Annotated in this window: 48 protein-coding genes, 4 pseudogenes and 1 other annotated feature; of the genes and pseudogenes, 46 read left to right on the top strand and 6 right to left on the bottom strand. The window is 33.0% G+C overall.

Annotated elements, in window-relative coordinates; genetic code table 11:
* Nucleotides 1-234 precede the first annotated feature (234 nt).
* The 17 genes and pseudogenes from fabZ (JCM14209_RS04425) (at nt 235) to JCM14209_RS04345 (ending at nt 15,063) form a co-directional block, all read left to right on the top strand.
* On the top strand, nt 235-681 hold the full coding sequence (gene fabZ / locus JCM14209_RS04425) for a 3-hydroxyacyl-ACP dehydratase FabZ (protein WP_025022368.1): 447 nt from the start codon (nt 235-237) through the stop codon (nt 679-681).
* A 41-nt stretch (nt 682-722) separates the two neighbouring features.
* A complete protein-coding gene (locus tag JCM14209_RS04420) occupies nt 723-1,163 on the top strand; it encodes a MarR family winged helix-turn-helix transcriptional regulator (protein ID WP_025022367.1) in 441 nt (146 codons plus the stop codon).
* A 9-nt stretch (nt 1,164-1,172) separates the two neighbouring features.
* Nucleotides 1,173-2,149 (top strand): annotated as a pseudogene (locus tag JCM14209_RS09050) (beta-ketoacyl-ACP synthase III).
* Between the two features lie 47 nt (nt 2,150-2,196).
* On the top strand, nt 2,197-2,439 hold the full coding sequence (locus tag JCM14209_RS04410; protein WP_025022366.1) for an acyl carrier protein: 243 nt from the start codon (nt 2,197-2,199) through the stop codon (nt 2,437-2,439).
* Nucleotides 2,440-2,457: 18 nt separating this feature from the next.
* On the top strand, nt 2,458-3,393 hold the full coding sequence (locus tag JCM14209_RS04405) for an ACP S-malonyltransferase (protein ID WP_025022365.1): 936 nt from the start codon (nt 2,458-2,460) through the stop codon (nt 3,391-3,393).
* Nucleotides 3,394-4,125, top strand: coding sequence for a 3-oxoacyl-[acyl-carrier-protein] reductase (gene fabG / locus JCM14209_RS04400; protein WP_025022364.1), 732 nt, complete (start codon nt 3,394-3,396; stop codon nt 4,123-4,125).
* 14 nt (nt 4,126-4,139) lie between these two features.
* The gene (fabF, locus tag JCM14209_RS04395; RefSeq protein ID WP_025022363.1) at nt 4,140-5,378 is read left to right on the top strand and encodes a beta-ketoacyl-ACP synthase II; all 1,239 of its coding nucleotides are present in this window, start codon (nt 4,140-4,142) and stop codon (nt 5,376-5,378) included.
* Between the two features lie 2 nt (nt 5,379-5,380).
* Nucleotides 5,381-5,836 carry an acetyl-CoA carboxylase biotin carboxyl carrier protein gene (gene accB, locus JCM14209_RS04390; protein WP_025022362.1) on the top strand — a complete coding sequence of 152 codons (456 nt, stop codon included), beginning with the start codon at nt 5,381-5,383 and terminating at the stop codon, nt 5,834-5,836.
* Between the two features lie 4 nt (nt 5,837-5,840).
* Entirely contained in the window at nt 5,841-6,266 is a 426-nt protein-coding gene (gene fabZ / locus JCM14209_RS04385; RefSeq protein WP_025022361.1) for a 3-hydroxyacyl-ACP dehydratase FabZ, read from the top strand.
* A 22-nt stretch (nt 6,267-6,288) separates the two neighbouring features.
* Nucleotides 6,289-7,653, top strand: coding sequence for an acetyl-CoA carboxylase biotin carboxylase subunit (gene accC / locus JCM14209_RS04380; RefSeq protein ID WP_025022360.1), 1,365 nt, complete (start codon nt 6,289-6,291; stop codon nt 7,651-7,653).
* Complete coding sequence (gene accD / locus JCM14209_RS04375) at nt 7,653-8,507, top strand: acetyl-CoA carboxylase, carboxyltransferase subunit beta (protein ID WP_025022359.1); 855 nt, start codon at nt 7,653-7,655, stop codon at nt 8,505-8,507. The genes accC and accD overlap by 1 nt, the downstream gene beginning before the upstream one ends.
* Nucleotides 8,500-9,288, top strand: coding sequence for an acetyl-CoA carboxylase carboxyltransferase subunit alpha (gene accA / locus JCM14209_RS04370; protein ID WP_025022358.1), 789 nt, complete (start codon nt 8,500-8,502; stop codon nt 9,286-9,288). Before accD ends, accA begins: the two co-directional genes overlap by 8 nt.
* Before the next feature lie 14 nt (nt 9,289-9,302).
* Nucleotides 9,303-10,061 (top strand): enoyl-ACP reductase FabI, encoded by a 759-nt coding sequence (gene fabI, locus JCM14209_RS04365; protein WP_025022357.1) that lies wholly within the window; start codon nt 9,303-9,305, stop codon nt 10,059-10,061.
* Between the two features lie 162 nt (nt 10,062-10,223).
* Nucleotides 10,224-11,702 carry a glucose-6-phosphate dehydrogenase gene (gene zwf, locus JCM14209_RS04360; protein ID WP_025022356.1) on the top strand — a complete coding sequence of 493 codons (1,479 nt, stop codon included), beginning with the start codon at nt 10,224-10,226 and terminating at the stop codon, nt 11,700-11,702.
* 102 nt (nt 11,703-11,804) lie between these two features.
* Nucleotides 11,805-12,853: pseudogene (gene dinB / locus JCM14209_RS09045) on the top strand (DNA polymerase IV).
* An 18-nt stretch (nt 12,854-12,871) separates the two neighbouring features.
* Nucleotides 12,872-13,588 carry a response regulator transcription factor gene (locus JCM14209_RS04350; protein ID WP_025022355.1) on the top strand — a complete coding sequence of 239 codons (717 nt, stop codon included), beginning with the start codon at nt 12,872-12,874 and terminating at the stop codon, nt 13,586-13,588.
* A complete protein-coding gene (locus JCM14209_RS04345; protein ID WP_025022354.1) occupies nt 13,588-15,063 on the top strand; it encodes an ATP-binding protein in 1,476 nt (491 codons plus the stop codon). Before JCM14209_RS04350 ends, JCM14209_RS04345 begins: the two co-directional genes overlap by 1 nt.
* A 235-nt stretch (nt 15,064-15,298) precedes the next feature.
* On the opposite strand, the gene JCM14209_RS04340 is transcribed toward JCM14209_RS04345, so the two are convergent.
* The gene (locus JCM14209_RS04340) at nt 15,299-17,443 is read right to left on the bottom strand and encodes an LTA synthase family protein (protein WP_025022353.1); all 2,145 of its coding nucleotides are present in this window, start codon (nt 17,441-17,443) and stop codon (nt 15,299-15,301) included.
* Between the two features lie 221 nt (nt 17,444-17,664).
* Here JCM14209_RS04340 and JCM14209_RS04335 point away from each other — a divergent pair, with 221 nt between their 5' ends.
* The 3 genes and pseudogenes from JCM14209_RS04335 (at nt 17,665) to JCM14209_RS04325 (ending at nt 20,753) form a co-directional block, all read left to right on the top strand.
* Nucleotides 17,665-19,017: a glucose-6-phosphate isomerase gene (locus JCM14209_RS04335; RefSeq protein ID WP_025022352.1), complete on the top strand. Its 1,353-nt coding sequence runs from the start codon at nt 17,665-17,667 to the stop codon at nt 19,015-19,017.
* A 157-nt stretch (nt 19,018-19,174) separates the two neighbouring features.
* Nucleotides 19,175-19,878: pseudogene (locus JCM14209_RS09040) on the top strand (helix-turn-helix domain containing protein).
* Nucleotides 19,800-20,753 (top strand): IS3 family transposase, encoded by a 954-nt coding sequence (locus JCM14209_RS04325; RefSeq protein ID WP_225349686.1) that lies wholly within the window; start codon nt 19,800-19,802, stop codon nt 20,751-20,753. The pseudogene JCM14209_RS09040 and the gene JCM14209_RS04325 overlap by 79 nt, the downstream one beginning before the upstream one ends.
* A gap of 89 nt (nt 20,754-20,842) precedes the next feature.
* Here the strand turns inward: JCM14209_RS04325 and JCM14209_RS04320 are convergent, their stop codons facing one another.
* On the bottom strand, nt 20,843-21,580 hold the full coding sequence (locus JCM14209_RS04320; RefSeq protein ID WP_025022350.1) for an MIP/aquaporin family protein: 738 nt from the start codon (nt 21,578-21,580) through the stop codon (nt 20,843-20,845).
* Between the two features lie 186 nt (nt 21,581-21,766).
* Between JCM14209_RS04320 and dapD the strand changes: the two genes are divergently transcribed.
* The 6 genes from dapD to JCM14209_RS04290 all read left to right on the top strand — a co-directional run bounded on the left by dapD (nt 21,767) and on the right by JCM14209_RS04290 (nt 28,307).
* A complete protein-coding gene (gene dapD / locus JCM14209_RS04315) occupies nt 21,767-22,471 on the top strand; it encodes a 2,3,4,5-tetrahydropyridine-2,6-dicarboxylate N-acetyltransferase (protein WP_025022349.1) in 705 nt (234 codons plus the stop codon).
* 117 nt (nt 22,472-22,588) lie between these two features.
* Nucleotides 22,589-23,743, top strand: a complete 1,155-nt coding sequence (locus JCM14209_RS04310; RefSeq protein ID WP_025022348.1) for an N-acetyldiaminopimelate deacetylase — start codon at nt 22,589-22,591, stop codon at nt 23,741-23,743.
* A gap of 275 nt (nt 23,744-24,018) precedes the next feature.
* Nucleotides 24,019-24,624 carry a Crp/Fnr family transcriptional regulator gene (locus JCM14209_RS04305; protein WP_025022347.1) on the top strand — a complete coding sequence of 202 codons (606 nt, stop codon included), beginning with the start codon at nt 24,019-24,021 and terminating at the stop codon, nt 24,622-24,624.
* Between the two features lie 71 nt (nt 24,625-24,695).
* A complete protein-coding gene (locus JCM14209_RS04300) occupies nt 24,696-26,858 on the top strand; it encodes a PBP1A family penicillin-binding protein (protein WP_025022346.1) in 2,163 nt (720 codons plus the stop codon).
* Nucleotides 26,859-26,881: 23 nt separating this feature from the next.
* A complete protein-coding gene (locus JCM14209_RS04295) occupies nt 26,882-27,229 on the top strand; it encodes a YlbF family regulator (RefSeq protein ID WP_025022345.1) in 348 nt (115 codons plus the stop codon).
* Nucleotides 27,230-27,353: 124 nt separating this feature from the next.
* Entirely contained in the window at nt 27,354-28,307 is a 954-nt protein-coding gene (locus JCM14209_RS04290) for a 3'-5' exoribonuclease YhaM family protein (protein ID WP_025022344.1), read from the top strand.
* Between the two features lie 70 nt (nt 28,308-28,377).
* Here JCM14209_RS04290 and JCM14209_RS04285 read toward each other — a convergent pair whose 3' ends face one another.
* The 3 genes from JCM14209_RS04285 to JCM14209_RS04275 all read right to left on the bottom strand — a co-directional run bounded on the left by JCM14209_RS04285 (nt 28,378) and on the right by JCM14209_RS04275 (nt 30,055).
* The gene (locus JCM14209_RS04285) at nt 28,378-29,265 is read right to left on the bottom strand and encodes a peptidylprolyl isomerase PrsA (protein WP_025022343.1); all 888 of its coding nucleotides are present in this window, start codon (nt 29,263-29,265) and stop codon (nt 28,378-28,380) included.
* An 86-nt stretch (nt 29,266-29,351) separates the two neighbouring features.
* Complete coding sequence (locus JCM14209_RS04280) at nt 29,352-29,624, bottom strand: hypothetical protein (RefSeq protein ID WP_025022342.1); 273 nt, start codon at nt 29,622-29,624, stop codon at nt 29,352-29,354.
* Between the two features lie 2 nt (nt 29,625-29,626).
* Nucleotides 29,627-30,055 carry an HIT family protein gene (locus JCM14209_RS04275; RefSeq protein ID WP_025022341.1) on the bottom strand — a complete coding sequence of 143 codons (429 nt, stop codon included), beginning with the start codon at nt 30,053-30,055 and terminating at the stop codon, nt 29,627-29,629.
* 145 nt (nt 30,056-30,200) lie between these two features.
* Between JCM14209_RS04275 and JCM14209_RS09035 the strand changes: the two are divergent.
* From JCM14209_RS09035 to trmB, 4 genes and pseudogenes are all read left to right on the top strand, one after another.
* Nucleotides 30,201-30,931: pseudogene (locus tag JCM14209_RS09035) on the top strand (ABC transporter ATP-binding protein).
* Nucleotides 30,932-30,933: 2 nt separating this feature from the next.
* Nucleotides 30,934-32,142 carry an ABC transporter permease gene (locus tag JCM14209_RS04265; RefSeq protein WP_025022340.1) on the top strand — a complete coding sequence of 403 codons (1,209 nt, stop codon included), beginning with the start codon at nt 30,934-30,936 and terminating at the stop codon, nt 32,140-32,142.
* Nucleotides 32,143-32,205: 63 nt separating this feature from the next.
* A complete protein-coding gene (locus JCM14209_RS04260) occupies nt 32,206-33,009 on the top strand; it encodes a phosphotransferase family protein (protein ID WP_025022339.1) in 804 nt (267 codons plus the stop codon).
* A gap of 99 nt (nt 33,010-33,108) precedes the next feature.
* Nucleotides 33,109-33,747: a tRNA (guanosine(46)-N7)-methyltransferase TrmB gene (gene trmB / locus JCM14209_RS04255; RefSeq protein WP_025022338.1), complete on the top strand. Its 639-nt coding sequence runs from the start codon at nt 33,109-33,111 to the stop codon at nt 33,745-33,747.
* Here the strand turns inward: trmB and JCM14209_RS04250 are convergent.
* The gene (locus tag JCM14209_RS04250; RefSeq protein WP_025022337.1) at nt 33,744-34,049 is read right to left on the bottom strand and encodes a hypothetical protein; all 306 of its coding nucleotides are present in this window, start codon (nt 34,047-34,049) and stop codon (nt 33,744-33,746) included. The two genes, trmB and JCM14209_RS04250, sit on opposite strands and share 4 nt — an antisense overlap.
* 117 nt (nt 34,050-34,166) lie before the next feature.
* Here JCM14209_RS04250 and JCM14209_RS04245 point away from each other — a divergent pair, with 117 nt between their 5' ends.
* The 16 genes from JCM14209_RS04245 (at nt 34,167) to rplT (ending at nt 50,868) form a co-directional block, all read left to right on the top strand.
* Nucleotides 34,167-34,487 carry a thioredoxin family protein gene (locus JCM14209_RS04245; RefSeq protein ID WP_025022336.1) on the top strand — a complete coding sequence of 107 codons (321 nt, stop codon included), beginning with the start codon at nt 34,167-34,169 and terminating at the stop codon, nt 34,485-34,487.
* A gap of 22 nt (nt 34,488-34,509) precedes the next feature.
* Nucleotides 34,510-35,160: a YtpR family tRNA-binding protein gene (gene ytpR / locus JCM14209_RS04240; RefSeq protein WP_025022335.1), complete on the top strand. Its 651-nt coding sequence runs from the start codon at nt 34,510-34,512 to the stop codon at nt 35,158-35,160.
* Between the two features lie 80 nt (nt 35,161-35,240).
* The gene (locus JCM14209_RS04235) at nt 35,241-37,550 is read left to right on the top strand and encodes a DNA translocase FtsK (RefSeq protein ID WP_025022334.1); all 2,310 of its coding nucleotides are present in this window, start codon (nt 35,241-35,243) and stop codon (nt 37,548-37,550) included.
* Nucleotides 37,551-37,630: 80 nt separating this feature from the next.
* Entirely contained in the window at nt 37,631-38,962 is a 1,332-nt protein-coding gene (gene murC, locus JCM14209_RS04230) for a UDP-N-acetylmuramate--L-alanine ligase (RefSeq protein ID WP_025022333.1), read from the top strand.
* A gap of 93 nt (nt 38,963-39,055) precedes the next feature.
* Nucleotides 39,056-39,496 (top strand): MaoC/PaaZ C-terminal domain-containing protein, encoded by a 441-nt coding sequence (locus JCM14209_RS04225; protein ID WP_025022332.1) that lies wholly within the window; start codon nt 39,056-39,058, stop codon nt 39,494-39,496.
* A gap of 26 nt (nt 39,497-39,522) precedes the next feature.
* Entirely contained in the window at nt 39,523-40,215 is a 693-nt protein-coding gene (locus JCM14209_RS04220) for a Bax inhibitor-1/YccA family protein (RefSeq protein ID WP_025022331.1), read from the top strand.
* A gap of 145 nt (nt 40,216-40,360) precedes the next feature.
* Nucleotides 40,361-43,027: a DNA polymerase I gene (polA, locus tag JCM14209_RS04215; protein ID WP_025022330.1), complete on the top strand. Its 2,667-nt coding sequence runs from the start codon at nt 40,361-40,363 to the stop codon at nt 43,025-43,027.
* A 12-nt stretch (nt 43,028-43,039) separates the two neighbouring features.
* Complete coding sequence (mutM, locus tag JCM14209_RS04210) at nt 43,040-43,870, top strand: DNA-formamidopyrimidine glycosylase (RefSeq protein WP_025022329.1); 831 nt, start codon at nt 43,040-43,042, stop codon at nt 43,868-43,870.
* A complete protein-coding gene (coaE, locus tag JCM14209_RS10025) occupies nt 43,849-44,457 on the top strand; it encodes a dephospho-CoA kinase (protein WP_035519920.1) in 609 nt (202 codons plus the stop codon). The genes mutM and coaE overlap by 22 nt, the downstream gene beginning before the upstream one ends.
* A gap of 12 nt (nt 44,458-44,469) precedes the next feature.
* Nucleotides 44,470-44,934 (top strand): transcriptional regulator NrdR, encoded by a 465-nt coding sequence (nrdR, locus tag JCM14209_RS10020; protein ID WP_035519914.1) that lies wholly within the window; start codon nt 44,470-44,472, stop codon nt 44,932-44,934.
* Between the two features lie 21 nt (nt 44,935-44,955).
* Entirely contained in the window at nt 44,956-46,293 is a 1,338-nt protein-coding gene (locus tag JCM14209_RS09025) for a DnaD domain protein (RefSeq protein ID WP_035519913.1), read from the top strand.
* Between the two features lie 15 nt (nt 46,294-46,308).
* Nucleotides 46,309-47,238, top strand: coding sequence for a primosomal protein DnaI (gene dnaI / locus JCM14209_RS04190; protein WP_025022327.1), 930 nt, complete (start codon nt 46,309-46,311; stop codon nt 47,236-47,238).
* A 290-nt stretch (nt 47,239-47,528) separates the two neighbouring features.
* On the top strand, nt 47,529-49,469 hold the full coding sequence (thrS, locus tag JCM14209_RS04185) for a threonine--tRNA ligase (RefSeq protein WP_025022326.1): 1,941 nt from the start codon (nt 47,529-47,531) through the stop codon (nt 49,467-49,469).
* Between the two features lie 52 nt (nt 49,470-49,521).
* Nucleotides 49,522-49,655: a sequence feature (ribosomal protein L20 leader region), on the top strand.
* A 43-nt stretch (nt 49,656-49,698) separates the two neighbouring features.
* Complete coding sequence (infC, locus tag JCM14209_RS04180; protein WP_025022325.1) at nt 49,699-50,199, top strand: translation initiation factor IF-3; 501 nt, start codon at nt 49,699-49,701, stop codon at nt 50,197-50,199.
* Nucleotides 50,200-50,231: 32 nt separating this feature from the next.
* Nucleotides 50,232-50,432, top strand: a complete 201-nt coding sequence (gene rpmI / locus JCM14209_RS04175) for a 50S ribosomal protein L35 (protein WP_025022324.1) — start codon at nt 50,232-50,234, stop codon at nt 50,430-50,432.
* Nucleotides 50,433-50,508: 76 nt separating this feature from the next.
* On the top strand, nt 50,509-50,868 hold the full coding sequence (rplT, locus tag JCM14209_RS04170; RefSeq protein WP_025022323.1) for a 50S ribosomal protein L20: 360 nt from the start codon (nt 50,509-50,511) through the stop codon (nt 50,866-50,868).
* Nucleotides 50,869-51,075: the final 207 nt, after the last annotated feature.

Below are 51,075 nucleotides of genomic sequence, written 5' to 3'. Positions count from 1 at the left end.
CTAATATATAAATTAGGAAGTTAACAATAGAATTAGTTAATTTCTAGTTTTTTGAATAGATATTTTGAAAGTTCAAACTATTGAGATGTGCTGTACATGAAGGATAAATAATTTTATCAGATAAATTTTTGAAAAGGGGTAAAAGGGTAAATTTGACAAAAAATTATAATTAATTTATTATTTGAACATCGAATGTTTTGATATTCGAAATAAATTTCAAGTGAGGTGACTTGTGTGGCAATTATGGACGCTCAAGAGATTATGGATATGATTCCTAATCGCTATCCGATTTGTTATATTGATTACGTTGATGAGTTAACAACTGGTAAAAGTGTTATCGCAACAAAGAATGTAACAATTAATGAATCTTTTTTTAGAGGGCACTTTCCTAATAACCCAGTTATGCCAGGAGTGTTAATTATAGAAACACTTGCACAAGCGGCATCGATTTTAATTCTTAAATCACCAGAATTCGAAGGGAAAACAGCTTATCTTGGATCGGTAAAAAATGCTAAATTCCGAAAGGTTGTGCGCCCAGGGGATGTGTTAAAATTACATATCGAAATGGTAAAAAAGAAGGAAAATATGGGAATTGTTGAAACACAGGCAATTGTTAATGGTAAAAAAGCATGCACAGCAGAATTAATGTTTGTTGTTGCAGATCGAGATGAAAAAATCTAGCATTAACAAGGATAACTTGAGAAGATAGGTGGATTATAAGTATGAATGCACGTTACGATTATATTAACGATGCACTAGAGAAAATCTATGCAGATATACTTTGGATTGAAGAAAAAGAATTGCGTAAAAGTAATTTTAATGATATTACAATCAAAGAACTGCATGCTATTAATGCAATTTCGATGTATGACCATCAAACCGCTTCTCAAGTTGCAAAAAAATTGCACCTTTCTCCAGGAACATTGACTTCTACTGTAGATCGACTTTGTAAAAAAGGCTATGTTGAACGGATTAGACAAGATTCAGATCGAAGAGTTATTCGTTTAGGCTTAACGCGCAAAGGAAGATTAGTTTTTCGTGCTCATGAAGCTTTTCATAAAATGATGGTTAAAAGTTTTTTGAAGGATCTTGATGAAAATGAAACAGCGACGATTGAAAAATCAATTCGAAACTTGGAAGAATTTTTGAAAGAACATTCATAGGGGGTTATCATGCAAAATTTAAAAATGATGTATACCTCTCACTATGCTCCAGACCTAGTTATAAAAAACGATGATTTAGCTCAGATTATGGATACATCAGATGAATGGATTACACAACGTACTGGAATAAAGCAAAGACACATCAGTCTAAAGGAAAATACATCGCTTTTAGCTACAAGAGTGGCAAAGCAATTGCTTGAAAAAAGTGGTTGGGATGTAGAAAGCCTAGATATTATTGTTGTAGCTACAATGTCACCAGATGCTTATACACCAGCTACTGGAGCGATTGTCCAGGGGAATATCGGAGCAACAAATGCAATTGCCTTTGATATTTCAGCGGCATGTTCAGGATATATATATGCTTTAAGTATTGTTGAATCAATGATGAAGAATCTAAATTTTAAACGAGGTTTAATTATTGGTAGTGAGAATCTTTCGAAAATATTAGATTGGAAAGATCGCTCAACTGCTGTTTTATTTGGTGATGGAGCCGGTGGTACTTTAGTAGAGTTAAGTGACCAAGAAGATTCGAAGATTTTAAGCAGTGATTTAAAAACGATTGGTAGTAAATCTGAATATCTAACTGCTGGGGAAACAAAAACTTTAGAAACTTTTCCAACGAATGTACCTCACAATTTTAAGGCATTCCAAATGGAAGGTAGAGAAGTTATAGTTTTGCAACTAGAGAGGTACCTAAGTCGATTTTAAGAGCTGTGAAGGCGGCTAAGATTGATTTGGAAGAAGTAGATTACTTCCTATTACATCAAGCAAATGCAAGAATAATTAAGCAAGTTGCAAAAAAATTAAAGCTTGATGAAGATAAGTTCCCAATCAATATTGATGAATACGGGAATACATCGGCAGCTAGTGAACCCATTTTATTTGATGAATTAGTACAATCAGGACGTATTAAACGCGGAATGACGATTGCTATTAGTGGATTTGGTGGGGGACTAACCGTCGGAACACATATTATTAGATATTAAATTAAATAAAGTAAAGTAAAGTTTTTATTTTGAAGGAGATTATTAAAATGACAGAACAAGAAGTATTAGCAAAAGTACAAGAAATCGTAGTAGAACAATTAGATGTAGAAGTTGAAGATGTAACTTTAGCTGCAGATATCAAAGAAGATTTAGACGCAGATAGTTTAGATGTATTTGAAATCATGAATGAATTAGAAGACGAATTAGACATCAAATTAGAAGCAGATGAAAACGTAAAAACAATCCAAGATGTGGTTAATTACGTTAAAAAAGAATTAGACAACAAATAATTTTTGAGGAAAGTTATTATGAAGTATGGAATTTTATTTAGTGGCCAAGGAGCTCAATTTGAAGAAATGGGGCTAGATTTTTATCAAAATAGCCCACTCTTTAAAGAGTATATTGATAAAGCAAGTGAAATAACTTCATATGACTTAAGAGAAATTTTTGCAAATCAAGGTAATCAATTATCACAAACAAAATATGTTCAACTAGCGATTGTTGCAATGAGTGTTGGAATATATAAAATGCTTAGCCAAGCTTTAGGAAATCAATTTGAAGTTGGTGGAATGGTTGGCTTGTCGCTAGGTGAATACAGTGCTTTAATGGCAAGTGGAAAGTTGAATTATCAAGATGGGATGGCTGCGCTTAAAGATCGGGCCATTTATATGCAAGAAGATGCTGATGAAAATCCTAGTATGATGGGGGCAGCAATGAACCCTGATATCGAAAAACTAGAAGCAATTTGTGCGGAAATTGCAGATGTAACAATCGCTAATTACAATACTCCTAAGCAAGTCGTTTTAGGTGGTACAACCATAGGAGTAAAAGAAGCGATGGCCGCAATTGAAAATCAAGGAGCAGCTAAAAGAGTGGTTCCTTTAAAAGTTAGCGGGGCATTTCATACCCCGCTTTTTATAAATTCAAGTCAAAAAATGGGTAAACGTTTGGAAAATATAACTTTTGAAAATACCGATACACAAGTAATTAGTAACACAACGGTTAAACCATTTGAAACTGAAAAAATTGCACAAATTCTCGAAGCGCAAATTGTAAATCCGACTCATTTTGGTGATTGTTTACAATATTTGATTGATAATGAAAATATTAATGCAACGTTGGAAATTGGACCGGGACAAACTTTAACAAAATTTGCAAAACAAGTTGATAAGAGCTTGGATCGACATCACATCAGTTCTCTTGAGGATTTTGAAAAATTTATTGAATTTATGAAGGAAAAATAAATGGATTTAAAAGATAAAGTTGTATTAGTTACTGGAAGTTCACGTGGAATTGGAGCACAAATCGCACTAGCTTTTGCCAAACAAGGAAGTATTGTGATTTTGAATGGTCGAACAAGTATTCCAAAAGAATTAATGCAAGAATTAGATGAGATGGGTGCTAAATATGCACAAACACTTGGTGACATTAGTAAAGAAGACGATGTAAAACGCATGGTTAAAGAAGTTATCAAGGAATTTGGACAAATTGATGTCTTGGTGAATAATGCCGGAATCACAAATGATATGTTGATGATTGGAATGAAACGAGATGATTTTGCATCATTAATTGATGTTAATTTAGTCGGAACATTCCAAATGACGCAAGCAGTACTTAAAAAAATGTACAAGAAAAAAACAGGTGTCATTATCAATATGGCAAGTGTGATTGGTTTACACGGAAATATTGGGCAAGCAAATTATGCTGCAAGTAAAGCAGGTGTAATTGGGCTTACAAAGAGTGTAGCCAAAGAAGGTGCATTACGAAATATTCGTGTAAATGCAATCGCACCTGGAATGATTGTGAGTGATATGACAGATGTATTGAGTGATAAAGTTAAAGCAGATATTTTGGAAAGAATTCCGATGAAGCGTTTTGGTGAAGCAAAAGAAGTAGCAGACGTTGCGGTTTTCCTTGCAAAAAATGATTATATTACTGGACAAGTCATTACTATCGATGGTGGGATGACTATTTAATGGAGGTATGAACCTTGAGTAATCGTGTTGTAATTACTGGAATGGGTGTTGTGGGCCCAGTTGGTAATGATAGAGAAACATTTTTAAAAAATATATTTAATGGTAAAATTGGAATTGATAAAATTACCAAATTTGATGCTACAGAAACAGGAATTACTGTTGCTGGTGAAGTAAAAGGATATGATCCTAAAGAATCAATTGGCAAAAAAGCAGCCAAAAGAATGGATTTATATTCACAATACGCTGTAACAAGTGCAATGGAAGCCTTTGAACAAGCTGGGTTAAATGAAGAAAACGTCGATCCTTATGAGATGGGTGTAATCTACGGTTCAGGGATTGGTGGTTTAACAACAATTCAAGAACAAGTTGTTAAGATGCATGAAAAAGGGCCAAGAAGAGTTTCGCCAATGTTTGTTCCCACAGCAATTGCTAATATGGCTTCTGGAAATATTGCTTTACATTTTGGAGCAAAAAATATTTGTACAACCGTTGTAACGGCATGTTCCTCAGCAACTAATGCAATTGGTGAAGCGTATCGTCAAATTAAAGAGGGGCGTGCTCAAGTTATGATTACAGGGGGCTCTGAAGCATCTGTTAATGAAATCGGAATTGCAGGTTTTGCTGCATTGACGGCATTAACAACTGAAAAAGATCCTAAGAAAGCTTCAATTCCATTTGATAAAAATCGTTCAGGTTTTGTCTTAGGTGAAGGAGGAGCAACTTTAATTCTTGAAAGTTTAGAACACGCGCAGGCTCGTGGTGCTAATGTCTTAGGAGAAATTGTTGGTTATGGTAGTACGTGTGATGCTTATCATATGACATCACCCGATCCAACTGGTCAAGGTGCTGCTCGTGCAATGCAACAAGCAATTGACGAAGCAGGCGTTGCTCCTAACCAAGTAGGATATGTGAATGCTCATGGAACTGCAACACATGCTAACGATAGCGGAGAAGCAAAAGCTATCAATCAAGTTTTTGGTGAAGATAGCCAAGTTAGAGTAAGCAGTACTAAGAGTATGACAGGGCATTTACTTGGGGCAACTGGAGCCATTGAAGCCGTAATTACGGTTAAAGCTTTACAAGATGGTAAGTTACCAGAAAACGTTGGTTTGATGGAACAAGATGAAGAATGTAATGTTAATATTGTAACAAAAGATAACCAAGACGCGCCTGATCTTGAATATGCTATCAGCAATTCATTTGGTTTTGGTGGTCATAATGCGGTTATTGCATTGAAAAAATGGAGTGACTAATTTTGGATTTTAAAGATGTAGAAAAATTAATGGCGAACTTTAATGATTCAGAAATGCGTGAATTAGAAATCAAGGTCAAAGATTTTGAAATTCGTTTAAGTAAAAACGAAATTTCACAAAAAATGTTAGAATCATTAGTAAAGCCACAAATTATAGAACCCAAGGAAACTACAAGTACAGTTGAATCAAATGCCGAAACTAATCAAGAAGATGAAACTGCAAGTATGATTAAATCTCCAATGGTAGGGACTGTTTATCTTCAACCAAAACCCAACCAACCTCAATTTTTAAACGTTGGTTCGCAGGTTAAAAAAGGCGATATTGTTTGCGTTATTGAAGCAATGAAGATGATGACAGAAATTAAGAGTGAATTTACAGGAGTCGTTACTGAAGTATTAGTTTCAAACGAAGAACTTGTTGAATTTGATCAACCTTTATTTAAGGTGAAAGAAGGATAAGTGAATGATTTTAGATAGTACAGAAATTCAAAAGATTATTCCTCATCGCTATCCAATGTTATTAATTGATCGCGTTGAAGAATTAGAACCAGGTAAACGTTGTGTTGCTAAAAGAAATGTAACTACTCATGAAGAAGTTTTTAATGGGCATTTTCCTAACAATCCAGTTTTACCGGGGGTATTAATTGTTGAAGCATTAGCTCAAACGGGAGCTGTTGCTTTGTTATCAATGCCAGAATTTAAAGGAAAAACTGCGTACTTTGGTGGGATTAAACAAGCTAAATTTAGAAAAGTTGTGCGCCCAGGTGATACATTAATGTTAGAAGTAACATTAGAAAAAATTAGAAATAATGTTGGTTTAGGAAAAGCAGTTGCAACAGTTGACGGCAAAAAAGCATGTACTGCAGAACTAACATTTATGATTGGTTAGAGTAGGTAAGGTAGGTAAGTAGATGTTTGCAAAAGTATTGGTCGCAAACCGTGGTGAAATTGCGGTGCGAATCATTCGTTCATTGAAAGAACTAGGGATTAAGTCGGTTGCAATTTATTCAACAGCTGATCGTGAAAGTTTACATGTGCAATTAGCGGATGAAGCTGTTTGTGTGGGAACAGCCCGTCCGCAAGATTCATACTTAAATATGAAAAATATTTTAGCAGCAGCGGTTGGTACCGGTGCCCAAGCAATCCATCCCGGATTTGGATTCTTATCTGAAAATAGTGAATTTGCTGAGATGTGTGAGGCTGTAGGAATTAAATTCATTGGCCCTGATTCTAAAATTATCGACTTAATGGGAAATAAAGCAAATGCAAGAGAGCAGATGCAAAAAAATGGAGTTCCTGTTATTCCAGGTAGTGAAGGGTATATTCAAAACATTGAAGATGCCAAGCAAACTGCTAAAAAAGTTGGCTATCCTGTTTTACTAAAGGCTGCCTCAGGTGGTGGCGGTAAAGGAATTCGCCGTGTTGAAAATGAAAAGCAATTAGTGGATTTATATGAAGAAGCCAAAAGTGAAGCTAATATCTCTTTTGGTGATCAAAGAATGTATTTGGAAAAAATTATGACAAACGTTAAGCATATTGAAGTCCAAATATTTCGCGATCGCTTTGGAAATACAGTGTATTTTCCTGAACGAGATTGTTCACTTCAAAGAAGTAAACAAAAGCTTATTGAAGAAAGCCCTTGCCAATTAATAACCCAAGAGCAACGGGAAAAATTAGGAGCGATTGCGGTAAAAGCAGCTGAAGCAATTAATTATGAAAACACAGGGACTATCGAATTTTTAATGGATAGTGAACATAATTTTTATTTTATGGAAATGAATACACGTATTCAGGTAGAACACACAGTTACAGAAATGGTAACGGGTATTGATTTAGTTAAAGCACAAGTAAAAGTTGCTTTTGGAGAAAAATTACCATTTTCTCAAACTGATATCAAAATCAATGGTTATGCAATCGAATGTCGGATTAATGCCGAAGATCCTAAAAAAGATTTCATGCCACAAGTGGGAAATGTGAAATATTTGTATTTGCCTGTAGGTAATTTAGGGATGAGAATCGATTCTGACTTATATGCTGGGGCAAAAATCACACCATTTTATGATTCAATGATTGCTAAAGTAATCGCCTTAGGTCAAGATCGAAACGAAGCAATTCAAAAAGTAAAACGCTTATTAAATGAAATGGTAATTACGGGTTTAAATACAAATCAAGCCTTTCATTTATCATTACTGGAAGATGAAGAGTTTTTAAAGGGAACTGCAACAACTGAGTATCTTGAAAAATACTTTTTATCTAAATGGAAGGAGGAACAATAATGCAATTATTTGATGAGTTAAAAACATTAAGTAAAAAGCATATCAAAGCTGATAAAAAGGCTGGCGAAAAAGTTCCTTCAGGCTTATGGATTGCTTGTCCAAAATGCCACCAAACAATGTACCATAAAGACTTAGGAGTTTATAAAACTTGTAAGAATTGTGGATATGGATTTCGGATTGCAGCACGTGAACGTTTATCGTGGTTAGTTGATTCTTTTGTCGAATTTGATTCAGAAATTCAAACCAATGATCCATTGGAATTTCCCGGATATCAAGATAAACTAAAGGCTGCACAGAAAAAAACTTCTTTAAATGATTCAGTATTAACCGGAATCGCAACGATTAATACAACTGAATTTGCTTTGGGAATCATGGATCCACAATTTATTATGGGTTCAATGGGAACCGTTACAGGAGAAAAAATTACTCGTCTTTTTGAAAAAGCGCGTGAAAATCAATTACCAGTTGTTTTATTTACAGCTTCTGGGGGCGCACGCATGCAAGAAGGAATTTATTCTTTAATGCAAATGGCTAAAATTTCCCAAGCAGTCAAAGCGCATAGCGATGCGGGGCTAGTATATATTACTGTGTTAACAGATCCTACAACTGGTGGGGTAACTGCCAGTTTTGCAATGCAAGGAGATATAATTTTAGCGGAACCAAGAAGTTTAGTTGGCTTTGCTGGTCGGCGTGTTATTGAGCAAACAATTCATCAAAAGGTTCCGGAAAATTTACAAGATGCAGAAAACGTATTAGAGAATGGTTTTATCGACGGGATTATAGAACGAAAAGATCAAAAAGAAAAAATTGAGTGGCTGGTTAAAGCGCATCAAGGAGGTAGTACAATTGGTTAGTTTATTAAAAAAGAAAAAAACGGCTGCTGAAATTGTTGCTGCTTCTCGAGCTGAAAACAAAATTACCGCGCAAGAATTAATAGATGGTATTTTTTCTAATTTTATGGAATTTCATGGTGATCGTGCTTCTGGAGATGACGCAGCAATTATTGGTGGAATTGCTGAATTTAATGGCCAAATGGTAACCGTTATTGCAACCGACAAAGGTGTTAGCGTTGACGAGCGTATTAAAAAACATTTCGGTAGTCCGCAACCATCAGGATATCGGAAGTCACTAAGATTAATGAAACAAGCTGAAAAATTTAAACGTCCTGTAATTACATTTATTAATACGTCAGGTGCTTATCCGGGTAAATCTGCCGAAGAAAGTGGACAAGGAGAAGCAATTGCGCGAAACTTACTAGAAATTAGTAATTTAAAAGTTCCTGTAATTGCAATAATTTACGGAGAAGCTGGAAGTGGAGGCGCCCTTGCTTTGGCATGCGGTGATGAAGTTTGGATGTTAGAAAATAGCATGTATTCTGTCCTTTCACCAGAAGGTTTTGCTTCTATTTTATGGAAAGATGGTTCAAGAAGTGACGAAGCAGCAGAAGTAATGAAATTAACTCCACAGGCGTTATTCGATCAAAATGTGATTGAAGGAATAATTCCTGAATCTAGTTCTAATAAAAAAACATGCAAAGAAATTGCAGCTGTTTTAGAAAAAAGATTACACTTATTACAATCAAGAAAACCACATGATTTAGTGAAACAAAGACAAGCTAGATTCCGAAAATTTTAAAGGAGTAATAAAACATGTCAAACTTATTAGAAGGAAAAACAATTTTGGTAATGGGAGTTGCTAATAAACGCTCAATTGCTTGGGGATGTGCTCAAGAAATGGAAGAAAGTGGCGCTAAATTAATTTATACTTATCAAAATGAACGTTTGAAAAAAAGTTTAATGCGTTTGGTTGATGATGAAAATTCATTAATTGAATGTGATGTTGCAAACGATGAAAGTATTAAGAACGCTTTTGATACTGTCTATGAACGTTTTGGTAAAGTTGATGGAATTTTACATGCGATTGCATATGCAAATAAAGAAGAATTAGGTGGAGATATTATGGATGCAAGTCGTGAAGGTTTTGCATTAGCACAAAATATTTCTGCTTATTCATTGATTGCAGTAGCTAATTATGGAAGAAAAATTTTAAACAATCCAGGAAGTTTAGTAACTCTTACATACATGGGTTCGAAACGAGCAATTCCTAATTATAACATTATGGGAGTTGCTAAAGCTTCACTTGAATCAAGTGTTCGTTATTTAGCACGAGATATGGCTCAATACGGTGTTCGTGTTAATTCAATTTCTGCTGGGGCAATTAAAACATTAGCGGTCACAGGAATTAAGGGGCATGGAGATCTCTTAAAACTTTCAGAAGAACGTGCGGTTGACGGCCAATCAGTTACTCAACGCGAAGTTGGTGGCGCATGTGCATTCTTGATGAGTGATTTATCAAAGGGTGTTGTCGGGGACACTATTTATGTTGATAAAGGTGTACATTTAATTTAATATTTTTTGAGGTTAGGATGTATTTCCTAGCCTTTTTTAAAACTGTAAAATTTAGGGAATTTTATTAAAACAGATGATAATATTTCCGGTGGATAATTGTTTATAAAAAACGCAGAATTAGTTATAATATAAAGAGATATTAAACTGAATGGAGCATTAAAAATGATAGAAAAAAGTAAGGAACAAAAGGTTTTAATCTTCATTTTTGGTGGAACTGGAGATTTAGCACAAAGAAAACTATATCCTTCTTTATTCAATTTATATAAAAAAGGATTTTTAAAGGAAAATTTTGCTGTAATTGGAACGGCTAGAAGACCTTGGACAAATGAACATTATCAACAAGTTATTCGAAATTCAATTTCAGGAATGGAAGACACAGCTAAACAGGCAACTGAATTTTCACGTCATTTTTATTATCAATCACATAACGTTGATGATAGTGAACATTACGTAACGCTTAAAGAATTGGCTGATCAATTAGATATAAAGTATGGTATTGATGGAAATCGTTTATTTTATCTAGCAATGTCTCCTAAATTTTTCGGAACAATTTGTAAGAATTTACGCGGGGAAAAAGTTACAAGCGATAATGGTTATAATCGAGTAGTAATTGAAAAACCATTTGGTCATGATTTGAGTAGTGCACAAAGTTTAAATGATGATATTGCAAAGTATTTCCCTGAAAATTCAATTTATCGAATTGATCATTATCTAGGTAAGGAAATGGATCAAAATATCTTAGCTGTACGATTCGGAAATAATATTTTCCGCGCCTTATGGAATAATCGCTATATTGATAATATTCAAATTACTTTAAGCGAATCCCTAGGAGTTGAAGAAAGAGCAGGGTATTATGAAACAGCTGGAGCCTTAAGAGATATGGTTCAAAATCATATTTTACAAATTGTATCTTTATTAACAATGAATGCCCCAGTAACATTTACAGATGAAGATATCCGTAATGAAAAGATTAATGCGTTAAAAGCATTACAAGTATATACTCCAAAAGAAGTAGCAGAAAACTTTGTTCGCGGACAATACGATGAAAATGGCGATTTAAAAGCTTATCGCCAAGAAGCTTCTGTTGATCCTAAGTCATTAACAGAAACATTTGTTGCTGGTAAATTGCATATTAATAATATGGATTTTTCAGGTGTTCCAATTTATATTAGAACCGGAAAGCGTCTAGCCACAAAAGCAACCCGAATTGATATTGTCTTTAAGAATATGCCTAATAATATTTTTAGTGATACTGAGGAATTAATGCCAAATGTTTTATCATTTAATGTAGATGCCAATCCAGGAATGGAATTAACATTGAATACTAAAAAGGTTAGTCAAGGCGGCTATGCCCTCGAAAATCGTACTTTAAAATATACACATGATGAAGCAACACAAGCAATTACACCAGAAGCTTATGAAAAATTAATTTTAGACACAATTAAAGGTGATACAACAAACTTTGTTCATGCTCAAGAAGTATTTTATTCATGGAAGTTTGTTGATGCCATTCGCAAAGCGTGGGATGAACAAGCAATTACACCAGAAGAATTAACTAACTATATCAGTAATTCAATGGGGCCTAAAGCATCAGATGATTTACTTGCACGAGATGGTAATAAATGGATTTTTAATCCTTAATAAATAAGAGATATAATTTTTTGAGGCTGAGAAAATACTTTCCCAGCCTCATTTTATGAATGGGTGAGGGTTATTTCAGAAAGAAAAATAATTCATGTGGATATGGATGCATTTTATGCATCAATTGAGATGCGCGATAATCCAGATTTACGCAACAAACCACTTGTAATTGCGCGAAATCCGCGAAATACAGGGGGACATGGAGTTGTAGCAACTGCCAATTATATTGCGCGTACATATGGAATTTACTCAGCCATGAGTGCCCAAAAAGCATATGAAAAATGTCCCCAGGCGGTTTTTGTGACGCCAAATTTTGAAAAATATCGCCAAGTATCTAATGAAATCCACAAAATATTTCATGAATACACTGAAATGATTGAATATGTAGCATTAGATGAAGCATACTTAGATGTAACACAAAATAAAAAACAAATTACATCTGCGGTTTTGATTGCTCATCAAATCCAACAAAAAATCTTTGATAAAACTAAGTTAACTAGTTCAACAGGAGTATCATATAATAAATTTTTGGCGAAGTTAGCTCAGATTATTCTAAACCAGCAGGTATTACCGTTGTTAATAAAGAAGATATTCGAGATTTTTTAGATCCACTTACGATTGATAAATTTAGAGGAGTCGGAAGAAAAACGCTCCCTAAAATGTATGAAGCAAAAATATATTGTGGAAAAGATCTACGCAAAAAAAGCGAGCAAGAACTTGTAAGAAAATTTGGAAAAATTGGACAGCAATTGTATTATAGAGTTAGGGGAATAGATGATAGACCAGTTGAATGGAAAAGACAGCGTAAATCAATTGGAAAAGAAAGAACTTTTGATAGTGCGCTGAATTCAAGTGAGCAAGTTGAATCACAGTTTAAGATATTAGCTAACTTGTTAGTGTCTAGTTTAGTTAAACAACAAAAACATGGGAAAACATTGGTGGTTAAAGTTCGTAATAGTAATTTTGAAACTATTACTAAACGTATCACACTAATGGATTATCTACCTAATGATGAAGATACAATTGTATTTTACGCAAGAGAAATTTTTGAAGAAATACAAGAAGGTCAAATTGATGTTAGGTTACTCGGAATAACAATAACTAATCTAGACAAGATAGGTTTTGAAAATATAAAATTAGAATTGAAATGATATGAAAGGGTGAATGACATGAAAATATTGATGGTTGAAGATAACCGTGAAGTTTCAGAAATGATGTCAATGTTCTTCTCTAAAGAAAAATGGGATGTAGAATATGCATATGATGGAGAAGAAGCTGTTAATAAATTTAAGTCAGATCCAGAATCATGGGATATGATAACATTAGATTTGAATTTACCAAAAAAAGATGGGATGCAAGTAAATGCGGAAATTAGAAAGATTTCAAGTACTGTTCCAATTATTATTTTAACGGCGCGTAATTCTGAAAGTGATCAAACATTGGGCTTAGAAATGGGGGCAGATGATTATGTTGCTAAACCATTTTCTCCGATGATTTTAATTGCGCGAATTAAGGCATTACACCGTCGGGCATTATTACAAGGAATTCAAACTGAAGAAACTACGGGAAAGGAATATGATATTGAAACCAAGCATTTAATGTTAAGTACCAGTACTCGTAAAGTGTTAATTGACGGCACAGAAATTGAAGAATTGACACCAAAAGAATTCGAGTTATTAAAGGCATTGGCAAGTAAACCCCGTCAAGTTTATTCACGTGATCAACTATTACAAATGGTTTGGGGATATGAATTTTATGGGGATGAACGTACTGTAGACGCTCATATCAAGAAGTTACGTCAAAAAATTGAAACAGTTGGACCTCAAATTATTAAAACTGTTTGGGGCGTAGGATATAAATTTGATGACACTGAGGTAGAAAAATAATGAAATTTCTTTATCAGCAATTATTAGCATTCTTAGCGCTAATAGTTGTAACTGTTGGGACTCTTTCGATTTTATTTTTCCATTTATCAAAGCAAATGGTTTATGAAAATGCATGGAATCAAATGGAAGGGTATGCTTTTACATTAAAAAATGAAGCTCTAGATATTACTAAAAAAAGCGGACAAGCGGTAATCAGACTCAATGTTACCGAGTTACAAACTGCAGAAAAATTATTGTATTCTCAACATACGCGCTTTACGATTTATACTGCAAACAATGAAATTATGTACCCTAAAAAAACAAAGCAAATTTCAAATGCAGCAATTTCAAAAGAAGATTGGGAAGATTTACAAAGAGGAAAAATTATTCGTAATCGAAATGAAGTGCGTCCAAACACTTCGTCAATCGATGTTGATAAAACTGCAAATAAAAATATCAAAATTATAGATATCTACACGCCTTGCTTTGATTCAAACGGAAATTTAGTTGCAGTTATCATGGTTGGAGAAGATATTTCGACATTATCAGATGCGGTTAATAGAATTTCTCAAAATTTAGTAGTAATTTTTGCAATTGCGTTGATTATCGGGGTCTTTCTCTCAACTATAATTGCGCATTATTTAACAAAACGGATTACAAAATTACGTCAAGCAACAAGTTTAGTTGCTGATGGAAACTTTGATGTGGAAATTTCGACAAATGAACGAGATGAAATTGATAAGTTATCATCAGATTTTAATAGCATGGTAACTTCTTTACGTGAATCTAGTGAAGAAATTAAGCGTCAGGAACGTCGACGTGAAGAATTCTTTGCAGATGCTGCCCATGAAATGAGGACACCATTAACAACGATTAACGGATTATTAGAAGGTTTGGCGTACGATGTTATTCCTGAAGAAAGTAAGGAAAAAAGTATTGAATTGATGAGATCCGAAACTAATCGTTTAATTCGTTTAGTTAATAAGAATCTTGATTATGAAAGAATTCGTGCCGGAAATATTGCCTTGAATAAGTCTGAATTTGGGGTTCAAGGGGTTGTTTCAAATATTGTGAGTCAACTTGAAAGTAAAGCAGAAGAAGTTGGTGATAAATTTGAAATTAATATTCCTAAGAATTTGAAAGTATACGCGGATTACGATCGCTTTGTTCAAATTATTTTTAACGTAACTCAAAATGCGATTCAGTTTACTAACGATGGGTTAATCAAGATTTCGGCTGAAAAAGGTTTTAACGAATTAATAATCCATATTTCCGACACCGGTATCGGAATGGAAGAAAAAGATTTAAAGAATATTTGGGAACGTTATTATAAAGCAGATGAATCTCGAACTAATACCAAATATGGAGAATCTGGATTAGGATTATCAATTGTTCATAAATTAATTGAATTACATGGTGGTAAGGTTGATGTTGTAAGTAAGAAAAACGTGGGGACAACTTTCACATTAATTTTCCCAGATAAAGATGAAGACTAAAAAATAATTATCAAATAATGCTAATAGGATAATCTAATTAAATATGATGATATAACAGTTAAGTAGTTTGTAAATCAAGCAGCTTAACTGTTTTTATTAGGAATAAAATTATGATAATAATTGTTAGTAATATTGCTATTGTTATCAGTACAAAATGAAAACCCTTGATAATTCAACGTTTTTTAACGAAGAATTATCAAGGGTTTATTATATTAAAACTTCTCAGTTATATTTTTTATTGAGTAGGAGATTCATACATTGTTGATGATTCAGATGAACTACTTGAATTTTCGCTGCTAGTTTCATTTGAAAGTTCGGGAGCGTTCGTAGAGTAATCATCAATTGTACTTTTGTTGTTATTCATTGACCAAATAGATTTTGATTTTTTACCAAGTTTATTTTCTGTTTTGATTAATTGCTTCATTTGATTTTTATAGTTATAAAGCTTTGGATCAATTGGTGTAAAATTATGCGGAATATAGAACCGTAGTAAATTTTTATTATTCAAAGTATCTGATAAGGATAGTTCGCGAATAACTTTATCTGCTTGCTTATCCACATATTTTTGTAATTTTTTACTTGGATGAGTAACAACATTGCCAGAGCTATTTTCGTAAATTGTATTTCCTATAACTGTATATTTAGGAGTTATAAAGTTTTCATTTCTAAAAGCAACGGTTTGATCATGTTGCTTTGAAAAAAGATCAGTTCCAAATTGAATATATGGTTGAGAATTAATACCTAAAAGATGCTCGATTGTAGGTAAGACATCAATTTCGCCACCATATTGTTGTTGGATTCCACCATTTTTATTGCCAGGGATATGAATCATGAATGGAACTCGTTGCATTTGTGCATCATCGAATTTATTCCATGTAGAAGCTGATTTTCCAAGTAATGGGGCAAGTTTTAAGTTTCTGGTGTTAGAAATTCCATAATGATCACCATACATAACAATCATTGTGTTATCATATAAACCACTTTTTTTAAGGTACTCAAAAAATTCTTGTAATGCTTGGTCAAGATAATGAGCGGTCACAAAGTAATTATTAACTGATTCATCACTTGTATTGGCAGCTTTAAAGTCAGTGTTAGCCTTATCTAAAGCGTAAGGAAAGTGATTAGATACAGTAATAAATTTCGCCATAAATGGCTGTTGTAAACGTTCGAGATATTTAACTGAATCATGGAAAAGCAATTTGTCTTTCAAGCCATATTCAGTTAAATTTTGGGGTTTGGTATCATAATAACTAGCATCAAAGAAATAATTGTAACCGAAATTCTTATATACAGAATTTCGATTCCAAAATGAGCCGGCATTTCCGTGAAAAACAGCGGAAGTATAGCCGCTTGTTTGATTTAATATTGCTGGTGAAGCTTCAAATGTATTATCGGATCCTAACATTGAAAAAAGTGATCCCTGTGGTAAGCCGTAAGTACTTGTTTCAAGCATATTTTCGGCATCGGAAGTTTTTCCTTGTCCAACTTGGTTAAAGAAGTTAGCAAAGCTATAGGTATCATTGCTATGATATAAGCTATTAATAAATGGAGTGACTTCTTTTCCATCAAGCTTATAGTCAATTAAGAATTGTTGGAAACTTTCTAAATGAATGATAATAACATTTTTTCCTTTTGCGACTCCAAACATTTTTGGATTTGGGGCAGCATAATGTTGATTTTTATAATCAATTATTTCGTTTAAATCCGAACTACCAGCTGAATCACGAACTTGACTGTTACGCGCGGTTTTTAAGCCATCATAAATGGTATATGTATCAATTCCGAGGTATTTAACCAAGTAGTTACGATCGAAAGTTCGTCCAAGCAGTTGCGGACGATCAATTTCACCTAAGGTAATATTTAACATCAAAAACATTAGTGAAAAGACACTTAAAGCAATTGCTTGAACACGAGGAACTTGCCGATTATCAAGCTTTATAATTTTAAAGACAAACCCCAAAATAAGGAGTATAAAATCAAAAAATAAGATAATATCCTGCGGTTTCATAAGTGCAAGTGAACTTCCACTTAAACCTTGTGAAACAGTCGAATAACCAAAAATCGTATTGATTGTCATGAAATCTGTAAACTCGCGATAATAGATAACGTTAAAGAGTAATAACGCACTATTAGCAACGTAAAGCAAAATCATTAACAAATAAGACGGGATTGTTCGTTTAACATAAAGAGCAACCCCCAGGAGCAACATGGTAGTTGCAAGGGGATTAATCAAGAGAACAAAAATTTGGTATATTCCTTTAACTCCAAGATTAAAATCGATGAAGTAAGTTAAAATAGTTTTTAACCAAAATAAAAAAACTAGTAAGCTAAAAAAGCCCCACCTGGATTGTAAAATGAATTTAATTTTATCTAATTTCAATATTCTCTTCTTCCTTTCAAGAATATTCAACTAATCATTAATTTTAAAATAAGTTTGACTCAATAGTCAATTTATAAATAAGAACTTAATAAAGATTTATAAAGTAATTATACACAAAAAACGCTGAATATTTAATAAAATATGCTTATTAATCTATGTTCAAATAAAGCATAATAATGTATAATGTAAGCGTAATAAAAAATAATTAAGGAGAGAGTAAAATGGCTCATATTTCTTTTGATAGTTCAAATTTAACAAAGTTTGTACATGATAATGAACTAGGCGAAATGCAAGCATTAGTTAACGCCGCAGATACACAATTACGCGAAGGAACTGGTGCTGGTAATGATTTTAGAGGCTTTTTAAACTTACCAGTAGACTTCGATAAAGAAGAATTCGACCGCATTAAAAAGGCAGCTAAGAAGATTCAAGAAGAATCAGAAGTACTAGTTGTTATTGGTATTGGGGGATCATACTTAGGTGCACGAGCAGCTATTGAATTCTTACATCACCAATTCTACAACTACTTACCTGCAGATAAGCGTAAGGCACCTCAAATTTTCTTTGCAGGTAACTCAATTTCTGGTTCATATGTAAATGATTTAATTGACTTAATCGGAGACAAAGATTTTTCTGTTAACGTTATTTCAAAATCTGGTACAACTACAGAACCTTCAATTGCGTTCCGTGTTTTCAAACAAAAGTTAATTGAAAAATACGGTGTAGAAGGTGCTCGTGATCGTATCTATGCTACAACAGATCGTGCTCGTGGTGCATTGAAGACAGAAGCTGACGCAGAAGGTTACGAAACATTTGTAATTCCTGATGATGTTGGTGGACGTTTCTCTGTACTTACACCAGTTGGTTTATTACCAATTGCAGTATCAGGTGCAGATATTGACCAATTAATGAAAGGTGCAGCAGATGCACGTACAGAATATTCAGATGCTGATTTAACTAAGAATGAAGCATATCAATATGCAGCATTACGTAACATCTTATATCGTAAAGGATACACAACAGAAATCCTTGAAAACTACGAACCAAGTTTACAATACTTCTCAGAATGGTGGAAGCAATTAATGGGTGAATCTGAAGGTAAAGATGAAAAAGGTATCTACCCATCATCAGCTAACTTCTCAACTGATTTACACTCATTAGGTCAATACATTCAAGAAGGTATGCGTAACTTAATGGAAACTGTTGTTACAGTTGGAAACCCAAGACATGATGTTGATATTCCAAGTGACGAACAAAACCTAGATGGTTTAGGTTACTTAGAAGGTAAAACAATGAATCATGTTAACTCAAAGGCATTCCAAGGGGTAGTATTAGCTCACACAGATGGTAACGTGCCAAACATGATTGTTAACATTCCTGATCAAACAGAATATACATTAGGATACACAATTTACTTCTTTGAAATTGCAGTTGCAATTTCTGGATACTTAAATGGTATTAATCCATTTAATCAACCAGGGGTAGAAGCATACAAGAACAACATGTTTGCTTTATTAGGCCGTCCAGGTTATGAAGAATTAACAAAAGAATTACAAGAACGTTTAGGCGAATAATTTTTTGTAATAACTAAAACTAGGTGAATATCATGATATATTCACCTAGTTTTTTATAGAAAATAAAAAAACCTTAAGAAATCTGTGGGCTATAATACCTTCTAAGTATACAGATGAAATATACAAAATCATCTAAATACTTGGAGGGTATTTTTTTATGGGAAGAAAACCAAAATTTAATTCAGCACAAAAACTATCTATTTTAAAAGAGGCTAAAGAAAAAGGTATATATGAAATTTCTAAAAAGTATTCAATTAATAATAGAACCATCCAACAATGGTGTCTATTATACAAATATCAAGGAATTGAAGGACTTAAAAGTAAACGTACTAACCAAAGTTATTCTCTTAACTTTAAAATTTCTTTAGTTACAGCATTTATGGAATCAGGAGATTCTTTACTGAACTTCGCAATAAAAAATGGATTAAAATCCCATACACAACTATATAACTGGATAAAGCGGTATAATAGAGGTACCTTAAAGGCTTATCAGCTAGAAAGAGAGACCTAAATTTGACTAAAAAAAGAAATTCAGCCAGAAAAACTACCTTTGAAGAACGCCTAGAAATCATTGAATTCTTGATTAAACATGATATTAATTACCATAGAACAGCCGAAAAATATGATGTGAGTTATGCACAAGTATATAACTGGTATAAAAAATATACTAAGAGTAATAATGATCCAGAATCACTTCGTGATAACCGTGGTAAAAGAAAATCTATAGAAACAATGAATGATCTTGAACGCTTACAAATTGAAAATCGACTACTTAAAGCACAATTAGAACAACAAAAAATGGAGATTGCCTTCGCAAAAAAATTGGTAGAAATACGCAATCGAGGGGGGAAAAAGAATTAAAGTACATAGCTATTAAAGAATTACATCAAGAATATCGCTGGTCGATTAGTAAGCTTAGTAAGATTGCCAAAGTGACAAGAGATGCGTATTATAAATGGTTTAAACGATGTAATAGTACGTATCGAAAGCAACAAGACCAACTCTACTCTGCCATTTTAGAATTGGAGAAAGAACATAATTTTACTTTAGGTTATTTAGGTATGACCACTCAGTTGAAAGCAGAAGGAAAATTAGATTTTACGGCTGGTTTAAAACGTGTAAGATCTTGTATGCGTAATAATAATATTCGTGTAAATATCAGAAAGAAAAAGAGAAACCGAATTAAATTAAAGCATGAATATATTAGTGAAAACCTATTATCTGGCCATTTTGATCGTGCAAGCAAGAATGAAGTATGGGCGACCGATACAACTGAAGTTGTATATTTTGAAGATAACAAACCACAAAAAGTACGATTACATGCGGTATTAGATTTATACGGACGTTACGTGATTAGCTATAATCTTTCAAAAACAGAAACTACATCGGCAGTAATTGATACATTTAAGAAAGCGTTCTCTAAAGAGCCAGGGGTAAGACCTATGGTTCATACAGACCGAGGTGCTGCATACTGTTCACTTTCCTTTAATCAATATTTAGAAAAGATGAACTGCGTTCATAGCATGTCTCATCCTGGACATCCATGGGAAAATTCCCCTATGGAGAGATGGTGGAATGATTTTAAACTACTTTGGCTGGAACGACACCCACAGCCACAATCATTTGAAGAATTAAAGAAACTGATTGACGAAGGTGTAAAATATTTCAATACAAAGAGAGCTTATGCATCAAAAAACGGTCTGACTGCGGAAAAGTTCCGCAATCAGACCGCATAGTCTATTTTATATATTTAAACTGTATACTTGACAGGACATAGTGCCGTGCTTTAAAAGCATAATTTCTTAAGGTTTTTTTGAGTTTAAGATTATAATCCAAAGATTGTTTTATATAAGAATACTGCAGTAATTCCGGCGCAAATTGGAGCTAAAACTGGAACCCATGAGTAATCCCATTGTGATGAACCTTTGTATTTAAATGGAATTAATGAGTGGACGATACGAGGACCTAAATCACGGGCAGGGTTTAAAGCAGGACCAGTTGGACCACCAAATGATGTAACTAATACCATAACTAAAAGACCAATTCCGATATATCCAGCACCTTGATTACCACTAGTAAAGAACTTAGCGTGAGTAATTGCTAGAGCACTAAACACAAGCGTGAAAGTACCGAAAAATTCGTTTACAAAACCATTAAAACGACTGTGTGTAGCAGAAATTGTTGAGAATGTACCTAAAATACTTTCAGGTTCTTCTGTAATATTATAGTGTGGCCAAAAACATGCTACAACGACTAATTGACCAACGATTGCACCTAAGAATTGAGCGCAGATATAAGGTAATGCTTCAGCCCATGTAAAATCGCCATTGATTGTTAAACCAAGAGTCATAGCAGGGTTGAATTGACCACCAGAAACGCCACCAAACATTAATGCAGGAACTAAAACAGCGAAACCATAACCGATAGAAATTGTAATCCATCCACTACGGTATCCCTTTGTTCCTTTAAGCTCTACGTCCGCAACAGAACCGTTACCTAACATTACCATGATAGCAGTACCAAAAAATTCAGCAGCTAAACGTGTGAATAATGGAAATTCCATTTTCATCCTCCTAAAATATGTAAAAATAATATGTAAATAAAAGTATAAAATACCTACACTATTTTAATAATTACAAGGGATACTGTCAATATTAAATATCCAAAAAACTTAACAAATTCAACTAATTATTGATAATCCTTATTAAAGATTATAAAATAATAACAACAATATATTTAGGAGGGTATTATGGCAAAATTAGATGCAAATGAAATTATTAGATTTATCGCAGAATCAGAAAAAAAGACGCCTGTAAAAGTATATGTTAAAGGGAATCTAGATAAAGTAGAGGTTCCTGATGAAATTGATGCATATTTTGGAGACAAAGCAGGGGTATTATTTGGTGATTGGAAAGATGTTGAACCATTTTTAGAAAATGAAAACATCACATCATACCAATTAGAAAATGATGGACGTAATACCGGAGTACCTTTGGTCGATGAAAAGAAATTTAACGCACGTATTGAGCCCGGTGCAGTTATTCGTGATCAAGTAGAAATTGGCGATAATGCGGTGATTATGATGGGGGCCGTAATCAATATTGGAGCTGAAATTGGTGAAGGATCAATGATCGATATGGGCGCAATTTTAGGAGGACGTGCAATTGTTGGTAAAAACTGCCATATCGGTGCTGGTACAGTGTTAGCTGGGGTTGTAGAACCACCTTCAGCACAACCAGTTATCATTGAAGATGATGTTTTAATCGGAGCGAATGCAGTTGTTTTAGAAGGTGTTCGTGTAGGGAAAGGTGCCGTAGTTGGAGCAGGTTCTGTTGTTACCAAAGACGTGGAACCTGGAACAGTTGTGTTAGGAATGCCAGCTAAAAAGGTTAAAAATGCATCTGAAGTTGAAGATGGTAAAAAAGAAATTGTTGATGATTTAAGAAAAATCTAAGCAATGTTGAAATTAAGACAGGGAAGAGAACCTGTCTTTTTTTGTTGTATTAATTTGTGCTGAAATTAAAAAAGCATTAGAGTATAATTAAAATAAATTAAAAGAGGTGGAATAAAAATGACTTTGACGGAAGAGCAATTAATTCAAATTCGACGCGATTTACATCAAATTCCTGAAATCGGAATGGAAGAATTTGAAACCCAAAAATACCTATTAAATGTAATTCAAAATTTCAATCAAGATTATTTAGAAATAAAAACTTGGAAGACGGGAATTTTAGTTCATGTGAATGGAGAAAATTCCGAACATACAATCGGCTATCGAACTGATATTGATGGTTTACCAGTTCAAGAACAAACTGGATTACCATATGCTTCAAAAAATGAAGGAAAAATGCATGCATGTGGACATGATATCCATATGTCAGTTGCTTTAGGGTTACTATCATTTTTTAGCGAAAATAAACCTAAAACTAATATGACTTTCATTTTTCAACCAGCCGAAGAAAATAAAAGTGGTGGTATGCAATTATATAATAGTGGGGCAATGGACGAATGGATGCCAGATGAAATTTATGGATTGCATGATAACCCCCAATTAAATGCAGGTGTTATTGGTTGTTGCCAAGGAACACTGTTTGCTGGAACCTGTGAAATACATATTAAGTTTATTGGAAAGAGTGGCCATGCCGCTTTTCCACATGATGCCAATGATATGGTAGTGGCAGGGGCCCAATTTGTAAATCAAATTCAAACGATTGTTTCGAGAAATGTTGATCCAATTGAATCTGGGGTAGTTACATTAGGCCATTTTAGTGCTGGAACGACTGGAAATGTAATTGCAGGACAATGCCAAATTGACGGAACAATTCGGGCTTTAACGCAAGAAAATAATCTAAAAATTCAAAAAAGAGTTCGTGAAATAGCATTAGGGATTGCTCAAAGTTTTGGATGTGAAGTTGAAATTGATTTACATCAAGGCGGATATTATCCGGTTGAAAATGATCCTAAGATAACTAAAATATTTATGGATTACATGCAAAATGCCAAAGATGTTGACTTTGTTGAAACTCGTCCTGCAATGACAGGCGAAGATTTCGGATATTTACTTTCAAAAATTCCAGGAACGATGTTTTGGTTAGGGGTCCAAAGTCCATATTCACTACATTCAGAATTTTTAGCTCCTAAAGAAGAAGCGATACAAATTGGGGTAACAGAAATTAGAGATTTTCTCCAATATCGTATGAATTTAATTTATGATGTCATAAAATAAATATATTAAACTCGAGTGTTTTAGTCCCTCGAGTTTTTTATTTCACTTTAAATATCATTAAAATAATTAGTAAATTTTTAATGATAAAAATATACGCCTGATAATTAACTTTTTTGCGGTATGAAAATATTAAAAAAATAAAAAATAAAAAAATTCTAAAAAAAACAGTGACAAAACGTGCAAAGTATTTTATTATATATTTTGTTAAAAATGAAATAATAAATTTTTAACAACTAACCCTTCCACTGAATAATATGTATTCAGGAGGTATGAATATGCATCAACCATTTGGTGTTCAAATTAAAAATTATCAAAAAGGCGACTTAGTATTTGGCGAATATGATTTAAACGATTACTATTACTATATTTTAAAAGGAGTAGTAGAATTACGCCAATTTTTTGAGGAGTCTGAACGCTATGAATTGTACGGAGAGAGATCATTTTTTCCGATGTATCAAGTAAAACGCGGAACATATAATAAACGAGCTGTTTGTATCAGTGATGAATTAGAAGTTGTTCTTATTAAGCGTCCGAATAACAACGATTCAGAACTTGAAAGATTAATCTTACTTGAATCTCACAAATTAGCTGAGAGAAATGAAGTGATTTCGGAATTAAAAACGGCGTATGGAAAAAATAAAAAAATCTATGTAGAAAAATTTTTAAAAATACTTCTAAAAGAAGTGAATATCACAAATGTTGATGGTAATTATTGTTTACCTAATTCTGTAACACAAGCAAAGTTGAGTAATTTATTAGGAATTACGAGACAAGGGCTTAATCAAATTTTTCAAGAATTAAGGGAATCAAAAATTTTAATTACGAAAAAAAATCATAAAACACTTATATTTTCAAAGGGTTTTGTTGAAAATATGCTTTAATAAATATTAATCTTATAAATTGAAATGTATGGTAAAATATACTCTGTAAATTTGAATTAAGGATGACATACATGAGAGAATTTATAGATATTATAAAACTTAAATTTAATAATTTTAAGCAGAGTATAAAAAATAATAAAGAGAAAATAAAGAGCAAAAATTTTGATAAGACGTGGAAGTGGTTTTTTAAACGCTACCAGATATTTCGGTGGCTAATAATTTGTTTTTTAAGTCTATTTTTAATGATAAGTGTATATGGACTTTTTATTGCAAAAAAAACAAATGTTAAAGGGTTAAAATCAACATTGCAAACAGCAACTGTTGTATTAGACAAAAACGATGTTAAGGCAGGCGCACTTTATTCACAAAAAGGAACGTGGGTAGCGCTAAAGGATATTTCACCAAATGTTCAAAATGCTGTTTTATCAACTGAAGATCGAAATTTTTACCATGAATATGGCTTTTCGGTATCCGGAATTGCAAGAGCATTTGTATCTAACCTAAAGAATAAAATTCTTCGCCGTAATTATATTAGTGGTGGCGGAAGTACGTTGACACAACAACTAGTTAAGAATGCATTTTTATCGCAAGAGCAAACTTTATCACGAAAGTTAAAAGAAATTTATATTGCGGTTCAAGTTGAAAATGATTATTCAAAAGATGAAATTTTGACAATGTATTTAAACAATGCATATTTTGGAAATGGTGTTTGGGGAGTTGAAGATGCTTCTGAAAAATATTTTGGAATACATGCGAGCCAATTAACGGTACCGCAAGCAGCAACGTTAGCAGGAATGTTAACTAATCCAGCATCGTTTAATCCGCTTGATAATCCTGATGCCTCAACAAAACGCCGAAATTTAGTTATTAGACTAATGGCGGAAAATAAAAAAATTGATGAAGCTCAAGTTAGCACGTATCAAAATACACCAATGAATACGTATGATAATTATGAAACAGACTCAGGTTATCGATATCCGTTTTATTTTGATGCTGTTATTAGTGAAGCAATTCATCGATATGGTTTATCTGAAAAAGATATTATGAATAAAGGTTATAAAATTTATACGGCCTTAGATCAAAATTATCAGCAACAATTACAGCAAAAATTTGCTGATTCAAGCTTATTTCCCTCTTCACAAGGAAATAACATAAAAGCCCAAGGAGCTTCAGTAGCAATTGATCCTAAAACTGGAGGAGTAGCGGCTTTAGTAGGTGGTCGAAGTGGAACTCATGTTTTTAGAGGATATAATCGCGCGACCCAGTTAGTCCGTTCTCCTGGTTCAACAATTAAGCCTCTTGCGGTTTATGCACCGGCGTTGCAAGCAGGATATCATTATGATTCTGAAGTTCCAGATGAATTAAAAGCATATGGAAAAAATAAATATCGTCCGCATAACTGGAATGATATTTATGAAGGTCAAATTCCAATGTATCGAGCATTAGCAGATAGTAAGAATACATCTGCGGTGTGGTTATTAAATAAGATTGGTGTTTCTAGAGGATATAAGTCAGTTGAAAAATTTGGAATTAAATTATCTGCTTCAGATGAAAACCTTAGCTTAGCTCTCGGGGGCTTACAAAAAGGGGTTTCACCATATGAAATGGCACATGCTTATACAGCGTTTGCAAATGGCGGAAAGATGTACGATGATCATTTAATTAGAAAAATCGTAGATTCTCAAGGAAATATAATTGTAGATAATACAAAAGTAGATTCCAGAAGAGTTATTTCAGAAAAAACTGCAAATGAAATGACAAGTATGATGATAGACGTCTATAAAGATGGAACAGGTCAATCAGCTAAGCCGGCAGGATATACAATCGCAGGTAAAACTGGTTCAACTGAAAGTTTAACAGCAGCGAATAGCTCAAACGAAAATGATCATTGGTATATCGGTTATACACCAGATATAGTTCTAGCAACATGGATAGGTTTTGATTCAACGCAATATTCATTAAGTGATGAAGGTACAAGAGGTGGAGCAAGTCTATTTAAAAATGAAATGGAAGGGATACTCCCATATACGTCTGGAAATACGTTTAAAGTAAAAGCGGCATCAACCTTAGTTGAAACACAAAATATGGATAGTTCAAGCGTTTGGGGAACTTTCCAAAAGGCTGGAGAAAACTTAAATGATTCGTTTACTCAAAATGCTTCTGATATTGGAGAAAAAATATCAAACTTTTTGAATAACGGAAAAAATATGTTAGAAAACTTTTTAAGAAACTAATAAATGAAATGGAGATAAATAACATGGATGAATTACAAGGATTAGTAGGACAAGTAAAAGAAACTTTTGAAAATACAGCAGAGTTCAAGGAATTTAAAGAAATTGTTGAAAAAGTTAAAGCAGATGAACCAACTGCAAATGTATTTAACAAATTACGTAAGGCACAACAAGAAGTTAATGCTAAAGGACCAGATGAAGAAATTGATCCAGAACTAATGGCAACTCTTTCAACTTTAGGCCAAGAAATTACGAATTATCCATTATTATTAGAATTAATGCAAGCTGAAGAAAAAATGAATGCACTTATTCAAAATCTTACAACTGTTATGTTTGAACCAGTTGCTAGTGTTTATGGAGATATCGAAGAATAAAAAAACTGTGGCAAAAAACTTTGAAATAAACAGCAAATACTGCTAATATTTGAAAGGGAATAAGCCACAAGAAAAGGCTAGGTAATATTCCTAGCCTTTTTTGCATATTTAAGTAGGTGAAAAAATGGAAGAAAAAAGAATTTTTGATTATAAAGTTGACGAAAATTTAGAGATAATGGTATTGATAAAAAGTGCTGAAGTTCGAGTAGCAAAAAACGGGAAAAAATTCATAGCGTTTAATTTTGAAGACAAATCAGGAACGATAAGTGCGAAGTTTTGGGATGCAAATGACGCGATTATTCAACGTTTTACGGCAGGTAAAGTAGTAAAATTAACAGGAAAAAGGGAAGTATATCAAGGAAATCCTCAAATTAAAATTTTTAGAATGTTTGAAGTGCCAAATGCACCAGATATATCGGAGTTTATCCAAAGTGCACCCCTTAATGTTGAAGCAATGGAAAATGAAATAAAAGATACATTATTTGAAATTACAGTGATGCCTTGGAATAGAATTACGCGTTGGTTATTAAATAAATATCATAATCAATACTTTGATTATCCTGCAGCTAAAAAAAATCATCATGCTTTTAAAGGAGGATTAGCATTCCACTCATTATCGATTTTACGGTTAGCTAAGGCGGTTGCCAATGAATACGAAAATGTAAATAAATCACTCTTGTATGCAGGGGCAATATTACATGACTTGGGAAAAGTAATTGAATTATCGGGTTCGATTGCAACGACATATACAATTGCTGGAAATTTAATTGGTCATATTGTCTTGTTAGATGAAGAAATTATTAAAGCATGTCAGGATTTAAATCTTGATCCAAATGATGAGTCGATTTTATTGTTACGTCATATGATTTTATCTCACCATGGATTATTAGAATACGGCTCACCAGTACGTCCCCATATTTTAGAAGCAGAAATTTTACATAATTTAGATAATTTAGATGCTTCAATTCAAATGATTAATGGGGCGATTGATCATACCCCACAAGGAGATTTTTCTGAGAAAATATTTGGATTGGACGGGCGCAGTTTTTATAATCCAGATAAAAAAGGGGAGCGGTAGGATAATTTTAAAAAAATAAAAAATCCGCAAATAAATCAAAAAAGATTTATTTGCGGATTTTTTATTTGAATTATTTTGTTTCTGAAGATTGAATAAAGCTTGAAAGAACGTTTTGTAAATCTTTGTCTTTAATTGAAACATTACCTTTTTTCAAGACTTTAGAAACGACTTTTTGAAGAACATCAGAATCGTTTGTACGTTCGTCAAGAATTTGGTCTTTTAATTCTTGTTTGTGTGAATTAAATGAACCTTTACCTGGGTTCTTAATTGAATAGATTACGTGGTAACCATATTCTGTCTTTACAGGTTCAGAAGAAAAAGTACCTTGTTTTAACTTGAAAGCAGCTTTTTTGAATGAATCATCTAATTGTGTATCAGTGTTATCGAATGCTGGTAATTTTCCACCGTCATTCTTAGTTGATGAATCTTGTGATTTTTCTTTTGCTAATTTCTTAAAGTTTGCATAACTACCATCGTTTTTCAAATTGTCGATGATTGATTGAGCATCAGATTTCTTTTCAACTAAAATTTGAGCAACAGTAACTTTAGGTTGGTAAGTCTTCCATTGCTTTTTCAATTGCTTTTCAGTAATAGTAGTGTTAGCAGCAACTGCTTCTTTTAAAAGAAGTTGTTGGCGAATTTGCTTTTTGAATTGTGAGCGAGTCATATCATTTTGTTGTAAAACAGAATCAAATTCACTACCATATTGTTTTTTCATTTCATTAAATTTAGTTTCAACAGTTTTGTCAGAAACTTTAGAACCGTATTGTTTTTCCAATACCTTATCAAGAATCATTTGTTGTAAAACTTGTTTACCTTCAGTAGTGTTCTTTAAACTACTGTAGTATTGATCTTGAGTAATTTTACCACCAGAAGTAGTTGCAACAGTTTTTGAACATGCTGCCAAACTAAAGGTCAACATTACCCCAGTTATCGCTACTAACCATTTCTTTTTCATATGTAATACACATCCAATCATGTAAAATAATATCAATTAATACTATAACATACCTTTAAATAAGCTGTTAAGTTCTTTAATGAAATTTAACTATTTTTTGAGAATAAATCACTGAAATCATTCAAAAGATTGATGAATTCGACAATCGAATCTTGATTATCATTCAGAATTTCAGAAGAATTTCGTGCAGAAGCTTGAAGTTTTTTCGAAGCTAAAAGAACATCTTTTAAGTTATCAAGGTTTAAATTAAGTTCTTTTTTTAAATCAATTAATTGACTATCGATGCTTTTTTTGTTACTAAGGTAGTACCCAGCACCGCCAATTAACAAGACGCTTATAAGTGAAGTTTTAATTTTCATTGTTAATCCTCAATTTTTTCAGAAATATTTGCACCAATTTCTTGAAGTGATTCAGGAGTATTTTTTTCTGTGTTGTCTTGAAAAGTCATGCTAAAGCCATCTTCGTTATTGTAGCGAGGAATTAAATGAATATGTGAATGAAATACAGTTTGATATGCAACTTCGCCGTTATTATTAACAATATTCATCCCTTGGATCTTTGGATCTGATGCCTTGATAGCACGAGCAATCTTTGGAATACGTGCAAAAACATCAGCAGCTAACTTTTCATCGTATTCAAAAATATTTGCGATATGTTTTTTAGGAATAACAAGAGTATGTCCCTTAGTTGCTTGTGAAATATCTAAAAAAGCCTTAACTTTTTCATCTTCATAGATTGTTGTGCTAGGAATTTCACCAGCAATAATTTTACAAAAAATACAGTCTGTCATGTAAAATCCTTCTTTCTAAATAATAAATAGTTTTAAAAATATTATACACTATCTGACAAAATAAAATTAGTAGAAAATAGACAAGTAAATTAAACATTTGGTAAGATTAAAGTAAAAATAATTATTAAATAGAAGTGATGTTTAAATGGTATTAAAAGTAACAGATTTAGTAGGTGGATACTCTACAATTCCAGTATTAAAGGGAATATCTTTTGAAGTGAAAAAAGGGGAACTGGTTGGACTTATCGGCTTAAATGGGCTGGTAAATCGACAACAATCAATCACATTATTGGAATTTTGCAGCCGTTTTCTGGAATGATTCGAATTGAAGGAGTTAGTTTGGATGATGATCCACAGAGATATAAAGAAAAAATTGCTTATATTCCTGAAACACCAATTTTATATGAGGAACTTACGTTAAAAGAACATATTGAAATGACGATTATGGCATATAATTTAGATAAAGATGCAGCGTGGAAAAAAGCTAACGATTTATTAAAAGTTTTTCGGTTAGAAAATAAAATTGATTGGTTTCCTGCTGATTTTTCTAAAGGGATGAAGCAAAAAGTGATGATTGTTTGTGCCTTTATAACGAATGCAAGTTTATATATAATTGATGAACCTTTCTTAGGATTAGATCCATTAGCAATAAATGACTTACTAAACTTGATTGAAACTGAAAAAAAACGGGGTGCAGGAATTTTGATGTCAACCCACGTGTTGGCAACGGCACAAGAATATTGTGATAAATTTGTCTTGTTACATGAAGGACAAGTTAAAGCTCAAGGAACATTGGAACAGTTAAGGGCGAGTGAAAATAGTCAAGTAAATGCATCTTTATCCGACATTTATCTAAAAATGGCAAAGGAGGGATAAAGATGGTTGATTTATGGCAAAAACGTCTAAAAATATATCAAAAGCAATTGTTAAAGTATGGAAAGTATGTTTTTAATGATAATTTTATTTTGGCACTTTTTTTCATGCTAGGAGCAATAGCATATACCTATTCTAATTTTTTAAAGACTCTTTCTTTAAAAGAGGATTATTGGTGGGCTAAACCAGTTGTGTTGATAATTCTTGTGTTACTTCTCAGATTTATTAAAGTTGCGACTTTAGTAAGTAAACCAGATATTGTCTTTTTATTACCGAAAGAAAAACAAATGAAGATATATTTAAAATATGCTTTTAGAAGATCTAAACAAATAGCGCTAGTAATACAGATTATAGGAATAATAATTTTAACACCATTTTTAATTTACGGCGTTCATCTTTCGAAAGTAATGGTGGGGATTATCGGATTGACACAAGTAATTTTTAAATTAACAGATTTTAAATTAATTCAAAACCAATATTTTCAACCTTGGAATAAAAAATACGTTGAAAGCATCAGGATAATTTTTCCAGTTATAGTATATTTGATTGCATTTTATATTAATCCGATATCAGGGTTGATTTTAAGTGGTTGTTTGTATTTAGGGTTGAATTTTTATGTTAAAAAAATAAGTGATAAGCCCCTGAATTGGACTTATCTAATTGATCAAGAAAATAATAGACAAAAAAGAATTTATACTTTTTTTAATTTATTTACTGATGTCCCTCAAATTAAGAGTGGAGCTAAAAGAAGAAAGTACTTAGATAAGTTCTTATTTAAGGCAAAATATCCAACGCGCCATATCTATCAATTCTTACTATCAAGAGCTGCCGTTAGAAACCCTGAGTATAGTGGAATATTAATTAGATTAACCTTAATTGCAATGGTTGTAATTTCGGCGGTGGATATTTATTGGTTGGCAGTTGTAATGGCGGTTTTATTTAGTTATTTAATCATCTTTCAACTATTACCACTGTTTAATCATTTTGAAGGTAATGTTTACACTCATATTTATCCTGTCAAAAAAGTATACCAACTCCAAGATTTTCAAACATTATCGATGATAATATTAACAGTATGTGATGTATTATTTTTAATCAGTGGTTTGATTGGAAAGATGACTTTACAAGAAATTATTATTTTAATGGTAGTTTTAGGGATGGAAAACATTTTATTGAGCAGGGTGTATATCAAGATAAAGTTAAAAATAACTTGACATCAAGTCTTGAAATCAGTAGACTTTAACTAGTTAAAACCATGTATAAGGAGAATACAGGCTATGAACTTTAGCATTGATAAAGGATGGCACGTTCTCCCTCTTGGTGGGAATACAAATTCCGCATTTATGGGAATTAGAAAAAATGAACAACATGCTGTAGAAAAAATATTTCTAAAGCGAAATACTTCACCGTTTTTAGCAGCTCTTTCTTTGGAAGAAATTACTCCACGCTTAATGTGGACAAAAACAATGATTTCAGGAGATACTTTGACTGCTCAAGAGTGGTTAAACGGACGAAGTGTTTCTAAAGATGAAATGGTGTTTGATAAACGAGTGAAATCCTTATTATACAAGGTTCATCATTCGTCCGTATTAAAGAAGATGTTGCGACAGGTTGGTGGCCAAGTAAAGGGGCCAACAGAATTTCTTGATGAATATCAAAGTGATTTATCGGAAGAATTAAGAAATCATCCAACATTGATTCAAGCAGTATTTAATTTGAAGCAAAACTTACCGGAATTTGAAAGACAACAATTTACCGTGTGTCATGGTGATTTAAATCATAAAAATTGGTTGCTTTCAGATACTGATCAACTTTATTTAGTTGATTGGGAATCAGCTAAAATCGCTGATCCCGCAAGTGATCTCAGTATGTTAATGTGTCAATATGTCCCACGTACAGATTGGGAGCAATGGGTAATTCAATATGGAATACAAGTAGATGATAATTTGAGATATCGAATTTATTGGTATTCGGTAATGAATTTATTGCTTGAAATTAAAGAAAAATATCAACGTGGTCGTTTCAACGAAATGAACCAAGACATATTAAAAATATCAGAATATATTGGTATTGATAGATAAATATTTAAAATTATTAAAATATTGGGACTGGTGAAGTAAAAATTTTCCGGTCCTAATTCTTTTAAAAAAAGATAAACGATATTAAAATTGGAGGAAAATATGCGTTTAAGAAATCGCCCATGGGCAAAACCGTTAATTGAAGAAAATCCACAGTACGTCGTTACTGAGCCAGAAAAACTAAGAGGAAAATGGCAAGAACGATTTGGTAATGAAAATCCTATTTTTATTGAAATTGGAATGGGAAAGGGTCGTTTTATTATTGAAATGGCGAAAAAACACCCTGAAAATAATTATATTGGCCTTGAAATTCAAACTGTAGCTGTTGGGATGGCTTTAAAAAAGCAATTAGAAGCAAAACTCCCTAACTTGCAACTTGTTAGTGCTAATGGTGCTGGATTACAAGAATTTTTTGAAGAAAATGAAGTTCAAGGAGTTTTCTTAAACTTCTCAGATCCATGGCCTAAAAAGCGCCAAGAAAAACGTCGATTAACATATAAAACATTCTTGGAACAATATAAATATGTTATGAAAGAAGACGGACATCTAGAATTTAAGACAGATAATCGCGGATTATTTGAATACTCACTTGCAAGTATGAATAATTTTGGAATGATTTTTGATCAAGTTTGGCTAGATTTACATGATACGCCTGATGTTGAAGATAATGTCATGACAGAATATGAAGAAAAATTTAGTAAAAAAGGGCAACCAATTTTTAAATTAGAAGCCCATTTTTAAAATAATTCATGTAATTCAATGATTTCACCAGATTCAAGACATGTAAAAGAAAATCTTGAATCTGAAGTTGAAAATCCGCCAGTATATGTAATTGGTAAGTCACTTTTATAGCGTGTTTTAGGATAAACGTGAATCCAAGTTCCAGTAAAAGCATAACCATCTTGGAGCAAATTATTTTTGACTTTATTCAAGATATGGTCACTCTTTTTTGTTTGGTAATTACTAGACAAAAGTATAAAAGCAAAAGGAAGAAAAATAATTCCTCCGAACAAGAAGATTAAATAAAGGTATTTCTTCTTCATCTTATCGCCACCTTTCATTGATTGTATTATACCATGAGCGTTCAAGTGGACAAATTAAAAGTTTGTAGTTTATAATTAATGCAATAATTTAATTGAAAGTAAGGAAAGTGATAAAATATGGAACAACTAGAAGTTATGAACAAAGTGCAGTTAGAAGAAAAATTACAAAAAGGTAATTATGTGTTATTCTTTACAGCTGGTTGGTGCCCAGATTGCCGTTTTATTAAACCAGCAATGCCTGAAATTGAAGAAACATTTAGTGACTTTGAATTTATTACAGTTGATCGCGATGAAAATATTGATTTATGCCAAGAATTAGATGTTTTTGGCATTCCAAGTTTCATCGTTTACAAGGATGGTCAAGAAGTTGATCGTTTTGTTAATAAAGATCGTAAAACAAAAAAAGAAGTTACAGAGTTTCTTGAAAGCGTAAAATAATTTTTAAAGGAGATTAGAATCTATGTTAGTTTCTACTTATAACTCAAAGAATATTGGTGATGTGCTAATATTAATGCTTAACGCAGATAGTGAAAATCAAGAAAGTCAAAGTAAAAATAACGTCACACGTATTTACGATGTGAAAACAAATAAAACTTTAGGTTTCAATATCTTTGAAGCTTCAACAGTCGTTCCTAATTTAAAAGGTAATGGGCAAGTTGTTTTAAATAACCAACAAGTAAATGCTCTAAATGAATTACTAGAACAAAATGGTTTTGAACCTGAATTAGTAGTTGATGAGAGTCCTAAATTTGTTGTTGGACGCGTTGAAGAAATGGTAGAACATCCTGATTCTGATCACTTACATGTTACAAAAGTCCGTGTTGATAACGATGAAGTTCTTCAAATTGTTTGTGGGGCTCCTAACGTTGATCAAGGACAAAAGGTAGTTGTGGCTAAGGTTGGAGCAATGATGCCAAGTGGGTTAATTATCTGGCCAGGGGCTTTACGTGGAGAAACAAGTAATGGGATGATTTGTGCTGCACGTGAATTAGCCTTACCAAATGCACCACAAAAACGTGGTATTTTAGTATTAGATGAAAATGATACTGATTTTAATGTTGGTGAAGAATTTAATTTTGAAAAAGGCGCCCAACTATTTGTAAATAAATAGGTATTATATGATAAAATAAGCTAGTATTGTTAAATGCTAGCTTTTTTTGTTAGTAAATAAAAATAGTAAGGGTGGAAAAAATGGAACATTATGATGGTCCTGCATTCTTTCGGAATAGTAAATCTGTAACTCAGCCAAATAGTAAAATTGTTTCAAGACGTAAGATTAAAAAGGCAATACAGACTGAAAAAAGAAATGAAACTAGAAAACAAGTTCAAAAAAAGGCGCAAATTTCGACTCCTTATCGTGGAACATTTAAATTTAAACCAACATATGTTCCACCTTCAATTATTAAAGATAATAATCAGGAATTGAATATTAATTATCATAATTTAGTAAATCAGTTGAAAGAAAAGTTCAAAGAACTGATTATTTTAGCTACTGATAACCACGATTTTGAAGAAGTCACGATTCCCCAAGAAAAGCCAAACAAGGGTATTTTAACTGCGAATGAATTTGAAAATGAAGAAGAAAATTTAGATAGTCTCACACCGGTTGTGAACCAAACAGTTGAGAGGAAAGAAAACGCTGAATTTTTCGAAGAACAAGATATTCCTTCAACAATTGAAGTTGAAAATGAAAGTAGGAGCGAAAGTCAAATTTCAAGTGAGATTGAAATTAATAGTGAAGTATCAAAAATGGTTGACAGAGGAAATGCGACAAGAATTCCATATCAAACAGCAAAACATAATTTAAATGTCGTTGATCAAAATCAAACTGGTAATGCTAGTATACAAGAAAAAATGGCAACTGAAGAAGTTGGGGTATCTGAAATAAATGAAGTTGAAGCAGATGTTATTGAAAATTCTCCTCATGAAGAAATAAGCAAGCCAAAAAAACGAGCTTTAGATCGTTCTTTATCTGATATTATTCAACAAGAAGAAAATGATTTACAAGCTGCATCTCCATTTTTTAATGGTAAGCCAGAAGTTGATAATAAAAATGATGTTAAAGATGAAGTAAATGAAGATATAGGCTACGTTTTCCCAGAAATGGCATTATTACCTGATCCAATTGTTGTTGATGATGCTGAATTAGATGAATGGGTATTAAATCAAGTTGAAGTTTTAAACGAAACACTTGAAGCATTTAATGTTAATGGTGAAGTAACAAATTGGACAATTGGACCAACAGTTACGCAGTTTGAAGTCTCTTTAGGTCGTGGGGTAAAAGTAAATAAAATTACTAATTTAAATGATGATTTAAAATTAGCTTTAGCTGCAAAAGATATTCGAATTGAAGCACCGATTCCAGGTAAAAGAAGTGTCGGAATTGAAATTCCAAATCGTAAATCAAGACCTGTTATGTTATCTGAAGTGTTAGATTCAAAAGAGTTTAAAGAAGCTAAATCTCCGCTTACCGTAGCATTAGGTGTCGACTTGTTTGGCAAGCCACAAGTCACTAATATCGCCAAAATGCCTCACGGTTTGATAGCGGGGGCAACTGGATCAGGGAAATCTGTATTTATTAATAGTATGTTGATTTCGCTGTTGTATAAAGCGAAGCCTTCAGAAGTTAAAATGATTTTGATTGATCCAAAAGCCGTTGAAATGGCGCCGTACCAAAATATTCCCCATCTTTTAGCGCCGGTGATTTCGGATCCTCAAGCAGCGACGGCATCGTTAAAATGGGCAGTTAAAGAGATGGAAGAACGTTTTGAAAGATTAGCTGCAGCAGGCGCTAAAAATTTGGAAGCTTATAACGAAAAAGCTGAACAACGTGGGGAATATGGCTTAAAAATGCCTTATATCTTAATTGTAATTGATGAGTTAGCAGACTTAATGATGGTAGCATCATCTGAAGTTCAAGATTACATTATTAGAATTACGCAAAAGGCTAGAGCTGCAGGGATTCATATGATTATTGCCACTCAAAGACCAAGTGTTGATATTATAACAGGGGTAATCAAAAGTAACATTCCAACGCGAATTGCGTTTATGGTTTCTAGCCAAGTGGATTCTAGAACAATTCTTGATCAAGCAGGCGCTGAAAGATTATTAGGACGCGGAGATATGCTTTATTTAGGAAATGGTGAAAGTCAGCCTAAACGTATTCAAGGAACTTATGTTGAAGATGAAATTGAAAAAATTGCCGATTTTGTTCGTGCACAACGAAAGCCAAGATTTGCATTCAATCCGGATAATCTAAAAAAGATTGAAACGCAAAGCGAAAATGAAGACGAATTAATGCCTCAAGTATTGGATTATATTGTGAATGAAGATAGTATTTCAATTTCTAAATTACAACGAATTTTTTCAATTGGATATAACCGTGCGGCCAAAATTATTGATGAATTAGAAGCTAAACAATACATATCTCCCGCGCGTGGTTCGAAACCACGAGATGTATTTATTACTCCAGAAGGCTTAGAAAAATTACGTAACCAATAATGGTAATCATATTGAATAACAATTTAATTTTGTAGTAAAATTAATACGATTAAATCTTAGAAAAGAGGCTAAATAAAATTATGAAAATGGATACAACATATTTTTTTGTTGGAATTAAGGGGACTGGAATGAGTTCATTAGCCTTAATCCTGCATGACAAAGGATTAAAAGTTAAAGGGTCAGATATTGATAAATACACTTTTACTCAAAAAGGTTTAGAGGATGTAGGAATTCAAATTTTTCCTTTTGATGAAAAAAATATTCAAGAAGGGATGACCATTGTTCGTGGAAACGCTTTTGGCGAAGATCATGTCGAAATTAAGCGTGCTAAAGAATTAGGATTAACAGTATTATCCTATCCTGAAACAGTTGAACAAATTATCGAAGAAACTACGAGTATTGGGGTAGCCGGAGCTCACGGAAAAACAAGTACGAGCGGTTTATTAGCCCATGTTTTAAGTGGTGTTTCACCAACTAGTTTCTTGGTAGGAGATGGCTCTGGTAAGGGAGTTCCTAATGCACGATTCTTCGTTTTTGAGGCCGATGAATACCGTCGCCATTTCGTTGCTTATCATCCAGATTATGCAATTATGACAAATATTGATTTTGACCACCCAGATTATTTTACTGGAATTGATGACGTTATCGATGCTTTTGAAACATTAGCTAAGCAAACTAAGAAGGGAATTTTTGCTTGGGGCGATGATCAACATTTACGCAGCATTAAAGTAGATACACCGGTATACTACTATGGAACTAGTGAAAATGATGACTTTATTGCTAAGAATATCAAGCGAACAACTAAAGGATCTAACTTTGATGTTTACTTTAAAGATGAATTTATCGGTAACTATGATATTCCGATGTTTGGAGAACATAACGTCTTAAATAGTTTAGCGGTAATTGCAGTTTCATATATGGAAAAAGTAGATCAACAAGAAATCGCTAAGGAATTACTTTCTTTTAAAGGGGTAAAGCGTCGATTCACAGAAAAGAAAGTATCAGATATGATTATCATTGATGATTATGCACATCATCCAGCTGAAATCAAAGCAACAATTGATGCAGCTAGACAACAATATCCAGATAAAAAGATTATTGCTGTTTTCCAACCGCACACATTTAGTCGTACAATTGCCTTATTAGATGAATTTGCTGAAAGTTTAAGTTTAGCTGATCAGGTATATTTAACAGATATTTTCAGTTCGATTCGTGAAAAAGATGGAAAAATTTCCTCACAAGATTTAGGTAAGAAAATTTCTAAGGGTGGCGAAGTATTAGATTTAGAAAATATGTCACCATTATTGAATTATCATGATGATGTTGTTATTTTTATGGGTGCTGGAGATATTCAAAAGTACGAACATGCATATGAAGATTTACTAAGTAATTTAAGTCTTAAGAATAATTAAAGTTTTTAACTTGGATGGTGTAAAACGCTATCCAAGTTTTATTTTATATAGTATGATATAGGATGAAGGATAATAATTTATGGAGGTGTTGTCATGTCTGAAGATGTGCATAGGCGTGGTAAAACAATGAATGAAATTAAAGAAGGGGATTCATTAACAGTTGCTGAAAGTATTAATGATCGTGACTTGTTATTATATTTAGGATTAACTAATGATAACAATCCTTTATATATACAACATGATTATACTAAAGGAACTGAGTATAAAGGACCAATAATTCCACCAATTTTATTAATGGGAATTATTACCAGTTCAATTTCAAAAGTTTTTCCAGGTCCAGGAAGTGATATTGTTAATATCCAGTCTAATTTTGTAAAACCAGTCTATCATGATGAGATGGTGACATTTAGCTTTGAAGTGATCAAAGTTGATCAAATGAAAGAGGTCGTGACGCTTTCTGTAGAGGGCCAAAATAACGAGGATGAACGTGTGTTAGATGCCGTTATTATGGTTAAGCCTCCGAAAATGTTATAATTTTATTATAGAAAGAAGTGTTCACAATGAATAATGAAAATTATATTAATGCAAGTTCGAGATTAAATAGTTTTTTGACTAAAATGTATGGTTTTATGGGCTTAGCAGTACTTGTATCAGCAGTGACATCGTTAATGGCTATTAATAGTCCAATTACGTACACGCTTGCAACAAATCGTCTTGCTTATTTTGGCATGATTATTGCACAATTCTTATTGGTATTTCTTGTACCATCAAGAATTAATAAGTCACCTTTAGTGTCAATTGTGTCACTAATCGTATATGCAATTTTTGAAGGTTTTTTCTTTTCAATCTTATTATTAGCATATGCAGGTTCTGCTGTAGTTATGTCATTTGTAGCAGCGGCAGGGGTATTTATTGTACTAGCGGTAATGGGAACTATTACCAAGCGTGATTTATCAAAAATTGGTAATCAAGCCTTAGCAGCTTTGATTGCTTTGATTGTCGTGTCTGTCATTAATTTATTCTTGCAAAGTACAGTGATTACATTTGCCTTTTCATTTATTGGCGTAATCATTTTTACTGCATTGACAGCCTATGATGCCCAAAAATTTAAAATGATGTTTCTCCAATATGAAACTCAAGTTAATGAAACGAGTTTAGCAGTTTCAGGAGCTTTATCATTATATTTGGATTTTGTTAATCTCTTTATTCAATTACTTCAAATTTTTACAGGATTAAATGGTAATCGTGATTAGTTAGTTTAATGAGACTAAGAATTATATGATTCTTAGTCTCTTTTTATGTTTAAATCTTGCTATATTTGTGTTGAAATAGCAGAGAATTTGGTAAAATATAAGGGAGAACAAGCGAAAGGAAAATCGGGTTAGATTAGGATTGAAAATGAAAGATAAGGAAAAATTACTATTAATTGATGGAAATAGTGTTATGTTCAGAGCGTTTTATGCCTTACATAACGTCTTGGAAAAATTTGTAAATCATGAAGGCTTGCATACAAATGCTGTATACGCTTTTAAAAATATGCTTGAAAATATTTTAAAAGAAGTGCAACCGACACATGTTTTGGTTGCGTTTGATGCGGGAAAGAAAACTTTTAGAACAGAAAAATTTGATGACTATAAAGGTGGAAGAAATAAAACACCAACTGAATTATCAGAACAATTCCCAGCTGTAAAGGAATTTCTAGATGCTTATGGAATAAAATATTATGAGCTAAGTAATTATGAAGCTGATGATATTATTGGAACCCTAGCAAAGCAAGCAGAGAATAATGGATTCGAAGTTACAGTTGTGACTGGAGATCGTGATTTAACTCAATTAGTTACGGATAATATTACTGTTGATGTAACTTTAAAGGGTGTTTCTGAAATTGAACATTATACTCCAAGTCATGTTGAAGAAAAATTTGGACTAACTCCGAGTCAAATTGTCGATATGAAAGCATTAGTAGGAGATTCTTCTGATAATTATCCTGGTGTTACTAAAATTGGCGAAAAAACAGCAATAAAATTATTGACGCAATTTGGATCTGTTGAAGGTATTTATGAAAATCTCGATGAGATGAAAAAAAGTAAGATGAAAGAAAATCTTATTAATGAAAAAGAAATAGCTTTTTTATGTAAAGATTTAGCGCAAATTCGTCAAAATGCACCGCTAGAAATTAGTTTAGCTGATACGTTGTGGGAAAAAGAAAATATCAGTGAGTTAGCAGATTATTATCGCAAGATGGATTTTAAGAAATTTTTAGCTGAATTATTATCAAAAAATGGTGATGAAATCCAGTCTCCAGATTTGAAAACAAAAATCGAAGTAACTGAATTAACTGAAGATTTACTTGCACAATTAGATTTGAATACAGATTGCGTTTATTTCAATTTAGAAATGGATGGCGACAACTATCATACTGCACCATTTATTGGTTTTTCAGTGGAAATCAATTCAAAACTTTATGCAAGTGACAATCTTGAATTACTAAAAAATTCTCAGTTGATAAGATTACTTGAAGATTCGAGTGTTAAGGTAAATGTTTTTGACGGCAAGCGCCAATATGTTGGTTTAAATCGTTTAGGAATTTCATTAACTAATATTGATTTTGACTTGTTATTAGTTTCATATCTTTTAGATAATAGTGAAAATAGTAATGATTTAGGTCTCTTAGCCCAAGAACACGGCTATTTCGATGTAACTGCTGACGAAGAAGTTTACGGCAAAGGTGCTAAACGTCAAATTCCAACAGGAGAAGAGTTGTTTGAACATTTAGGACGCAAAGTTCGAGCAATCAGCATGTTAAAAAATCAATTGTTTGCTAAGTTAAAGGAAAATGAGCAATTAGATTTATATGTCAAAATTGAACGACCTTTATCACTGGTGTTAGCACAAATGGAAATTCAAGGGATTAAAGTTGATGCTAATCGACTTGAGCAAATGCAAAGTGAATTTAAAGAAAGATTATCTGAAATTCAACAAGAAATTTTTAACGAAGCCGGAGAAGACTTTAATTTGAATTCACCTAAGCAATTAGGGGTGATTTTATTTGAAAAATTAAAATTGCCAGTTATCAAGAAAACAAAAACAGGATACTCAACTGCGGTCTCTGTTTTAGAACAACTTAGAGGAATGGCGCCAATAATTGATAATATTCTTGAATATCGTCAATTATCAAAACTCCAATCAACATATATTGAAGGTTTGCTTAAAGTTATTTCAGGTGACCAAAAAGTTCATACTCGATATACCCAAACACTGACAGCTACAGGGAGATTATCGTCGGTAGAACCTAATTTACAAAATATTCCGGTTCGAATTGAAGAAGGAAGAAAGATTCGCCAAGCATTCATTCCAAGTCACAAGGATTGGGAAATTTTTTCTTCAGATTATTCACAGATTGAACTTCGTGTTTTAGCTCATATTTCGGATGATCAAAATATGCAAGAGTCCTTTAATGAAGGGCACGACATTCATGCAAGTACTGCAATGAGAATTTTTAATTTAAATGATCAAAGTGAAGTTACTCCTAATATGCGGCGCCAAGCTAAAGCGGTAAACTTCGGAATTGTGTATGGAATTAGTGATTATGGATTATCACAAAGCATTGGAATTACTAGAAAACAAGCTAAGCAGTTTATTGAAACGTACCTAGATACTTTTTCAGGAGTAAAAGCATACATGCATGATATTGTAAAATTTGCTGAAGAACATGGATATGTGGAAACAATTTCTCATCGTCGGCGTTACTTAGCAGATATTAAGAGTCGCAATTTTAATCAAAGATCATTTGCTCAAAGAACAGCCATGAACTCTCCAATCCAAGGTAGTGCAGCTGATATTATTAAAATTGCAATGATTAAGATGCAAAAAGTGTTGAAGGAAAATAATCTTCAAGCGAAGATGTTATTGCAAGTACATGATGAGCTTATTTTTGAAGCACCTAAGGAAGAAATTCCAGTTTTAGAAAAATTAATTCCAAGCGTAATGGATTCCGCAGTTAGTTTGAATGTGCCACTAAAAGTTGAAAGCAAACACGGGATTACATGGTTTGATACCAAGTAGAGGGGTGATATAATGCCAGAATTACCAGAAGTTGAAACAGTTCGTCGAGGATTAAATGATTTAGTTTTAAATAAGCAAATAAGTAGTGTAGATGTTTATTACGATAAAATGATTATTGGTGATGTACAAAAATTTAAAGATACTTTGGCCGGAAAAGTTATTGAAACGGTTGATAGACGTGGTAAGTATTTACTTCTAAGATTTAGTGGGGATGTTACGGTAATTTCTCATTTAAGAATGGAAGGCAAGTATTATGTAAAATCTAAAGATGAACCGTTAGATAAACATACCCATGTAGTATTTAACTTTGTAGACGGCACTACATTACGCTATAACGACACACGAAAATTTGGACGAATGGAATTAGTGAAAACCGGGATGGAAGTTAATAATTCCGGAATAAAAAAACTAGGTCCAGAACCAACAGTTGATACTTTTAAAGTAGATGATTTTTATCAAGCACTGCAAAAGAAAAAGAAAGTAATTAAAACTGCTTTACTTGATCAAACAATTGTAACGGGGTTGGGAAATATTTATGTTGATGAAGTTTTGTGGATGTCAAAAATTCATCCGCAAACACCAGCAAAAAATTTAAGTTACGATGAAGCAAAGAAGTTACATGATAATATCATTAAAGAACTTAACATGGCGATTGAAGCAGGCGGAACTACAATTCGATCATATACTGATGCATTCAGAAACGAAGGTGGTTTTCAATTTTCATTGAAGGTTTACCAAAAAACCGGGGAGCCTTGCCAACGTTGTCAAACACCAATCGAAAGAATTGTCGTTGGTCAAAGGGGGACTCATTTTTGTCCAAAATGTCAGATACTCAAACCTTAGTTATAGGGCTTACTGGAGGTATAGCAGCTGGAAAGTCTACGTTGCGTAAAGAACTGGAAAAAATAGGTTTTGTAGCGCTTGATGCTGATCAGATTTCCCGAGAAATTGTTAAACCAAGAACTGAAGGATTAAATGCAATCAGACAAATTTTTGGTGAAGGTTATCTAGTAGAAGGAAAATTAAATCGAAAAAAATTAGGAGAATTAGTATTTTCTAATTCCGAGCAGTTAGCTAAGTTAAATTCAATTTTACATCCCTTAATAAAAAAAGAGCTACGCAGACAAATTGAAAACTTGAAGCGTATTGGAAAAACAAAAATATTATTAGAAGTTCCATTGTTATTTGAGACAGGAATCGACGCTTTATGTGATTATACGATTGATTTAGAAGTTGAGCGTAAAACCCAAATAGCTCGGCTTCAACAAAGAAATGGTTACACATATGAGCATGCAGTAGACAGAATTGAGGCACAAGTATCACCAAAATTTAGAAAGAGTAAGGCTGACTTAGTAATTGAAAATGCTGAAAATGTTGAATCGAGCAAACAACTAGTGATAAAATATTTTGAGAAAATAGGAATGATATAGGGGTGAAAAAACATGAGATGTCCACAGTGTCACCAAAATGGTTCAAGAGTTGTTGATAGTAGACCAGCTGATAATGGTCATGCAATTCGTAGACGTCGAGAATGCGAACATTGCGGGTATAGGTTTACAACGTTTGAAAGATTAGAAGCAACACCACTTTTAGTGATTAAAAAAAGTGGTTTACGCGAAAGTTTTAAACGTGAAAAAATCCTTCAAGGAGTCATGCGTGCTGCTGAAAAAAGACCGGTTAGTAGTGATGAAATTACTAAAATCGTCGATAAAGTAGAAAATAAAATTCGCGCTGTCGGTGGAAATGAAGTTTCAAGTCAATTAATTGGCGAATATGTAATGGAAATCCTAGTTGACGTAGATGAAGTGGCGTATATTCGTTATGCAAGTGTATATCGAGAGTTTAAAGATATGAACGCTTTTGCCTCTGAATTAAATGAATTAATGGAAAAAGAAAATAAAAAATAATACGAAATGGGAGAAGAAATAATGGAGCAAGAATTTAATCCACAAGATGGATATATAATAAGTGCCAATCGTCATATTTCTAATGATGATAAAGAAATTATTTCTGTCCTTTATCAACCAATTATCGGGATAATGGCAAGTGGGATATATCAAAATTTAGCAAGTATGGTTAACTATAACGCAATTTTAAGTGATAAAATGCGTTTAAGTAAGTTGATTAATTATTTAGTAATTGATCTGAAAAATTTTACAGATGCAATTCATCGCTTAGAAGCAACGGGGTTAATCAGAACTTTTGTTAATGAAGATGAGAATGGGAAAATTTTTATTTTTGAAATTCATCCTCCAGTTAGTGAAGTTGATTTTTTCAAAGATGACTTATTTTGCGCGTTGCTTTTAGAAAGTGTGGGTAAAGAAAAATTTATAGATTTATCCAAATGGCATAAGTACCCATCTACGATATCTCAAGGGTTTACTGAAATCTCAAAATCGATTCCAGAAGTATTTCATTTAACTGTTCCATCGATTACGATAACTAATGAAGTGAAGCCACAAAGCGAAAGTCAAAATACTAGTAAAGCTCTGATTGAAAAGCAAAATGTTACCCTAGACATAGGGGAAATAAAAAAGTATTTACTTAATTCTTTTGTGAAGTTTGAAGATTTAAAGAAATATATAAATGAATTAAAGACAGCTAAATTAGTTTATGGGTTAGAAGAATATCGTATTGTCAAATTATTGGAAAGATCTGTAGATATTGAAACTAACAAAATTGATATAGAGTTATTTAAAGAAAATTGTAATGAAAGTTTTGATGCAGTATTTAAGAAACAAAATCAGTATCAAAGTACTAACTCTACGACAAATGCAAAAACAAAATTAGATGAAGATCCTTTAATTCAAGCTTTTCAGAGTTATACGCCACTTGAATTTTTGCAAATCTTAAAACAAGAATTAGGTAGCTTTGTAACTGATAACGAAAAAAGAACAATTTATCGGGTAGTTGAAAATGAAAATATGAACCTTCCTTTAGAAGTAGTAAATGCTTTAATTCACTATTATTTAGTCGATAAAGAGTTCTCTAATTTGTCCAAAGGACCATTTGAAGCTACATTAGCGGATTGGCAAAAGCATCAGATAAATTCTGCGCGCCAAGCAATGGAATACACTAAAAAAATAACTTCGCGGCGGGCACAGACTAAAAATTCAAGGAATTATCGCGCACGAAAAATTATTGAAAAAGAAAAACTTCCCGATTGGGCAATTAATAAAGAAAAACAAACAAATCGAGTTACGAATAATAAACAAGCTAAAGCTCAACAAGAAAAAATTTCAGAATTATTGAAAAAAACGAAGTAAAAGAGGTGATTGCTAATGGAAGATTTAGGTAAAAATTTAACTGAACAGATGCTTAAAAATAATTGGGGACAAAGATATAATGCTTTAATCAAAGAAGTTTTAGCAGATAAAGATGTTCAAATGTTTATTCGTAGTCATGATAAGTTGACGAAAGATGATATTTTAAAAAGTTTTAGTAAGCTATATGAATTTGTGAATGTAAAAAGACAAATTGCTGCAGGAAAAGAAGTGTTTATTCCGGGGTATTCACCAAATTTGATTATTAGCGATCATCATATTGAAGTTGAATATATTCCAACTAAGGAGTTATTAGCTAAACAAAAACAACTTGAATTAAATCGCCGTTTTAAAATAATCAGCCTTCCCAAAAATGTTCGTAAAGCCAATTTAGATGATTATTTTACAAATAACGATGATCGTAGGGTGGCATTATTAAAATCCTTAGAATTTATTGAAAAGTATACGGCAAATAAAAACGAATTTTGCAAGGGATTATATTTATGTGGAAGTTTTGGTGTTGGCAAAACTTATCTTTTAGCAGGTGTAGCAAATAGGCTAGCACAAAAGGGAGTGCAAGTAACGTTAATTCACATGCCATCTTTTGCAGTTGAAATGAAAGGCTCTATTAGCAAGAATAGTACACTTCAAAAAATTGATGAAATAAAAAAGGTCCCAGTTTTAATGATGGATGATATTGGTGCTGATCAAATGAGTAGTTGGTTTAGAGACGATATTTTAGGCGTTATTTTACAATATCGTATGCAAGAAGGTTTGCCAACATTTTTTAGCTCGAACTTTACAATGGAACAGCTACAAGAAAATTATTTAACAATAAACTCTAGAGGCGAAGCTGAACCGATGAAAGCCATGAGAATTATGGAAAGAATAGCATTTCTTGCCGATGAGGTTAATTTAGTTGGAGATAATTTAAGAAATTCTAATTAAATTTACAAATAATACTTGAATTTATTTACATTGAGTGATTAAATAATAAGTAAATTAGTGTAAGATAAAAAGTAATTCAAATCAGGGATGAAGGAATTGACTGTGAACCTTCTACGAATTACCTACCACTTACGCAAAAAATGTCTAATGAAAAGTTAGATCGGTTATCGCAACCGTTAACATGCGACTCGAGGAGTTTTTAAAACTTGAATTTGGGTGGAACCACGTTATTAACGTCCCTAGTGTATATAAGTGTACACTAGGGACTTTTTTATTAGGAGGAAAAAAATATGGTTGAAATTAATTTGAAATTTCCCGATGGAAATGTAAAAAGTTTCCAAGAAGGGGTAACAACAAAAGATGTTGCAGAATCAATCAGCATTAGTTTAGCTAAAAAAGCTGTTGCTGGTAAATTAGATGGCGAATTTGTTGGCTTAACTGATCAATTACTACATGATGGAGCAATTGAAATTGTTACAAAAGATTCACAAGAAGGATTAATTGTTTTATGGCATACGGCTGCACAAGTTTTAGCAAGTGCTTTACATGAATTATATCCAGATATGAAATTTGGTTTAGGCGATGTTACAGAACATGGTTTTTATTTAGATACTGATCGTCAAGCAGGTCAAATTGCAGAAGCTGATTTTGAAAAAGTTACTGCAAAAATGCAAGAAATCATTAAGCAAAAAGCTGAAATTAAACGCGTTAAGATGGCCAAAGAAGATGCGTTAAAAGCAGTTGCTGGCGATAAATATCAAGAAGAATTAATTAATGATATGGACCAAGCAGAAGTTGTTTTATATCAACAAGGGGATTTCTATAACGTTTATGAAGGTGTAACGCTTCTATCAGCAGGTGATTTGAAAGTCTTCAAGTTATTATCTGTTGCCGGAGCATACTGGAAGGGTGCTTCAAGTAACCCAATGTTACAACGTATTTATGGTACAGCATTCTTCAAACAAAAGGATTTAGATGCTGAATTAGTACGTCAACAAGAAGCACGTGAACGTGATCACCGTGTAATCGGAAATAATTTAGATTTATTCTTTGTTGATCCTAAAGTTGGAGCAGGCCTACCATATTGGATGCCAAATGGTGCTACAATTCGTCGTGTAATTGAACGTTACATTATTGATAAAGAAGTAGCTTGGGGCTTCCAACATGTTTACACACCGGTTTTAGCTAACCTTGATCTTTACAAAACATCAGGTCACTGGGATCACTATCGCGAAGACATGTTCCCACCAATGGACATGGGTGATGGCGAAATGTTAGAATTACGTCCAATGAACTGCCCATCACACATTCAAATTTACAAGCACCATAAACGTTCATACCGTGATTTACCATTACGTATTGCAGAATTAGGTATGATGCACCGTTATGAAAAATCTGGGGCTTTAACAGGATTATCACGTGTACGTGAAATGACTTTAAACGATGGACATGATTTTGTTTCAACTGAACATATCGAAGATGAAATTAAAACAGTTGTTCAATTAATGACAGAAGTTTACAACGACTTTAACATCACAGATTTCCGTTTCCGTTTAAGTTTACGTGATCCAAAGAATACTGAAAAGTACTTTGATGATGATGAAATGTGGGAAAAATCACAAGCTAAATTAAAAGCAGCTATGGATGACTTAGGCTTGGAATACTTTGAAGCAGAAGGTGAAGCAGCATTCTACGGTCCTAAGATTGATGTTCAAACAAAGACAGCTTTAGGTGGAGAAGAAACTTTATCAACAATTCAATTAGACTTCTTATTACCTGAACGTTTTGATTTAACATACGTTGGTGCTGATGGTGAAGAACATCGTCCAGTTATGGTTCACCGTGGTATCGTTTCAACAATGGAACGTTTCACAGCATACTTAACTGAAATGTATAAAGGTGCATTCCCAACATGGTTAGCACCACATCAAGTTTCAATTATTCCAGTTAAAAATGAACTTCACTTAGATTACGTAAACCAATTACGAAGTGAATTAAGTGCACACGGAATTCGTGTAACAGTTGATGATCGTAACGAAAAGATGGGATACAAGATTCGTCAAGCTCAAGTTAACAAGATTCCATACACATTAGTAATTGGTGATGGCGAAATGAAAGACGGTTTAGTTTCAGTACGTCGTTACGGTCAAGACGAAACAACACAAATGACAAAAGATGAATTCAAGAAGTTAATTTTTGAAGATATTGAAACTTATAGTCGTCAAAATTAATTTAGAATAAGTGTTGACAGAGCTCAAAATAATTGATACTATTTAATAGTTGAGAAAAAAGCAGAGGCATTCCGCTTCTCGCCTTGGAGATCAGAGTTTCCGGGCAGAAATTAAAGAAATTTTTACTAAGATTGAACTTTAATGCGGGCACTCTGAATCTCAGAGTGCCCGTTTTCTGCATTTTCTCTCTGAAATATTTTTGGAGGTGAATATCATAGCAGTTGATAAGATGGTTAACGAAGGTATTCGTGCTCGTGAGTTACGTCTAATCGATGCAGAAGGTGAACAGCTTGGTGTTAGAACTAAGCAAGAAGCTTTGAAACTTGCTGAAGATTCAAATTTGGATCTTGTGCTTGTTGCTCCTAAAGCAAAGCCACCTGTTGCAAAGATTATGGACTACGGTAAGTACCGTTTTGAACTTCAAAAGAAACAACGTGAAGCTCGCAAGAAGCAAAAAGTTGTTAATGTTAAGGAAGTTCGTTTAAGTCCTACAATCGACACAAATGACTTCAATACTAAAATGAAAAATGCTCGTAAGTTCCTTTCTAAAGGAGATAAAGTTAAAGTGTCAATTCGCTTTAAAGGTAGAGCTATTACTCATAAGGATATCGGTCGCGATGTTCTTAATCGCTTTGCAGAAGCAACTGAAGATGTTGCAACTGTTGAATCAAAGGCGAAAATGGATGGTAGAAGTATGTTTTTGATGCTTGCACCAAAAGCTGAAAAATAATTTTTATTAAAATGTAGGAGGATTTTATAGTCATGCCAAAACAAAAAACACACCGCGCATCAGCAAAACGTTTTAAGCGTACAGGAAATGGTGGTTTAAAGCGTTCACACGCTTATACATCACACCGCTTCCACGGTAAGACTAAGAAGCAACGCCGTCAATTAGCAAAGCCTGGTATGGTTTCAGCTTCAGATATGAAACGTATCAAGCAAATGCTTTCACAAATGAAATAATTTAAATTAAGAATTTAATCAGGAGCCTGTTAAGGCTAGAAAATTTATTTTTTCTAATCAATAAGGAGGAATTGTCATGCCACGTGTTAAAGGTGGATCAGTTACACGCCAACGTCGTAAGAAAGTAATTAAGTTAGCAAAGGGTTATCGTGGTGCTAAGCACATCCAATTTAAGGTTGCTAAGCAACAAGTTATGAAGTCATACGCATACGCATTCCGCGACCGTCGTAAGACTAAATCAAACTTCCGTAAATTATGGATTGCTCGTATCAACGCTGCTGCTCGTCAAAACGAAATCAGCTACAGCAAGTTAATGCACGGTTTGAAATTAGCTAACATCGAAGTAAACAGAAAGATGCTTGCTGACTTAGCTGTTAGCGATGCTGCTGCATTTACAGCAATCGTTGAAGAAGCTAAAAAAGCTTTAGCAAAATAATTTTGTTTGGTTCTTTGTCAATTAATACTGATGAAGAAATCTAATTAAATATAGTCCAAAAAGTAATGGTTAAGTTGCTTGTAGAACAAGCTGCTTAGCCGTTATTTTTTTGCTCTTTTTTTCTTTGATGTTTAGTGTAGTAGCTTGACTCGATAATAAAATGCGTAAGCGAAAGTTTTTAAAACTTCTGAACCCAAACGCTACGCG

The organism is Ligilactobacillus hayakitensis DSM 18933 = JCM 14209 (assembly GCF_000615845.1).
GTDB lineage: Bacteria > Bacillota > Bacilli > Lactobacillales > Lactobacillaceae > Ligilactobacillus > Ligilactobacillus hayakitensis.
The sequence above is the reverse complement of the archived record's forward strand: the minus strand, read 5'-3'. Positions and strand labels throughout refer to the sequence as shown.

Coding starts and splice junctions, on each gene's coding strand:
- JCM14209_RS04420 (WP_025022367.1), top strand. CDS start 723: ATGAATGCACGTTACGATTATATTAACGATGCACTAGAGAAAATCTAT.
- JCM14209_RS04410 (WP_025022366.1), top strand. CDS start 2,197: ATGACAGAACAAGAAGTATTAGCAAAAGTACAAGAAATCGTAGTAGAA.
- JCM14209_RS04405 (WP_025022365.1), top strand. CDS start 2,458: ATGAAGTATGGAATTTTATTTAGTGGCCAAGGAGCTCAATTTGAAGAA.
- fabG (WP_025022364.1), top strand. CDS start 3,394: ATGGATTTAAAAGATAAAGTTGTATTAGTTACTGGAAGTTCACGTGGA.
- fabZ (WP_025022361.1), top strand. CDS start 5,841: ATGATTTTAGATAGTACAGAAATTCAAAAGATTATTCCTCATCGCTAT.
- accC (WP_025022360.1), top strand. CDS start 6,289: ATGTTTGCAAAAGTATTGGTCGCAAACCGTGGTGAAATTGCGGTGCGA.
- accD (WP_025022359.1), top strand. CDS start 7,653: ATGCAATTATTTGATGAGTTAAAAACATTAAGTAAAAAGCATATCAAA.
- fabI (WP_025022357.1), top strand. CDS start 9,303: ATGTCAAACTTATTAGAAGGAAAAACAATTTTGGTAATGGGAGTTGCT.
- zwf (WP_025022356.1), top strand. CDS start 10,224: ATGATAGAAAAAAGTAAGGAACAAAAGGTTTTAATCTTCATTTTTGGT.
- JCM14209_RS04350 (WP_025022355.1), top strand. CDS start 12,872: ATGAAAATATTGATGGTTGAAGATAACCGTGAAGTTTCAGAAATGATG.
- JCM14209_RS04345 (WP_025022354.1), top strand. CDS start 13,588: ATGAAATTTCTTTATCAGCAATTATTAGCATTCTTAGCGCTAATAGTT.
- JCM14209_RS04335 (WP_025022352.1), top strand. CDS start 17,665: ATGGCTCATATTTCTTTTGATAGTTCAAATTTAACAAAGTTTGTACAT.
- JCM14209_RS04320 (WP_025022350.1), bottom strand. CDS start 21,580: ATGGAATTTCCATTATTCACACGTTTAGCTGCTGAATTTTTTGGTACT.
- dapD (WP_025022349.1), top strand. CDS start 21,767: ATGGCAAAATTAGATGCAAATGAAATTATTAGATTTATCGCAGAATCA.
- JCM14209_RS04310 (WP_025022348.1), top strand. CDS start 22,589: ATGACTTTGACGGAAGAGCAATTAATTCAAATTCGACGCGATTTACAT.
- JCM14209_RS04305 (WP_025022347.1), top strand. CDS start 24,019: ATGCATCAACCATTTGGTGTTCAAATTAAAAATTATCAAAAAGGCGAC.
- JCM14209_RS04300 (WP_025022346.1), top strand. CDS start 24,696: ATGAGAGAATTTATAGATATTATAAAACTTAAATTTAATAATTTTAAG.
- JCM14209_RS04295 (WP_025022345.1), top strand. CDS start 26,882: ATGGATGAATTACAAGGATTAGTAGGACAAGTAAAAGAAACTTTTGAA.
- JCM14209_RS04290 (WP_025022344.1), top strand. CDS start 27,354: ATGGAAGAAAAAAGAATTTTTGATTATAAAGTTGACGAAAATTTAGAG.
- JCM14209_RS04285 (WP_025022343.1), bottom strand. CDS start 29,265: ATGAAAAAGAAATGGTTAGTAGCGATAACTGGGGTAATGTTGACCTTT.
- JCM14209_RS04280 (WP_025022342.1), bottom strand. CDS start 29,624: ATGAAAATTAAAACTTCACTTATAAGCGTCTTGTTAATTGGCGGTGCT.
- JCM14209_RS04275 (WP_025022341.1), bottom strand. CDS start 30,055: ATGACAGACTGTATTTTTTGTAAAATTATTGCTGGTGAAATTCCTAGC.
- JCM14209_RS04265 (WP_025022340.1), top strand. CDS start 30,934: ATGGTTGATTTATGGCAAAAACGTCTAAAAATATATCAAAAGCAATTG.
- JCM14209_RS04260 (WP_025022339.1), top strand. CDS start 32,206: ATGAACTTTAGCATTGATAAAGGATGGCACGTTCTCCCTCTTGGTGGG.
- trmB (WP_025022338.1), top strand. CDS start 33,109: ATGCGTTTAAGAAATCGCCCATGGGCAAAACCGTTAATTGAAGAAAAT.
- JCM14209_RS04250 (WP_025022337.1), bottom strand. CDS start 34,049: ATGAAGAAGAAATACCTTTATTTAATCTTCTTGTTCGGAGGAATTATT.
- JCM14209_RS04245 (WP_025022336.1), top strand. CDS start 34,167: ATGGAACAACTAGAAGTTATGAACAAAGTGCAGTTAGAAGAAAAATTA.
- ytpR (WP_025022335.1), top strand. CDS start 34,510: ATGTTAGTTTCTACTTATAACTCAAAGAATATTGGTGATGTGCTAATA.
- JCM14209_RS04235 (WP_025022334.1), top strand. CDS start 35,241: ATGGAACATTATGATGGTCCTGCATTCTTTCGGAATAGTAAATCTGTA.
- murC (WP_025022333.1), top strand. CDS start 37,631: ATGAAAATGGATACAACATATTTTTTTGTTGGAATTAAGGGGACTGGA.
- JCM14209_RS04225 (WP_025022332.1), top strand. CDS start 39,056: ATGTCTGAAGATGTGCATAGGCGTGGTAAAACAATGAATGAAATTAAA.
- JCM14209_RS04220 (WP_025022331.1), top strand. CDS start 39,523: ATGAATAATGAAAATTATATTAATGCAAGTTCGAGATTAAATAGTTTT.
- polA (WP_025022330.1), top strand. CDS start 40,361: ATGAAAGATAAGGAAAAATTACTATTAATTGATGGAAATAGTGTTATG.
- mutM (WP_025022329.1), top strand. CDS start 43,040: ATGCCAGAATTACCAGAAGTTGAAACAGTTCGTCGAGGATTAAATGAT.
- coaE (WP_035519920.1), top strand. CDS start 43,849: ATGTCAGATACTCAAACCTTAGTTATAGGGCTTACTGGAGGTATAGCA.
- nrdR (WP_035519914.1), top strand. CDS start 44,470: ATGAGATGTCCACAGTGTCACCAAAATGGTTCAAGAGTTGTTGATAGT.
- JCM14209_RS09025 (WP_035519913.1), top strand. CDS start 44,956: ATGGAGCAAGAATTTAATCCACAAGATGGATATATAATAAGTGCCAAT.
- dnaI (WP_025022327.1), top strand. CDS start 46,309: ATGGAAGATTTAGGTAAAAATTTAACTGAACAGATGCTTAAAAATAAT.
- thrS (WP_025022326.1), top strand. CDS start 47,529: ATGGTTGAAATTAATTTGAAATTTCCCGATGGAAATGTAAAAAGTTTC.
- infC (WP_025022325.1), top strand. CDS start 49,699: ATGGTTAACGAAGGTATTCGTGCTCGTGAGTTACGTCTAATCGATGCA.
- rpmI (WP_025022324.1), top strand. CDS start 50,232: ATGCCAAAACAAAAAACACACCGCGCATCAGCAAAACGTTTTAAGCGT.
- rplT (WP_025022323.1), top strand. CDS start 50,509: ATGCCACGTGTTAAAGGTGGATCAGTTACACGCCAACGTCGTAAGAAA.